60 protein-coding genes (1 of these 60 only partly in view) are annotated in these 55,467 nt (G+C 67.9%); 38 read left to right on the top strand and 22 right to left on the bottom strand.

What is annotated here, in order from left to right; translation table 11 throughout:
• Window positions 1–453, top strand: the 3' portion of a protein-coding gene (locus VFV19_19855) for a response regulator (GenBank protein HEX4826561.1). Its footprint begins 243 nt before the window's first position; the window shows 453 of its 696 coding nt (coding positions 244–696); its start codon lies beyond the left edge, outside the window; it ends in the stop codon at window positions 451–453.
• Here the strand turns inward: VFV19_19855 and VFV19_19850 are convergent.
• Together VFV19_19850 and VFV19_19845 are read right to left on the bottom strand one after the other, a co-directional pair.
• Complete coding sequence (locus VFV19_19850; GenBank protein ID HEX4826560.1) at window positions 450–1,268, bottom strand: arsenite methyltransferase; 819 nt, start codon at window positions 1,266–1,268, stop codon at window positions 450–452. The two genes, VFV19_19855 and VFV19_19850, sit on opposite strands and share 4 nt — an antisense overlap.
• Complete coding sequence (locus VFV19_19845) at window positions 1,265–1,618, bottom strand: metalloregulator ArsR/SmtB family transcription factor (protein HEX4826559.1); 354 nt, start codon at window positions 1,616–1,618, stop codon at window positions 1,265–1,267. Before VFV19_19845 ends, VFV19_19850 begins: the two co-directional genes overlap by 4 nt.
• Window positions 1,619–1,668: 50 nt before the next feature.
• Between VFV19_19845 and VFV19_19840 the strand changes: the two genes are divergently transcribed.
• Both VFV19_19840 and VFV19_19835 read left to right on the top strand, forming a co-directional pair.
• Window positions 1,669–2,091, top strand: a complete 423-nt coding sequence (locus VFV19_19840) for an arsenate reductase ArsC (protein HEX4826558.1) — start codon at window positions 1,669–1,671, stop codon at window positions 2,089–2,091.
• Window positions 2,088–3,698 carry a Ppx/GppA phosphatase family protein gene (locus VFV19_19835; protein ID HEX4826557.1) on the top strand — a complete coding sequence of 537 codons (1,611 nt, stop codon included), beginning with the start codon at window positions 2,088–2,090 and terminating at the stop codon, window positions 3,696–3,698. The genes VFV19_19840 and VFV19_19835 overlap by 4 nt, the downstream gene beginning before the upstream one ends.
• A 229-nt stretch (window positions 3,699–3,927) precedes the next feature.
• Here the strand turns inward: VFV19_19835 and ppk1 are convergent, their stop codons facing one another.
• Window positions 3,928–6,036: a polyphosphate kinase 1 gene (gene ppk1 / locus VFV19_19830; GenBank protein HEX4826556.1), complete on the bottom strand. Its 2,109-nt coding sequence runs from the start codon at window positions 6,034–6,036 to the stop codon at window positions 3,928–3,930.
• A 70-nt stretch (window positions 6,037–6,106) separates the two neighbouring features.
• Window positions 6,107–7,513, bottom strand: coding sequence for a sigma-54 dependent transcriptional regulator (locus tag VFV19_19825; GenBank protein HEX4826555.1), 1,407 nt, complete (start codon window positions 7,511–7,513; stop codon window positions 6,107–6,109).
• Between the two features lie 182 nt (window positions 7,514–7,695).
• Between VFV19_19825 and VFV19_19820 the strand changes: the two genes are divergently transcribed.
• The 3 genes from VFV19_19820 to VFV19_19810 all read left to right on the top strand — a co-directional run bounded on the left by VFV19_19820 (window position 7,696) and on the right by VFV19_19810 (window position 10,209).
• Window positions 7,696–7,869, top strand: coding sequence for a hypothetical protein (locus VFV19_19820; protein HEX4826554.1), 174 nt, complete (start codon window positions 7,696–7,698; stop codon window positions 7,867–7,869).
• 175 nt (window positions 7,870–8,044) lie between these two features.
• The gene (locus VFV19_19815) at window positions 8,045–9,472 is read left to right on the top strand and encodes a TlpA disulfide reductase family protein (GenBank protein ID HEX4826553.1); all 1,428 of its coding nucleotides are present in this window, start codon (window positions 8,045–8,047) and stop codon (window positions 9,470–9,472) included.
• Window positions 9,469–10,209, top strand: a complete 741-nt coding sequence (locus tag VFV19_19810; GenBank protein ID HEX4826552.1) for a uracil-DNA glycosylase — start codon at window positions 9,469–9,471, stop codon at window positions 10,207–10,209. Before VFV19_19815 ends, VFV19_19810 begins: the two co-directional genes overlap by 4 nt.
• Here the strand turns inward: VFV19_19810 and VFV19_19805 are convergent.
• From VFV19_19805 to VFV19_19790, 4 genes are read right to left on the bottom strand one after another with little or no spacing between them, the layout of a single operon-like run.
• Window positions 10,163–10,876 carry an HAD family hydrolase gene (locus VFV19_19805; protein ID HEX4826551.1) on the bottom strand — a complete coding sequence of 238 codons (714 nt, stop codon included), beginning with the start codon at window positions 10,874–10,876 and terminating at the stop codon, window positions 10,163–10,165. The genes VFV19_19810 and VFV19_19805 overlap by 47 nt on opposite strands.
• Window positions 10,873–11,679 carry a TIGR00730 family Rossman fold protein gene (locus VFV19_19800; GenBank protein HEX4826550.1) on the bottom strand — a complete coding sequence of 269 codons (807 nt, stop codon included), beginning with the start codon at window positions 11,677–11,679 and terminating at the stop codon, window positions 10,873–10,875. The genes VFV19_19805 and VFV19_19800 overlap by 4 nt, the downstream gene beginning before the upstream one ends.
• A complete protein-coding gene (locus tag VFV19_19795; GenBank protein HEX4826549.1) occupies window positions 11,676–12,563 on the bottom strand; it encodes a UbiA-like polyprenyltransferase in 888 nt (295 codons plus the stop codon). The genes VFV19_19800 and VFV19_19795 overlap by 4 nt, the downstream gene beginning before the upstream one ends.
• A complete protein-coding gene (locus VFV19_19790) occupies window positions 12,560–13,810 on the bottom strand; it encodes an amidohydrolase family protein (protein ID HEX4826548.1) in 1,251 nt (416 codons plus the stop codon). The genes VFV19_19795 and VFV19_19790 overlap by 4 nt, the downstream gene beginning before the upstream one ends.
• Window positions 13,811–13,893: 83 nt before the next feature.
• Between VFV19_19790 and VFV19_19785 the strand changes: the two genes are divergently transcribed.
• Both VFV19_19785 and VFV19_19780 read left to right on the top strand, forming a co-directional pair.
• Window positions 13,894–14,370 carry a YkgJ family cysteine cluster protein gene (locus tag VFV19_19785; protein HEX4826547.1) on the top strand — a complete coding sequence of 159 codons (477 nt, stop codon included), beginning with the start codon at window positions 13,894–13,896 and terminating at the stop codon, window positions 14,368–14,370.
• A 5-nt stretch (window positions 14,371–14,375) separates the two neighbouring features.
• Window positions 14,376–15,044: a hypothetical protein gene (locus VFV19_19780; GenBank protein ID HEX4826546.1), complete on the top strand. Its 669-nt coding sequence runs from the start codon at window positions 14,376–14,378 to the stop codon at window positions 15,042–15,044.
• Window positions 15,045–15,069: 25 nt separating this feature from the next.
• Here VFV19_19780 and VFV19_19775 read toward each other — a convergent pair whose 3' ends face one another.
• On the bottom strand, window positions 15,070–15,420 hold the full coding sequence (locus VFV19_19775; GenBank protein HEX4826545.1) for a DUF1801 domain-containing protein: 351 nt from the start codon (window positions 15,418–15,420) through the stop codon (window positions 15,070–15,072).
• A 44-nt stretch (window positions 15,421–15,464) separates the two neighbouring features.
• Here VFV19_19775 and VFV19_19770 point away from each other — a divergent pair, with 44 nt between their 5' ends.
• The 3 genes from VFV19_19770 to VFV19_19760 are packed head-to-tail and all read left to right on the top strand — an operon-like array spanning window position 15,465 to window position 17,721.
• Window positions 15,465–15,695 carry a ribbon-helix-helix protein, CopG family gene (locus tag VFV19_19770; GenBank protein ID HEX4826544.1) on the top strand — a complete coding sequence of 77 codons (231 nt, stop codon included), beginning with the start codon at window positions 15,465–15,467 and terminating at the stop codon, window positions 15,693–15,695.
• The gene (locus VFV19_19765; protein HEX4826543.1) at window positions 15,685–16,062 is read left to right on the top strand and encodes a PIN domain-containing protein; all 378 of its coding nucleotides are present in this window, start codon (window positions 15,685–15,687) and stop codon (window positions 16,060–16,062) included. The genes VFV19_19770 and VFV19_19765 overlap by 11 nt, the downstream gene beginning before the upstream one ends.
• A gap of 24 nt (window positions 16,063–16,086) precedes the next feature.
• Window positions 16,087–17,721, top strand: a complete 1,635-nt coding sequence (locus tag VFV19_19760; protein HEX4826542.1) for an ABC-F family ATP-binding cassette domain-containing protein — start codon at window positions 16,087–16,089, stop codon at window positions 17,719–17,721.
• Between the two features lie 4 nt (window positions 17,722–17,725).
• On the opposite strand, the gene VFV19_19755 is transcribed toward VFV19_19760, so the two are convergent.
• The 6 genes from VFV19_19755 to VFV19_19730 form a co-directional block, all read right to left on the bottom strand.
• On the bottom strand, window positions 17,726–18,778 hold the full coding sequence (locus VFV19_19755; protein HEX4826541.1) for a GNAT family N-acetyltransferase: 1,053 nt from the start codon (window positions 18,776–18,778) through the stop codon (window positions 17,726–17,728).
• Between the two features lie 39 nt (window positions 18,779–18,817).
• On the bottom strand, window positions 18,818–20,089 hold the full coding sequence (locus tag VFV19_19750; protein HEX4826540.1) for an amidohydrolase: 1,272 nt from the start codon (window positions 20,087–20,089) through the stop codon (window positions 18,818–18,820).
• Window positions 20,086–20,694, bottom strand: a complete 609-nt coding sequence (can, locus tag VFV19_19745) for a carbonate dehydratase (GenBank protein HEX4826539.1) — start codon at window positions 20,692–20,694, stop codon at window positions 20,086–20,088. The genes VFV19_19750 and can overlap by 4 nt, the downstream gene beginning before the upstream one ends.
• Window positions 20,695–20,770: 76 nt before the next feature.
• Window positions 20,771–22,000: an ABC transporter permease gene (locus VFV19_19740; GenBank protein ID HEX4826538.1), complete on the bottom strand. Its 1,230-nt coding sequence runs from the start codon at window positions 21,998–22,000 to the stop codon at window positions 20,771–20,773.
• Entirely contained in the window at window positions 21,997–22,701 is a 705-nt protein-coding gene (locus tag VFV19_19735) for an ABC transporter ATP-binding protein (GenBank protein HEX4826537.1), read from the bottom strand. The genes VFV19_19740 and VFV19_19735 overlap by 4 nt, the downstream gene beginning before the upstream one ends.
• Complete coding sequence (locus tag VFV19_19730; GenBank protein HEX4826536.1) at window positions 22,698–23,960, bottom strand: efflux RND transporter periplasmic adaptor subunit; 1,263 nt, start codon at window positions 23,958–23,960, stop codon at window positions 22,698–22,700. Before VFV19_19730 ends, VFV19_19735 begins: the two co-directional genes overlap by 4 nt.
• Before the next feature lie 81 nt (window positions 23,961–24,041).
• Here VFV19_19730 and VFV19_19725 point away from each other — a divergent pair, with 81 nt between their 5' ends.
• The 19 genes from VFV19_19725 (at window position 24,042) to VFV19_19635 (ending at window position 37,671) form a co-directional block, all read left to right on the top strand.
• Entirely contained in the window at window positions 24,042–25,181 is a 1,140-nt protein-coding gene (locus tag VFV19_19725; GenBank protein HEX4826535.1) for a DNA recombination protein RmuC, read from the top strand.
• Between the two features lie 188 nt (window positions 25,182–25,369).
• Complete coding sequence (locus tag VFV19_19720; protein ID HEX4826534.1) at window positions 25,370–26,116, top strand: tetratricopeptide repeat protein; 747 nt, start codon at window positions 25,370–25,372, stop codon at window positions 26,114–26,116.
• Window positions 26,117–26,202: 86 nt separating this feature from the next.
• The gene (locus VFV19_19715; GenBank protein HEX4826533.1) at window positions 26,203–26,577 is read left to right on the top strand and encodes a response regulator; all 375 of its coding nucleotides are present in this window, start codon (window positions 26,203–26,205) and stop codon (window positions 26,575–26,577) included.
• A gap of 85 nt (window positions 26,578–26,662) precedes the next feature.
• Window positions 26,663–26,950, top strand: a complete 288-nt coding sequence (locus tag VFV19_19710) for a DUF1330 domain-containing protein (GenBank protein ID HEX4826532.1) — start codon at window positions 26,663–26,665, stop codon at window positions 26,948–26,950.
• A gap of 13 nt (window positions 26,951–26,963) precedes the next feature.
• Window positions 26,964–27,497 carry a metal-dependent hydrolase gene (locus VFV19_19705; GenBank protein ID HEX4826531.1) on the top strand — a complete coding sequence of 178 codons (534 nt, stop codon included), beginning with the start codon at window positions 26,964–26,966 and terminating at the stop codon, window positions 27,495–27,497.
• Window positions 27,494–27,901 carry a hypothetical protein gene (locus tag VFV19_19700; protein ID HEX4826530.1) on the top strand — a complete coding sequence of 136 codons (408 nt, stop codon included), beginning with the start codon at window positions 27,494–27,496 and terminating at the stop codon, window positions 27,899–27,901. Before VFV19_19705 ends, VFV19_19700 begins: the two co-directional genes overlap by 4 nt.
• A 97-nt stretch (window positions 27,902–27,998) precedes the next feature.
• Window positions 27,999–28,412 (top strand): hypothetical protein, encoded by a 414-nt coding sequence (locus tag VFV19_19695; GenBank protein ID HEX4826529.1) that lies wholly within the window; start codon window positions 27,999–28,001, stop codon window positions 28,410–28,412.
• 106 nt (window positions 28,413–28,518) lie between these two features.
• Window positions 28,519–29,406, top strand: a complete 888-nt coding sequence (bla, locus tag VFV19_19690) for a subclass B3 metallo-beta-lactamase (protein HEX4826528.1) — start codon at window positions 28,519–28,521, stop codon at window positions 29,404–29,406.
• A gap of 100 nt (window positions 29,407–29,506) precedes the next feature.
• A complete protein-coding gene (locus VFV19_19685; protein HEX4826527.1) occupies window positions 29,507–29,764 on the top strand; it encodes a hypothetical protein in 258 nt (85 codons plus the stop codon).
• Window positions 29,761–30,393 (top strand): hypothetical protein, encoded by a 633-nt coding sequence (locus VFV19_19680; GenBank protein ID HEX4826526.1) that lies wholly within the window; start codon window positions 29,761–29,763, stop codon window positions 30,391–30,393. The genes VFV19_19685 and VFV19_19680 overlap by 4 nt, the downstream gene beginning before the upstream one ends.
• A 2-nt stretch (window positions 30,394–30,395) precedes the next feature.
• Window positions 30,396–31,364: a pyridoxal-phosphate dependent enzyme gene (locus VFV19_19675; protein ID HEX4826525.1), complete on the top strand. Its 969-nt coding sequence runs from the start codon at window positions 30,396–30,398 to the stop codon at window positions 31,362–31,364.
• A 44-nt stretch (window positions 31,365–31,408) separates the two neighbouring features.
• Window positions 31,409–32,374, top strand: a complete 966-nt coding sequence (locus VFV19_19670) for a TIGR01777 family oxidoreductase (GenBank protein ID HEX4826524.1) — start codon at window positions 31,409–31,411, stop codon at window positions 32,372–32,374.
• Window positions 32,371–33,342: a M28 family peptidase gene (locus VFV19_19665; GenBank protein HEX4826523.1), complete on the top strand. Its 972-nt coding sequence runs from the start codon at window positions 32,371–32,373 to the stop codon at window positions 33,340–33,342. Before VFV19_19670 ends, VFV19_19665 begins: the two co-directional genes overlap by 4 nt.
• 137 nt (window positions 33,343–33,479) lie before the next feature.
• Window positions 33,480–34,634, top strand: coding sequence for a hypothetical protein (locus tag VFV19_19660; GenBank protein HEX4826522.1), 1,155 nt, complete (start codon window positions 33,480–33,482; stop codon window positions 34,632–34,634).
• Complete coding sequence (locus VFV19_19655) at window positions 34,586–35,467, top strand: peptidylprolyl isomerase (protein HEX4826521.1); 882 nt, start codon at window positions 34,586–34,588, stop codon at window positions 35,465–35,467. The genes VFV19_19660 and VFV19_19655 overlap by 49 nt, the downstream gene beginning before the upstream one ends.
• A 63-nt stretch (window positions 35,468–35,530) precedes the next feature.
• Window positions 35,531–35,983 (top strand): PDC sensor domain-containing protein, encoded by a 453-nt coding sequence (locus VFV19_19650; protein HEX4826520.1) that lies wholly within the window; start codon window positions 35,531–35,533, stop codon window positions 35,981–35,983.
• A gap of 26 nt (window positions 35,984–36,009) precedes the next feature.
• Window positions 36,010–36,486: an HXXEE domain-containing protein gene (locus VFV19_19645; protein ID HEX4826519.1), complete on the top strand. Its 477-nt coding sequence runs from the start codon at window positions 36,010–36,012 to the stop codon at window positions 36,484–36,486.
• Between the two features lie 25 nt (window positions 36,487–36,511).
• Window positions 36,512–37,273 (top strand): class I SAM-dependent methyltransferase, encoded by a 762-nt coding sequence (locus tag VFV19_19640; GenBank protein ID HEX4826518.1) that lies wholly within the window; start codon window positions 36,512–36,514, stop codon window positions 37,271–37,273.
• An 11-nt stretch (window positions 37,274–37,284) separates the two neighbouring features.
• The gene (locus VFV19_19635) at window positions 37,285–37,671 is read left to right on the top strand and encodes a hypothetical protein (GenBank protein ID HEX4826517.1); all 387 of its coding nucleotides are present in this window, start codon (window positions 37,285–37,287) and stop codon (window positions 37,669–37,671) included.
• Here VFV19_19635 and VFV19_19630 read toward each other — a convergent pair whose 3' ends face one another.
• Window positions 37,672–39,330: a tetratricopeptide repeat protein gene (locus tag VFV19_19630; protein ID HEX4826516.1), complete on the bottom strand. Its 1,659-nt coding sequence runs from the start codon at window positions 39,328–39,330 to the stop codon at window positions 37,672–37,674. It lies immediately after the preceding gene.
• Window positions 39,331–39,446: 116 nt separating this feature from the next.
• Here VFV19_19630 and VFV19_19625 point away from each other — a divergent pair, with 116 nt between their 5' ends.
• Window positions 39,447–39,620, top strand: a complete 174-nt coding sequence (locus tag VFV19_19625; GenBank protein ID HEX4826515.1) for a hypothetical protein — start codon at window positions 39,447–39,449, stop codon at window positions 39,618–39,620.
• 78 nt (window positions 39,621–39,698) lie between these two features.
• Here VFV19_19625 and VFV19_19620 read toward each other — a convergent pair whose 3' ends face one another.
• From VFV19_19620 to VFV19_19605, 4 genes are all read right to left on the bottom strand, one after another.
• Complete coding sequence (locus tag VFV19_19620; protein HEX4826514.1) at window positions 39,699–40,784, bottom strand: hypothetical protein; 1,086 nt, start codon at window positions 40,782–40,784, stop codon at window positions 39,699–39,701.
• Between the two features lie 83 nt (window positions 40,785–40,867).
• Window positions 40,868–41,098 (bottom strand): hypothetical protein, encoded by a 231-nt coding sequence (locus VFV19_19615; GenBank protein HEX4826513.1) that lies wholly within the window; start codon window positions 41,096–41,098, stop codon window positions 40,868–40,870.
• 6 nt (window positions 41,099–41,104) lie between these two features.
• The gene (gene merB / locus VFV19_19610) at window positions 41,105–41,545 is read right to left on the bottom strand and encodes an organomercurial lyase (protein ID HEX4826512.1); all 441 of its coding nucleotides are present in this window, start codon (window positions 41,543–41,545) and stop codon (window positions 41,105–41,107) included.
• A 35-nt stretch (window positions 41,546–41,580) separates the two neighbouring features.
• The gene (locus tag VFV19_19605) at window positions 41,581–43,035 is read right to left on the bottom strand and encodes an amino acid permease (protein HEX4826511.1); all 1,455 of its coding nucleotides are present in this window, start codon (window positions 43,033–43,035) and stop codon (window positions 41,581–41,583) included.
• A 163-nt stretch (window positions 43,036–43,198) separates the two neighbouring features.
• On the opposite strand from VFV19_19605, the gene VFV19_19600 reads away from it, so the two are divergent.
• Both VFV19_19600 and VFV19_19595 read left to right on the top strand, forming a co-directional pair.
• Window positions 43,199–44,485: a helix-turn-helix domain-containing protein gene (locus VFV19_19600; GenBank protein ID HEX4826510.1), complete on the top strand. Its 1,287-nt coding sequence runs from the start codon at window positions 43,199–43,201 to the stop codon at window positions 44,483–44,485.
• Between the two features lie 8 nt (window positions 44,486–44,493).
• Window positions 44,494–45,411, top strand: coding sequence for a hypothetical protein (locus VFV19_19595; protein HEX4826509.1), 918 nt, complete (start codon window positions 44,494–44,496; stop codon window positions 45,409–45,411).
• On the opposite strand, the gene VFV19_19590 is transcribed toward VFV19_19595, so the two are convergent.
• Both VFV19_19590 and VFV19_19585 read right to left on the bottom strand, forming a co-directional pair.
• On the bottom strand, window positions 45,408–47,225 hold the full coding sequence (locus tag VFV19_19590; GenBank protein ID HEX4826508.1) for an ATP-binding protein: 1,818 nt from the start codon (window positions 47,223–47,225) through the stop codon (window positions 45,408–45,410). The two genes, VFV19_19595 and VFV19_19590, sit on opposite strands and share 4 nt — an antisense overlap.
• A gap of 27 nt (window positions 47,226–47,252) precedes the next feature.
• Window positions 47,253–48,044: an alpha/beta hydrolase gene (locus VFV19_19585; protein HEX4826507.1), complete on the bottom strand. Its 792-nt coding sequence runs from the start codon at window positions 48,042–48,044 to the stop codon at window positions 47,253–47,255.
• Window positions 48,045–48,077: 33 nt separating this feature from the next.
• Between VFV19_19585 and VFV19_19580 the strand changes: the two genes are divergently transcribed.
• The 5 genes from VFV19_19580 (at window position 48,078) to VFV19_19560 (ending at window position 55,286) form a co-directional block, all read left to right on the top strand.
• The gene (locus VFV19_19580; protein ID HEX4826506.1) at window positions 48,078–48,848 is read left to right on the top strand and encodes an RNA methyltransferase; all 771 of its coding nucleotides are present in this window, start codon (window positions 48,078–48,080) and stop codon (window positions 48,846–48,848) included.
• A complete protein-coding gene (gene queG, locus VFV19_19575; protein ID HEX4826505.1) occupies window positions 48,845–49,891 on the top strand; it encodes a tRNA epoxyqueuosine(34) reductase QueG in 1,047 nt (348 codons plus the stop codon). The genes VFV19_19580 and queG overlap by 4 nt, the downstream gene beginning before the upstream one ends.
• Window positions 49,892–49,976: 85 nt before the next feature.
• Window positions 49,977–50,330 carry a PilZ domain-containing protein gene (locus tag VFV19_19570; protein HEX4826504.1) on the top strand — a complete coding sequence of 118 codons (354 nt, stop codon included), beginning with the start codon at window positions 49,977–49,979 and terminating at the stop codon, window positions 50,328–50,330.
• Window positions 50,331–50,577: 247 nt separating this feature from the next.
• Window positions 50,578–53,364, top strand: a complete 2,787-nt coding sequence (locus VFV19_19565) for a vitamin B12-dependent ribonucleotide reductase (protein HEX4826503.1) — start codon at window positions 50,578–50,580, stop codon at window positions 53,362–53,364.
• A gap of 1,388 nt (window positions 53,365–54,752) precedes the next feature.
• Window positions 54,753–55,286 (top strand): hypothetical protein, encoded by a 534-nt coding sequence (locus VFV19_19560; protein HEX4826502.1) that lies wholly within the window; start codon window positions 54,753–54,755, stop codon window positions 55,284–55,286.
• Window positions 55,287–55,467 lie beyond the last annotated feature (181 nt).

Raw genomic sequence — 55,467 nt, 5'->3', positions numbered from 1 at the left:
ACCGCCCGCCGCGAGGAGATCGACCGTGTGCTCGGGCTCGAGCTGGGTGCCGACGACTACGTCACCAAGCCGTTCTCCTCGCGCGAGCTGGTGCTCCGGATCCGGGGACTCCTCAAGCGCAATGAGGTGCGGCCCGAAGCCGAGGTCAATCCCGTTCGCGCGGGGCCGATCGAGATCCAGCCCGCCGATCACCGCGCGCTCGTCGACGGGAAAGCGCTCGTCCTGACCGTGACGGAGTTCCGCCTCCTCGAGGACCTCGTCCGCGCCCGCGGCCGGATACGGACGCGCGAGACGCTCCTCTCGGAGGTGTGGGGCTACGACTCCGAGGTTCTCTCGCGCACTGTCGATACGCACGTTCGTCGATTGCGAACCAAGCTCGGCCCCGCCGCCGACTGGCTGGTCACCGTGCGCGGCGTCGGGTACAGGATCCAGGATCCCGCCGTTCAGGCTTAGGGCTTCGTCGCGCGAATGAAAGCGCTGATGAATTTCCCGTCGACCTCCGGAGCGATGGCAGCGACGTCGATCCCCTCGGCGGCCAGGAACTCCTTCGCATCGTTCACGTCGTAGACGCGGGTCGCCTCGACCGAGACGTCGGTGAATCCCGCACGCGTCAGCTTCGCCTTGTATTCGATCTCCTCGAGCGCTCCGGCGATGCACCCGGCCCACAGCTCCACACTCTTGCGGATAGGCTCGGGGACGTCCTCGCCGCGAACGACGACGTCGGACACTGCGAAGCGGCCGCCCGGGCGGAGGACACGGAACGCCTCCGCCAGCACGCGATCCTTGTCGCCGGAGAGGTTGATGACGCAATTCGAGATCACGACGTCGACCGAGTGGTCGGGGAGGGGAATCTCTTCGATGTGGCCCTTGAGGAATTCGACGTTCGCGACTCCGGCCTCGGCCTTGTTCGCGTTGGCGAGGGCGAGCATCTCGTCGGTCATGTCGAGGCCGTAGGCCTTACCGGCCGGGCCGACGCGCTTGGCCGAGAGGATGACGTCAATGCCGCCTCCCGAGCCGAGGTCGAGGACGACCTCGCCCGGCGAAAGCTCAGCGAGGGCCGTCGGGTTCCCGCAGCCGAGCGAAGCGCGGAGTGCCGCGTCGGGCAGCTCGGCCTTCTCGCCGTCGGCGTAGAGGCCGACGCTTATCGGATCGGTCGATTCCGGGCCGCAGCTTCCTCCACAGCACGACGTGGCCTTCCCCGCGACGGCGCGGCGGGCGGCCTCGGCGTAATGATCGCGAACCGATTCTCTCAAGTTGTCCTGGCTCATGATCTCCTCCGCTTCGTTTCGGGACTGCAGATGTCGACGATGACGGCCGCGTCGACCGTCTTCGTGCGGGAGCAGCACTCGGCGAACAGGAATTTCAGCAAGTCCTCGAGCGCGTCGGCGTTGGCCGTGTACCGGAGAAACGTCGCCTCGCGGTTCACCACGACGAGCCCCTCATTCTTGAGGCGTTCGAGATGGTGGGAGAGGGTCGACGGCGCGATGCCGAGCTCGGACTGGATCTCGCCCACGACGAGCCCCTCGGGGTGGGCCGAAAGGAGGAGGCGCACGATCTTGAGGCGGCTCTCGTTCCCGAGGGCGCCGAACATCTCCGCGAACCGATCGATGGCCTGCATACTTCGATAATAGTAGAATTATCGAAACGCGCAACGAGAAAGGATGGACGATGCCGACCGAAACGGTCCTGTTCCTGTGCACCGGCAACTCGGCGAGAAGCCAGATGGCCGAGGGGCTCCTTCGCGCGAAGGCGGGAGACCGGTTCGACGTGCGGAGCGCCGGAACCGAGCCGGCCGCCGGTCTCCATCCCCTCGCGGTGCGCGCGATGGCCGAGATCGGGATCGAGATCTCCCGGCAGCGGCCCAAGACCGTCGCCGAAGCCCTCGCGGGGACGGACGGTCACCACCTGATCGTCGTCTGCGACGGCGCCAGCCGCGCGTGCCCGACGGGATTCCACGGCGGGATCACACGCTCGTTCTGGCCGATCGAGGATCCCGCTCGGGAGGCGAGCCTCGAGCGATTTCGCGAGGCCAGGGATCGGCTCTCGGCGCTGATCGAGGCTTGGATGGATGAGAGAATGCGCGCGCCATGATGCGCATCGCCGCCATCGACGTCGGGAGCAACTCGATCCACATGGTCGTCGCCGAGGCGCGGCCGGACGGGCACTACGTCGTTCTCGACCGCGGGAAGGAGATGGTCCGACTCGGCGAGCGATCGCTCACGACCGGCCGTCTGACGAAGCCGGCGATGGACCGCGGTATCAAGACGCTGGCGCGCTTCAAGGCGTTGGCACTCCGGCACGGGGTCAACCGGTTCCGGGCGGTCGCGACGAGCGCGGTCCGCGAGGCGGGGAACGGCGGCGAGTTCATCCAGCGGATCTACGACGAGGTCGGCCTCAGGGTCCGCGTCATCCCCGGGATCGAAGAGGCACGGCTCATCTATCTCGGCGTCGCGCAGGTCGTCGACCTCGGCGGGCCGCCGAGCGTGATCCTCGACATCGGCGGTGGCAGCGTCGAGGTCGTCCTCATCGAAAAGGGGCGCGCGACCGAGCTGCACAGCCTGAAGCTCGGCGTCTCCCGCATGACCGAGGAGTTCTTCGAGAACGATCCGCCGCGCTCACGGGAGATCTCGAAGCTCGAGAAGTACCTGCGGGCCGAGCTCGAGCCGGCGCTCGCGGGCGCGATCCGGCGGAAGGCGCGCCGCGTGGTCGGGACGTCGGGCACGCTGCAGACCCTGGTCTCGATGGCGGCGCACCGCCTCGGCGTCCACCCGGGGACGCAGATCCACGGACTCGAGGTGCCGGCGGAGGAGGTCTCGAAGCTCCGTCGCGGCCTCGTCCGCGCCGACCGCGAGGCGCGCCTCGCGATGCGCGGGATGGATCCGAAGCGGGTCGACCTCGTCGTCGCCGGGGCGGTCCTCACCGACATCGTGCTTCGCCGGCTCGAGGCGTCGAGGCTCCAGGCCTGCACCTGGGCGCTTCGTGAAGGGCTTCTCCAGGACTACATCGCCGGGCACACGAAGGGGATCGAGGAATCGGCCCGCTTCGGCGACGTGAGGCGGAGGAGCGTCGTCCGGCTCATGCGGCGCTTCGGCTCGACGCCGGGCCACAGCGAGCACGTCGCCCGTCTGGCGCTCCGCCTCTTCGACCAGCTCCGCGGCCGCCTCAAGCTCAGGGCCGAGTGCCGTGGCTGGCTCGAGGCGGCCGCCCTCCTTCACGACGTCGGCCACCTCATCGACCACGAGGAGCATCACCGCCACTCCTACTACCTGATCGTGAACTCCCAGCTCTTCGGGTTCCGGCCCGATGAGATCGAGGCGATCGGACAGATCGCGATGCACCATCACCGGAAAGGAGTGCCGAAGCCCGGCGAAGGGGGGAGCACCCTGCTCGCGCCCGAGACCTGGCGTCAGGTGAAGGCCTGCGCCGCGATTCTCCGCCTCGCCGAGGGGCTCGATCGCAGCCACTACGCGGTCGTCCGCGACGTGAAGGTGCGAGGGAAGGGCCGCCGCGTGGCGATCGAGCTTCAGACCTCGGGGCCCGAGGCATCTCTCGAAGTGTGGGAGGCCAAGAGGCGAACGGAGCTCCTGGAGAAGCTTCTCTCCGCCGAGATCGCGCTACGGATGAGGGCGCCGTCGCGTGCGTCGCGAAAGAAGGCGAGGAAAAAAAAGAGGGGACGCCGTCGACCGGCGTCCCCCTGATATCTCTTGCGTGATTGATACCGCTGGGGCCGTTACTTCTTGGCGGCCTTCTTCTTCGCGGTCTTCTTGGCAGCCTTCTTCTTCGTCGCCATGTGTCTCTCACCTCCCTTCGCAGATCGTCATCACGATCGTCGCTTGGAGCACGTCATCGAATATGAGAGGAGCGTGAAAGGGTGTCAAGAGAGTTTTTCGAATCGAGAGCGTCGTCGACGATCGTCGACGCGAGCGATCAGGCGCGCCTTGCGACCGCGCGCGCCTTCAAGAACCAAGCCTGCGCGCTCAAGCGAGGCGCGTCTTGCGAAGGGGCGATGCGCGTGTAGGTCCCATCGGCATTCATCGCGCGCGCCTTCACGTTGTCGGCGAGATACGCGGCGAGGATCTCTTCACGGAGGACGTTGACGAGGCGAGGATCGGCGACCGGGAACATCGCCTCGACGCGGCCGTTCAAGTTCCGCGGCATGAGGTCGGCGCTGCCGAGGTAGACGTCCTCGTCGCCGCCGTTCCTGAAGTAGAAGACGCGGCTGTGCTCGAGGAATCGGCCCAGGATGGAGACGACCCGGATGTTGTCGCTGACTCCGGGAACTCCCGGCTTGAGGCAGCAGATTCCCCTGACGACGAGATCGACCTTCACGCCGGCCTGGGAGGCCTGATAGAGCAGGCGGATCATCCTCCGGTCGGCCAAGGCGTTCATCTTCATGATGATGTGGCCCTGCCGGCCGGCGGCCTGGTGCTCGATCTCGCGCTCGATGAGGCGCTCGAGCGTCTGCCGGAGGCCGATCGGGGCGACCGCGAGCTTGTGGTAGTCGATCTTGGCCGAATAGCCGGTCAGGTAGTTGAAGAGGTCGCTCGCATCGGCCCCGATCGCGTCGTCGCACGTGATGAGGCCGAGGTCGGTGTACTGCTGTGCGGTGACCGCGTTGTAGTTCCCGGTCGAGAGGTGGGTATAGCGGCGGATCCGGTCCCCCTCGCGCCGGATGACGAGGGCGATCTTGGCGTGGGTCTTGAGGCCGAGGAGCCCGTAGACGACGTGGACGCCCTCGTGTTCGAGGGCCCGCGCCCACTCGATGTTCCTCGCCTCGTCGAACCTGGCCTTCAGCTCGACGAGCACGGCGACCTGCTTCCCTTCTTCACGGGCGGCGAGGAGCGCGTCGACGACCGGCGCGTTCCGTCCGATCCGGTAGAGCGTCATCTTGATCGCGAGGACGTCGGGGTCGGCCGCGGCGGCGCGGAGGAAGTGGATCACCGGCGTGAACGAGTCGTACGGGTGGTGGAGGAGGACGTCGCCCTGCCTCACGACCGCGAACGGGTCGGCGTGGCTCCCCTCGAACGAGCGGGGGAGCGCCGGCTGGAACGGAGGCTCCTTGAGGTCGGGGCGGTCGAGGTTGAAGAGGCCGCCGAGCGCGATGAGCGCCAGTGGGCCGTCGGCCAGCTCGACGTCGGCGTGATCGGCCTCGAGGTTCACGAGCAGGTCGTCCAGGATGCGGAGAGGCATCGTCGGCGCGACGGTGATCCGGGTCACGAAGCCGAACTGCCTCTGCCGGACGCTCTCCTCGATCGTCTCGAGGAGGTCGCCGGCCTCGAGCTCCTGGATGACGAGATCGGCGTTCCGGGTCACGCGGAACGCGTGGACGTCGAGGATCTGCATCCCGGGAAAGAGCGCGTCGAGGTTCGCCGCGATGAGTTGCTCCAGGGAGACGAACCAGGAGTCGGCGGCGGTCCCGAGCCCGGGGATCGGCACGAGCTGCGAGAGGGTCGCCGGCACCTTGACCCGGGCGAACTGCTCGCGGCCGGCGACGTCGCGGACGACGACCGCCAGGTTCACGCTCAGGTTCGAGATGTGCGGGAACGGCCGCGAGGGATCGACCGCGAGCGGCGTGAGAACCGGGAAGACCGACTCCTCGAAGTAGGTCCGGAGCCGCAGGCGGGCCTCGATGGGGATCTCGTCGTAGGCGAGGACGCGGATCCCTTCCTTCGCGAGCAGCGGGACGAGCTGCTGACGCCAGACCGAGCGGGCCTCGGTCTTGATCTCGTTGGCGAGGGCACGGGCCGCGGCGAGCTGCTCGGACGGCGTCATCCCATCGGGCCCGGATTCGACGACGCCGGCGGCGACCTGCTGTTTGAGGCCGGCCATCCGGATCATGAAGAACTCGTCCATGTTCGAGCCGAGGATCGACAGGAATCGGACGCGCTCGAGCAGGGGCACGGACGGGTCCTGGGCCTCCTCGAGAACGCGGCGCTGGAACTGCAGAAGGGACAGCTCGCGGTTGACGTAGAGCTGCGGGCTGTCCAGGTCCAGATCCGCGGCGGCACGCCGCGTCTGGTCGTCGATCTCGGCCATTCGGTCCTCTTAATCGGGAAACCGTGCTGGGAGAGAATAAGCCCCAGGCCGGGTCGTGACAATCCGACAATCAGGTGACGGAGATCCGCCGGCGCGGCCTGCGGCGCTTGCTCGCGATCTCCAGGCCAAAAGACTGGATCTTTCGCTGAAGTGTCCGGACGCCGATCCCGAGCATCGCGGCGCTGTGAGTCCGGTTGCCTCCGGTCTGCTCGAGGGTCGCCCGGATGAGGTCGCGCTCCATGTCTTCCAGCTTGGTTCCCGCGGCGACCACGGGGCGGGCCGGGGCCGCGCGCTCCCGCAGGACCGAGGGCGGGAGATCTTCGGGGAGGATCCGGTCTCCCGGGCTGGAGACGAGCACGCTCTCGAGGATGTTCTTCAGCTCGCGGACGTTGCCCGGCCACTGGTAACCCGAGAGCGCCTCGAGCGCCTCGGGCGAGATCGACTTCCGCGGCACCGCATTCGCGCGTGCCAGCTCGTCGAGGAACGCCTCGACGAGGGTCGGGATATCGCTCCTGCGGTCACGCAGTGGCGGCACCTGGATCGTGACGACCTTGAGGCGGTAGTAGAGATCGCGGCGGAACGCGCCGCTCTCGACCATCGCCTCGAGGTCGGCGTTCGTCGCCGCGATGACCCGCACGTCGACGCGGACGTGACGGTCGCCGCCGATCCGCATGAACTCCTTCTCCTCGAGCACGCGGAGGAGCTTCGCCTGAGTCGAGAGGTCGGTCTCCCCGATCTCGTCGAGAAAGAGGGTGCCGCGATGCGCCGTCTCGAACTTCCCGCGGGTTCTCACGTGGGCGCCCGTGAACGAGCCCTTCTCATGGCCGAAAAGCTCCGATTCGATGAGCCCCGCCGGGATCGCGGCGCAGTTGATCGCGAGGAACGGGAAATCCCGCCGCGGCGAGTTGAAGTGGATCGCGCGCGCGACCAGCTCCTTGCCCACGCCGCTCTCGCCGAAGACGAGCACGGTGGCGCGGAGCGGTGCCACGCGCAGGATGCGATCGAGGACCGCGCCCATCGCGGGCGACCGGCTCACCAGGTTCTTGACCCCGTAGTTCTTCGAGACCTCGTGCTGCAGAAGGGCGAGGCGCGAGTCGAGGTCGTGACGCTCGAGAAGGCGGACGAGGCGCGCTCGCAGCTCGAAGGCATCGGCGGGACGGACGACGTAGTCGTCGGCGCCTTCGCGAAGGAGCCTCACCGCCTCGGCGATGCGGACCGCGTCGACGAGGAGAAGGATCGGGGTCGCACGCGCGATCTCGCGAAACGCTTCGAGCAGTCGCTCGCGCTCGGCGCGATCGAGATCGATGAGCACGGCGTCGTGGAGGCGCCGCTCGAGCAGCTCCAAGGCCTGACGCGCGCTCACGGCGAGGGTGGCGGTGAACCCGGCGCGGGAGAGGATCCCTCGCACACGTTCCGCATGGTCCCGGTCGGGCTCGAGCACGAGGATGCGCTTGCCGTCCGGACCGAGCCCGCTCACGTCGCGATTATAGAGAAGAAGGACGGAATCCGGCCAAGCTGACGGAGTGAAGCGTGAGACTCAGCCAATGTGACCGCGAGCACGCGACAGCCTCGGTCGATTTCCTAGCAGCGGCGCGACGGCAGCCTGGTATAGGCCTTGTATCTATTCGGGATGTGAGCATCAAGAAGAGGGGGGTCGTGGTGAAGAAGAAGCCAGCGAAAGCAGAGCCCAAAGTCCACGTCATCAACTTCAGCTTCGGATCTCACACCTACCAGATCGACCCCTCGCGCCACAAGGTCTACCGCCGTTTCGTCGAGATCGAGACGTCGAAGGCCGCGACGATCTACTCGACCTGGCGCGCCACGAACGCCTGAAAAAAACCGTCTACTCACTGTCGACTTCCGGGAAGAGTGCCCATCCGGGGAAGCGACCGGTCCTGTGGGGGGAGACGAGACGCCTCCCCGGGGGCACAGCCCTTTCGGGCCACCCGTCATTTTAGGAGAGTCGTTGTCGTAATGCCATCGCGGCGAGTTCCGGTAGACTAGCTCGATGCGCCTCGCCCTTGCCGCTATGGCACTCGCCGCGACGGCGTCGCTCACGTACGCACAAGACCGCGATGAGGTCAGGTGGATCGCAGCGGGGAAGGCCGGATGGACCGCCGCCGTCGGTCGCGAGCTGCCCCCGAAGACCAGTCCTCTCCTGGCGCCGGTCAACTACGCGAAGGTGCCGGACGCGAAGATCCCGCTCGCGGCCGGCGGCGTCTTCGACGTCGCCTCGGCACGCGGCGGCGTCCTGATCATCGACTACTGGGCGTCGTGGTGCACGCCCTGCCTCCAGGAGCTGCCCCATCTCGAGAAGCTCTTCGAGTCGCGATCGGCCAAAGGGCTCACGGTGCTCGCGATCAACGTCGACGAGGACGCCGCGACGGCGCGCGCCTCGGCGAAGAAGATCGGCCTCACGATGACGATCGCGCTCAACGACAACGAGTTCTTCCGCAAGCTCAACGTCCAGCAGCTGAGCCTCCCCACGACCCTCGTCGTGGACCGGCAGGGCCGGATGCGAGGACGCTGGAACGGTTACCGCACCGGCGACGAGAACGACATCGCGGCGCTCGTCGACACGTTACTCGGCGCGGACGACAAGAACCCCGGACGGTCGATCGCGGACGTCGCCGCGGGCGCGGGGCGCCTGTCGCCGCTCTGGTCGCGTGACATCCGCGGAAGCGCCGACGGCGTGCTCGGGCTCGCGCCCGGCCTCGCCTCGGGCGCGCGCGCCGTTGCCTCGGGCGGAGGAACGCTCAGCTTCTACGCGGCCGACGGCACGGTGACCGGGACGCTGCCGGTACCGAGCTGGGCCGGGCGCCTCCTTGCGATCGATAAGGACACCCGCCTCGTCGCGGCGTTTCGGCCCGGAGGCCAGACGATCGGAACCTTGCAGCTTCCCGAGGGCACGGCGAAGGAGATCGCCGTCGATGCCCCGATCGTCAACGCGGCCGCCGCCGGCGCGCGGGTCGTCGTCGTGACGACCGCGGGAGCATCGATCGCCGACCCGGCGCAGGCCTCGTCGACGGCGGTGACGGGTTTCGAGAAGGCGCGCGACGTCGCTTCGAGCGAAGGCGCGGCGCTCGTCCTTCGCGCGGACGGATCGATCGCTTCGCTCGAACCTGCCGGCGCGTTCTCGGCAAAGGCGGACGAGGCGCCGCGCCTCGTCTTCGCGCACGCCGGCGGCGTCCTCGTCGGACCGCGTACCGCCGTCGCCGCGGCGGCCGGGAAATTCCTGCCGGGTGGCGGAGAGCAGATCGCGCTCGCCACGTACGCGGGACGGCTCGTCCTCCTCGACGCGAAGGACGGCAAGATCCTGTTCGACGCGGTCTGGCCCGACCTTCACGACCTCGCCTCGATCGATCTCGACGGCGACGGCAAGGACGAGCTGCTCGTCGCGTCCGGCCACTCGATCGCGGCGCTCGCCGGGCATTGAACGTCTCCGTCGAGGCCTGGGCGCGGCTCGAAGGGGAGATCGCGCGCTGCACCCGCTGCCCGCGACTGAGGGCGCACTGCGAGACGGTCGCGCAGGTCAAGCGCCGCGCGTTCCGCCACGAGACCTATTGGGCGAAGCCCGTTCCCGGCTTCGGCGACCGCCGGGCGAAGATCCTCCTCGTCGGGCTCGCCCCCGCGGCGCACGGCGCGAACCGCACGGGGCGGATGTTCACCGGCGACGACTCGGGGAACTGGCTCTACGCCGCTCTGCACCGGGCGGGGCTCGCGAACCGGCCGGGCTCGGAGAGCCGGGGGGACGGCCTCGCGCTTCGCTCCGCGTTCATCACCGCCTCTGCGCGGTGCGCCCCTCCCGACAACAAGCCGACGCCGGAGGAGCTCGCACGCTGTGCGCCGTTCCTCGATCGGGAGATCGAGCTGTTGCCCGGGATCGCCGTCGTCGTCGCGCTCGGCAAGATTGCCTGGGACACCGTCCTGCGGCGTGCGGTGCGCGCAGGCGAGCTGCCACGGCCCCGCCCCGTGTTCGGACACGGCGCCGTCGCCTCGATCCGCCTGACCGCCGGCGGGCCGGAGATCGCGCTCGTCGGGTCGTACCACCCGAGCCGGCAGAACACGAACACCGGGAAGCTGACTCGAGCGATGCTCGACGACGTCCTGAAACGGGCGGTCGCCCTCAGCCGGCGAGGCCCATCGCGGCCATCACCGCGTCGCGGTCGGTGAGGTCGGCAAAGAGCGCGTGAGGCTCGGCCGCTTCGAGGACCGCGCGCGGGATCCAGCCGGATTCGACCGCGATCGCCCGGAAGCCGTTGGTGCGGGCGCACGCCACGTCGAGCTCGGTGTCGCCGACGACGACGACGTCGCCCGCGGGAAAGCGGAACCCGGCGACGCGGGAGAGCCTCTCGTGCGCGATCCTCGCGATCTCGCCGCGATCGGGATGGTCCGACGAGAACCCGCCGCCCTGGAAGTAGCGGTTGAGGTCGAACGCCGAGAGCTTCGCCCGTGCGCCGGCCTCGATGTTCCCGGTGACGAGGCCGAGGACGACGTCCCCGCGCGCCGCGAGTCCGTCGAGAAGACTGCGGACGCCCGGGAGGACGCGCCGCGCGGTGTCGGGCCGGGCGAGCTCGGACAGGAGCGCCTCGAGGTAGGCCGCCTGAAGGTCAGCGTAACGCTCCGCGACGAGCGCCGGCGGCAGGCCCGCTTCGCGCGCGATGTCGGCGATGATCGTCGGGTCGGACTTGCCGCCGAAGCGAACGCGTTCGGCGGCCTCGTCCACCCCGTCGAGACCGAAGACGGCGCGGAACGACGCGGTCAGCCCGCGCCGGCCGGCGCCCGCGGTATCGATGAGCGTGCCGTCGATGTCAAACAGCACGAGCCGCTTCGCCGTCATTCGTCCCCGTACTTCGCGTAGTAGGCGACGATGTGCTCCCAGGCCTCCTTCGCCGTCTCCGCGAAGCGGAAGAGGAGAACGTCCTCGGGTGCGATGAGCCCTTCGTCGACGAGGAGGTCGAAGTCGATCGCCTTCTCCCAGAACGAGCGCCCGACGAGGATCACCGGCAGGTGCGCGACCTTCCCCGTCTGCACGAGCGTGAGCGCTTCGAACAGCTCGTCCATCGTGCCGAAGCCGCCGGGGAAGGCGACGAGCGCCTTCGCCCGCAGCATGAAGTGCATCTTCCGCATCGCGAAATAGTGGAAGTTGAACGAGAGGCCGCGCGTGATGTAGGGGTTGGGAGACTGCTCGTGCGGCAGCTCGATGTTGAGCCCCACGGATTTCGCGCCGGCATCGCGGGCACCGCGGTTCGTGGCCTCCATGACGCCGGGCCCGCCTCCGGTCATGACGACGTGGTCGCTCTCCGTCGAGACGATCTTGCCGAATTCCCGCGCGGTCTCGTAGTACTTCGAGCTGAGGACGAGGCGCTCGGCGATGCGCACGAGCCTCTCGGAAGCCGGATCGCCGGGCCGGCGGTCACGGAGGCGCTTCGTCTCGTCGAGGCGCGCGGCCGCGAGCGCCGGCTCGATGATGCGCGCGCTCCCGAAGACCACGATCGTGGAACGGATTCCCGCTGAGCGCAGGAACAGCTCCGGCTTCAAGTGCTCGAGCATGAGCCGCGTCGGTCGCAGCTCGTCCCGCCTCAGGAATTCGAGGTCCTCGAAGGCGGGGACCATCGCTTCGTCGTGGTCGTGGGGTTTCATGACGCCATTCTCCCGAAGGCGAGCGCGGTGAGGACGACCCCGAGGTAGAGCATGCTCACGAGCCCGTTCGCGTTCAGAAAGGCGACGCCGACTTTCGAGAGATCGTCCGCGCGCACGAGCCGGTGCTCCCAGAGGAGCACCGCCGCGATGAGCGCGATCCCCGCCCAGTAGACCGGGTGGAGGTGCGCCGCGGCGCCGACGGCCGCCATCGCCAGGAGCACCAGCAGGTGGAAGACGCGGGCGAGGACGAGGGCGGTGGCCGCGCCGAAGCGGGCGGGGATCGAGAAGAGCCCCGCGCTCCGGTCGAATGCTTCGTCCTGGCAGGCGTAGATCGTGTCGAACCCCGCCACCCAGAAGAAGACGGCGGCGGCGAGGCACCAGGGCACGAGGTCGAAGCGCCCCGCGACCGCCAGCCACCCGCCCATCGGCGCCATCGAGAGCGAGAGGCCCAGGACGAGATGGCTCGCCCAGGTGAAGCGCTTCGTGTACGAGTAGCCGAAGACGACGGCGAGCGCCACGGGCGACAGAAGGCCGCAGAGCCGGCCCAGCTGGAACGACGCCACGACGAACAGCGCGGCGAGCCCCAGCGTGAACGCGAGGACCGCCGGCCGCGAGAGCACGCCGGCCGGCAGCTCGCGCCCCGCCGTCCGCGGGTTCCGGGCATCGATTGCGTGATCGGCAAGCCGGTTCCATCCCATCGCGGCGTTGCGCGCCGCCACCATCGCGACGACGACCCACACGACCTGACGGAGCGAGATGCCATGACGGGCCGCGGCGAGCGCCGTTCCGGAGAGCGCGAAGGGCAGCGCGAAGACGCTGTGGGAGAACTTGACCATCCGCCCCCACGCGCCGATCGAGCGGAGGGCCGGGGCAGCGGCGGTCAACGGGCAACCGTCTCGAACGGCGCCCCGTCGAGTGCGAAGACCTGCTCGGAAGTCCAGGTGACCGCCTCGAGCGGGTCGTCGTTCGGGTCCGGGAGGCCGACGACCGCGAGCGCCGCCGATTTTCCCGGCTCGATCGTCCCCAGGTCCTTCGCGAGCCCGAGGGCCCGCGCTCCGTTCAGGGTCGCGATGCGAAGGGCGGCCGCCGGCGCGAGGCCGGGGTGCTCCTGCCTCAGGACCGCGACCTCGTTGAACACGTCGACGTCGGGGGACGAGGCGAGCGAGTCGGTGCCCAGCGCGACCGGGATCCCCGACGCGAGAAGCTTCGGAATGGGGGCTTTGCCGACACCGAGCCTCTGATTGCTCCGCGGGCAGGTGACGACCGTCACCCCGCGCGCCTGGAGGCGGGTGAGATCGTGATGGTCGAGGTGGACGCAGTGGACGGCGAGCGTGCGCGGCGAGAGGACTCCGAGGCGGTCGAGGTACTCGACCGGCGTGAGCCCCGGCGCCTTCCACGCGTCGTCCCAGGCGCCGCGGCGGATGAGGAGGTCGCGGAACGGCCCGGTCCCGTCGCGCAGGAGCTGCGACTCCTCGATGCTTTCGGCGACGTGGATCGAAAGCGCCTCGCCCGCCGCGGCGGCCCGGCCGCCCAGAGCCTTCAGGAGCGGCGCCGACGTCGTCTGGGCGGCGTGCGGCGTCAGGATCGCCGAAATGCGCCCCTTCGCCGCCTTCATCTCGGGCGTCGCGTCGATCGCCTCGAGGCGGCCGGCCGCCGCGTCGAGGATCGACTCGGCGTCGCCGGACTTGAAGCCGAAGATCTCGAGGAAAACCGTTCCCGCGAGGCGTGAGCTCGCGAGGAGCGGCGCCGCCCAGCTCTGGTTCGCGACGTCGCCGATTGCGACGGTTCCGCGCGCCAGCATCGACTCGATCGCGCTCGAGGCGGCGGCGCGGGCCGTCGCTTCCTCGATCGATCCGCGGCGCGCGATGAGGTCCTCGAGCCAGGTCATGTACGAGCCGCCGGCCGGAGGCTCGCCGTTCATCCACGACAGCTCGATGTGGGTATGGGCGTTGACGAGGCCGGGTATCAGGACCGCGTCACCGAGATCGCGGACTTCGGCATCGGCATGAGCTTTGAGAAGATCGCGCCGCCGCCCGACGGCGACGATCCTTCCTTCGTGCGCCACCACGGCACCGCTTTGAATCGGAGGCGACGACACGGGAAGCAGATGCTTCGCGGCATAGAGAATCATTCGTAGAACGAGTATACGCGCCGGGCCCGGCCCAAACCCGCATGCTAAACTCGCCGGCGCGTGTCCTTTGAGGAGTTTGACGCGTGCGGCTCGTTCAAATCGGCACCCCGACGTTCGATCCGAAAGTCGGCCCTCCCTGTCACGATTGCACCGCCCGCTGCTGCAAGTACTTCGCCCTCGAGATCGACGCGCCGGTCACGCCGGAGGACCACGATTTCATCCGCTGGTACCTCATGCACGAGCACGTCGTCGTCTGGATGATGGACAAGGCGTGGTATCTCGAGGTCCGGACGCGCTGCCAGAACCTCCAGGCGGACAACAGCTGCGGCATCTACCACACCCGCCCGCAGATCTGCCGCGACTACGGCTGGCCCGACAAGGACAAGCCGGACGAGCCGCCCTGCGACTACTTCTCCGACGAGGGCGGGTACGACCTCTTCTTCGATACCCAGGAGAAATTCGTCGCCTGGTCGAAGGTCGAGCTCGCGAAGCGAGAGGCACGGCTGGCCAAGAGGCGTAAGGCGGCCAAGTCGGCCGCGCGGCGGCAGGCGGCGAGGTGAGCGCGATGGGCAGATGGGGAATGATGGCGGTCTTCGCGGCGGCCCTCTTCGGCACGGCCCGCGCGGACACGGCGTTCGACGTCTACAAGCAGCTCGGCATCAAGCCGAAGGACGTCATGAACAGCTCGGTGACGACCGCCAAGGTCCTCCCCGGCGACGCCAAGCAGATCGTCGCCGTCGTGACCTATCTCACCGGGAAGAAGGACGAGAACGACGCGCTCGACGTCATCCTCGCCGTCTACCGGCAGGACGGGAAGGACCTCGTCCCGCTCTACACGCGCGATGCGGCGAAGGAGAACGGAGGCTTCGTCGGCCGCGGCGAGGTGGCGCTGCTCGACCTCGACGGCGACGGCGTCAACGAGATCGGCCTCTACTACGACAACCTCAAGAACACGCTGATCCAGGAGCGCCGCCTCGAGGTCATCCTCTACGACGACACCGGCTTCCGCGTCGGCTGGACCGGCGCCGTCAACTACGACGCGACCAAGGCCGCCCGCGACGTCCCCCAAGACCGCCGCGATCGCTACATGCGCAAGCTCGACTTCGCGAACACGCGCCGCACGAAGGGGGTCACCCTCTTCATGACGAAGACGATGATCTCGGTCGCCGGCGAGCGCCTCCCGCAGCCGCGCGACATCCAGGAGACGTTTCCGCTGAAGGCGGGAAGTCAGTAAGACGTCGGCAGTCGACGGTCGGTAGTTACTTTCGCTTCGCAGCAGCCGCATCCAGCAGGCTCTGCACACCTTCCAGATCGAGATCGTCGAGGCGCTTGAACCGGAACCCCGCGGTGCCGACCTCGACGTTACCGAGGGTTTTCTTCCGCGCCTTCACGAGCGCCGGATCGGCGACCAGCAGCTCCATCGCATTGGGGTGCGAAGCCATCGCGAAGAGCGGCCCACCGAGGTGCCAGCTCGGCGTGCCGTATTGCATCGTCCCCTTCGCCTTAGGCGCGGCGTGCTCGATCATCTCGCGGAGCTTCGAGAGGGCGTCCCGGCGATCGTTGGGCAAGGCGTCGAGCCAGGCGGTCACCGTGCCGGCGTTGACTTTCATGGCCCGATGATATCATATTGGTCTTGTTGATATCGGAGTGCATCATGGTCCGAACCGTCATCTCGCTCGAGCAGAAAGACAAGCGCTGGCTGGACAAGACCGCGGCATCCGAAGGGGTGCCGATGACGGAGCTCATTCGGAGGGCGGTCCGTTTGCTCCGCGATCAGACCCGACGGGAGCGCCCGCAGCTCGACGACCTCCTCGATGCGACGTCCGGCAGCTGGAAGCTGGTCGACGGTCTCTCGTACCAGAGGAAGATGCGCCGTGAGTGGTGAAGGCGTCCTCCTCGACTCCGTGATCGTCATCGATCATCTGAACGGGGTCGACGAAGCGACCGCGTTCATGCGACGGACGGGAAACCGGGCGCACATCTCGGCGATCACTCGTGCCGAGGTCCTCGCCGGCGCGCCGGCATCGATGATCTCGCGGGTCCGGTCGCTTCTTGACGCCATCCCGCTGGTCGCGATCGATGCGCCGGTCGCCGATCTCGCGGCCGAGCTGCGGCGCGCGCATCGATGGAGGCTGCCGGACGCTCTGCAGGCGGCCGCGGCTCTCCATCACGGGTTCTCTCTCGCCACCAGGAATACGAAGGATTTTCCGCCGCGCCGCCACGCCTTCGTGATCGTCCCGTACACACGCTGACCCGCCTGCTACTTTGTCCGCTTCATGATCGCTCTCACGAACGTCTGCAAGCAGTACGGCCGTCGCATCCTCCTCGTCGACGCCTCGTTCCAGCTCAACCCGGGGGAGAAGGTCGGCCTCGTGGGGCCCAACGGGGCGGGGAAGACGACCGTCTTCCGGATGATCGCCGGCGAGGAAGAGCCGGACGCCGGCGAAGTCTCGCTCCCCAAGCGCGTCACGGTCGGCTACTTCCGGCAAGACGTCGAAGCGATGGGCGGCCGCACCGTTCTGGACGAGGCGATCGCGGGGAGCGGACGGCTCGGCGATCTCCATCACGAGCTCTCGGATCTCGAGCACGCGATGGGTGACCCGTCGCGTGCGGACGAGATGGACGCGATCCTTGCCCGGTTCGGCGAGGTCCAGCACGAGTACCAGGAGCGCGGAGGATACGAGCTGGAAGCGCGGGCGCGCGCGGTCCTCCACGGCCTCGGCTTCGACGATCGCGCGATCGACGGCGACGTGGCGGCGATGTCGGGCGGATGGAAGATGCGTGTCGCGATGGCGAAGGTTCTCTTGGGTGACTTCGACGTCCTGCTCATGGACGAGCCGACGAACCACCTCGACATCGAGTCGATCCTCTGGCTCGAGTCGTTCCTCGCGACGACGCGCGCCGCCGTGCTCATGACCTGCCACGACCGCGACTTCATGAACCGCGTCGTCGACCGGATCGTCGACATCGACGGCGGCGAGCTCGTCGCCTACGCGGGCGACTACGACTTCTACGCGCGGGAGCGCGCGCTCCGCGCCACGCAGCAGGAGGCCGCTTACGAGCGCCAGCAGGCGATGCTCGCCAAGGAGCAACGGTTCATCGAGCGCTTCGCCGCGCACGCCGCCAAGGCGGCCCAGGTCCAGAGCCGCGTCAAGAAGCTCGAGAAGATCGAGACGCTCGAGCCGCCGCGGCGGAGGAAGGCGGTCTCCTTCGACTTCCGCACGCCGCCGCGCTCGGGCGACGACGTCGCGCTGCTCGCGGGCGTCGTGAAGCGGTACGGCGACAAGTCGATCTACGACGGGCTCGACCTCACGATCCGGCGCGGAGAGCGCTGGTGCGTCATGGGGCGTAACGGCGCGGGGAAGACGACCCTCCTCAAGATGGTCGCCGGTGCGCTCACGCCCGACGCGGGCTCGGTACGGCTCGGCGCGTCGCTCAACATGGGCTACTTCGCCCAGCAGTCGCTCGATCTCCTCGATCCGGCGCTCACGCTCTTCGAGCAGATGCAGAAGGATTTTCCGCTCGAGGGGCAGGGGACGCTCCGGGCGCTCCTCGGCGCCTTCCAGTTCTCGGGGGACGACGTCGACAAGCCGGTGCGCGCGCTGTCCGGCGGCGAGAAGTCGCGACTCGTCATCGCGCGGATGCTCTTGAACCCGCCGAACTTCCTCGTGCTCGACGAGCCCACGAACCACCTCGACCTCGAGACGAAGGAGATGCTCGTGGCCGCCCTCGCGACGTTCGAGGGGACGATGCTGTTCGTCTCCCACGACCGCACGTTCCTGCGCGGACTCTCGAGCCGCGTGCTCGAGCTGCATCCGGACGACGGCGACCGGCGGCCGATGACCTACCTCGGCGGTTACGCCGAGTACGTGGCATCCACCGGGCACGAAGCTCCCGGCGTGCACGCTTAGAGGATCAGTACGTCGGCCAGGTCCCGGGCGTGGCCAGCTCGATCGAGTGGCCCTCGGGGTCGCGGAAGTAGATGCTCCGGCCGCCTCGCTCCCAGTTCACGCGGCCGTCGGTGGCGATGCCGGCGGACTCGAGGCGCCGCTCCCAGCTCTCCATCTCGGAGGCACCGACCGCGAAGGCGACGTGGGCCGGCCCCGCGGCGTCGTGCGGTGGGATGATCCCGCCCGGGAACGGCATCGGCGCCAGCGATCCGCCCCGCCTGAAGAGGAGCAGGACGGTGCCATGCCCCGCATCGAGCGCGGTGAGGCGCGTGTCCGCGAAGAGAGGCATGAGCCCGAGCACGTCGCAGTAGAAGCGCGTCGTCTTTTCGAGATCGTCGCAGTAGAGCGCGGTCTCGAGCACGTGCTTGACCGCGGGCCTCTCCTCGGCGACGGTGCCGCGCGAGCGGGCGGCCGAGAGCGGCGTCCGCATCATGTACCAGTTGGGGACACCGAGAACCGCCTCCTCACCCTGCACGGTGAAGCCGAGGCGCTCGTAGAGTCTCACGTTCGCTTCCTTGTCGGTCTCGAGGTAGGCGGTGGCACGCCTCTCGTCCATCCGCCGAGCGAACGCCTCGAGGAGCGCGCTCCCGATCCCCTGGCCCTGCGCCGTACGGTCGACCGCGATGGGGCCGAGGTGCCAATGGGGATCCGTGGGATCGTGCTTCGACCACGCTCCGGTCCACTCGAGCACGCGGTGGAGCGTCGTGCGCCCCTCACGCGCGATCAGCCCGGGCGCCAAGCGCATTTTCTCCGCCACCGACGGTTGGCAACGCCCGGGTCGCGCCATGGCGCAGACGCCCACGAGCGCATCGCCGCGGTAGCCGCCGAGAACGATCCCCTTGCGCGCGATCCCGCGGAGCACGGGGAGGAAGAAGCGCGTCAGCGACTCCTCGCGCCGTGCGGGATCCTCTCCGAACACGCGGACGTGGAGCGGGTTGTCGCGCATGCCGCGGCCGAGGACCGCCGCCGCGGACGAAAGCTCGGCCGCCGCCAGCTCGTGGATCTCGAGTTGAGGCACGAAGTCCAAAGATAGTCCCCGCCGGGCGACGGGGCGAGCTCAGCGCGCGAAGACCGTTTTCGCGGCGGCGACGAGCGCATCGATCCCCGTCGTGACGGCCGGCTTGGCATCCGGCGCGAACAGGGACGAGTGGATGCTCGGGACCACCGTGCCCTCGGATTTCGATTTGGCGAGGACATCCGGTGCCGTGGCGCCGAGCTGCATCGTCACGGACGGGACTCCGGCGCGCGCGTACTCGCAGAAGTCCTCGCCCGCCATCACGCGGATCTGCTCGACGACCCGCGCGTCGCCGAGCGCCTTCTTGAGCGAGCTCTCGATGCGCGCGGCGAGGGCCGGATCGTTGATCGTGACTTCGGCGACGCCCGCCGTCGAGATCGAGGGGGCCTCCGGCGCGTTCGCGGCTTCGGCTTCGGCCTTCGCGATCCTGCGGATCCCCGCGAGCAGGCTCGCCCGGACCTCGTCGCTGTACGCGCGCACGGTGAGCAGCAGCTCCGCGGTGTCGGGGATGATGTTCGGGCGGGTGCCCGCACGGAACGCGCCGACGGTGACGACGGCGGGGTCGAACGGGTTGGTCTCGCGCGAGACGAGGGTCTGGAACGCGAGCACCATGCGCGAGCCGATCACGATCGGATCGACCGTGACCTGCGGCTTCCCGCCGTGGCCACCGCGCCCGTGGACGACGATGTCGACCGAGTCCGCGCTCGCGAACACGGGGCCCGGCCTGATCCCGATCGTGCCCGCGGCGAGCATTTCCGAATCGTGGACCGCGAGCGCGGCGTCCGGCTTGGGGAAGCGCGTGAAGAGGCCGTCCGCGAGCATGTCGTGCGCCCCGGTTCCGATCTCTTCCGCGGGCTGGCCGACCATGACGAGCGTGCCGTGCCACGACGCGCGATCGCCGGCGAGGACGGTCGCCGCCCCGAGCCATGCCGTCATGTGGACGTCGTGCCCGCACGCGTGCATGACGCTCACCGTGTCGCCGGCCGTGTTCTTCGCTCTGACCTTGCTCGCATAGGGGAGCCCGGTCTTCTCCTCGACGGGGAGGGCGTCCATCTCGGTGCGGAGCATCACCGTCGGCCCGGCTCCGTTCTTCAGGACGCCGACGACTCCGGTCTTCGCCACGCCGCTCGTGACGTCGAAGCCGAGCGCCTTCAGCTTGCCGGCGAGCTTCTCCGCCGTTTCGATCTCCTGACCGGAGAGCTCGGGGTGAGCGTGGAGGTCGGTGTAGACCGGCTCGAGCTGGGGCCAGAGATCCGCCGCGAATGCCGGTAGGCTCGCGACGAGCGCGGCGGCGAGCGCGACGCTCGATCTCACCTTGCTCTCGGCCCCGAGTGGCGCGTCGCCAGGTCGTGAAGCAGCCCATCGTTCAAGCTGTAGATGAGGCCGTAGATCGTGACCTTCTGCCCGCGCGCCCAGACGTCGCGCATCACGGTCGTCTGCGCGACGTTGTGCACCTGCTCGATGACGTTCAGCTCGCAGAGCTTGTCGTGGCGCGCCCCCTCGCCGTCGAGGACCTTGAGGGCGGAAGCGTGCTTGTCCCGCACGTCCTGGACGTGGCGGATCCAGTTGTCGGCGAGGCCGACCGCCGTGTCGCGCAGCGCCGCGAGCACGCCGCCGCAGCCGTAGTGGCCGCAGACGATGACGTGCTTCACGTGGAGCACGTCGAGCGCGTACTGGAGGACCGAGAGGCAGTTCAGGTCGGTGTGGACGACGACGTTGGCGATGTTGCGATGGACGAACATCTCACCGGGAGCGAGCCCGACGATCTCGTTGGCGGGAACCCGGCTGTCCGCGCAACCGATCCAGAGGTGCTCCGGCGCTTGCTGCTGCGCGAGCGACCGGAAGAAGTTCGGATCCTTCTTCGTGATCCCGTGCGCCCACGCCCGGTTGTTCTCGAACAGCTTCTCGAGGTCGCTCATCCGCCGGAGAATACGGGGACGGCTACCGAATTACCAGAGGTTCAGGGTTCAGCGTTCAGGCTGGAACGCTTCCGAACTACTCGTACCGCAGCGCCTCGATCGGATCGAGCGACGACGCCTTCCACGCCGGGAAGAACCCGAACAAGACGCCGATGGCTGCCGAGATGCCGAACGCGAGCAGGATCCACGTCGGATCGACGATGACGACCCAGCCGAGAAACGTCGCGACGCCGCGTGACGCGCCCATCCCGAGCGCGATCCCGAGGCCACCCCCGAGGACCGAGAGAGTCACGGCTTCGAGGAGGAACTGGAGGAGGACGTGGCGCGACTTGGCGCCGATCGCCATGCGGATCCCGATCTCGCGCGTCCTCTCGGTCACCGAGACGAGCATGATGTTCATGATGCCGATGCCCCCGACGATCAGCGACACGACCGCGACGATGATCAGGAGCATGGACAGCGTCTTCGTCGTCTGACCGGCGGCGGCGGCGATTTCCTCCTGGGACCGCATCGTGAAGTCGTCGTCCTGGCCGGCCGTCAAGCGGTGGCGCTGGCGGAGGAGCGCCCGGATCTCGCTCATGGCGTTCTGGATCGCATCGGGCGAGACGGCGGAGACCTGCACGACGTTGAGGCGCGAGTTGCCCGACAGGCGCTTCATCACCGTCGTGTACGGAATGACGATCTGGTCGTCCTGGTCGTTCCCCATCGTGCTGCCGCCCTTCTTCTCGAGGACGCCGACGACCTTGAACGGGACGTTCTTCACGCGGACCACCGCGCCGATGGGATCGGAATCGGGAAAGAGGTTGTCCTTGACGGTGTTGCCGAGGACCGCGACCTTCGCCGAGGCCTTGACCTCGGCGTCGGTGAAGAAGGTGCCGTTCTTGACGTTCCACGACCTGATGAACGGCCAGTCGACGTCGGCGCCGAAGATCTCGGTCGACCAGTTGTTCTCACCCGCGACGACCGTTCCCGCGGATCGCGCACCGGCCGAGACGTAGGCAACCGAGGGACATTCGGTCTTCAGCGCGTTGGCATCGTCCTCGGTGAGCGACGACTGGGCCGAGAAGATGCGCGCGCCGCCGGAGGTGACCGCACCCGGGAAGATCATGATGTAGTTCGCGCCGAGCGAGTTGATGTTCGACTGGATCGACACCGAGGCGCCGTTCCCGATCCCGTTGACGGCGATGACGCAGCCGACGCCGAACACGAGGCCGAGCATCGTCAGGAACGACCGCATCTTGTTGCGCGCGATCGAGCGCAGGCCGACCTTCACGATGTTCACGGTCCGGAGCACGACGCTTCTCATGCCGTCCCCGCTTTCCTTTGAGTGATCGTTTCGTCCGAGACGATCTTCCCGTCCTTGAGCATGATCACGCGCTTCGCGTGCTGCGCGATGTCCGGCTCGTGCGTGATCAGCAGGACGGTCTCCCCCTGGTCGTTGAGCCGCTGGAAGATCGCCATGATCTCTTCGGAGGTTTTCGAATCGAGGTTCCCGGTCGGCTCGTCCGCGAGGATGATCGGCGGGTCGGTGACGAGCGCCCGCGCGATCGCGACCCGCTGCTGCTGGCCGCCGGAGAGCTGCGAGGGGGTCGAGCGCTCGCGCCCCGCGAGGCCCACGCGCTTCAAGGCCTCCCGCGCGCGCGCCACGCGGTCCCCCGAGCCCACGCCGTTGTCCGAGTAGAGGAGGGGCAGCTCGGTGTTCTCGATCGCGGTCGTGCGCGGCAGCAGGTTGAAGCTCTGGAACACGAACCCGATCTTCGCGTTCCGGATCTCGGCGCGGGCGTTCCCGTCGAGGCGCGAGACGTCGACCTTGTCGAGGACGTAGGTGCCGGAGGTCGGCCGGTCGAGGCAACCGAGGAGGTTCATGAGGGTCGACTTGCCCGAGCCCGACGGCCCCATGATCGCGACGAACTCACCTTCCGCGATCGAGAGCGAGACGCCGTCCAGAGCCCGGATCTCGACCTCGCCGAGCGAGTAGATCTTGACGAGGTCGCGGATCTCGATCAAGGACGACGGCCCCCGCCGCCACCGCCGGGCCTGGGCCCGCCGCCCATGCCCATCGGCGAGGCGCCTTGCTGATCCGCCTTGGCGGTCATGAAGCCGATCGCGATCTTGTCGCCCGCTTTGAGCTCGCCGTCGGTGACGGCCGTGAATCGCCCGTCGGAGATCCCGGTCTTGACCTCCACCGGCTTCAGCTTGTTGTCCGCGAGCACGACGTAGACCGTCTGCTGGTGCTTCGGCGGGCGTGGTCCTCCGCCGAGCGCCTGGCCGGCGCGCGCGGCGCCTCGTGGCGGGTTGCCTTCAACCGCCGCCTTGGTCGCGGTCTCGCCGCCGCCCGCGCGTCCGACCTCGATCGGCTTGAAGCGGAGCGCCGCGTTCGGAATCCGGAGCACGTCCGCGACGCGCGCGACCTCGATGGTCACGTCGGCGGTCATGTTCGGCTTCAGGCGGCCGTCGGGGTTCGGAACGTCGATGATGACCGGGTAGGTGATGACGTTCTGATTCACGGTCGCGTTCAGACGGATCTGCGAGATCTTGCCGGTGAACGGCTCTTCCGGATACGCGTCCACCGTGAAACGCGAGGTCTGTCCGTTCGTGACGCGGCTGATGTCCGACTGGTCGACGTCGGCCTTCACCTGCATCTTCGTGAGGTCCTCGGCGATCGTGAACAGCGTGGGCGCCTGGAACGACGCCGCGACCGTCTGCCCGATGTCGTACTGCCGAGCGACGACGACGCCGTCGATCGGCGAGAAGATCTTCGCGTAACCGAGGTTCGTCTCCGCCTGCTTGAGCGCCGCCTCCGACTGGTCGACCTGGGCCTTCATGCCGTCGTAGGTCGCCTTCGCCGTGTCGTAATCGGCCTGGGCGACGAGCTGCTGCGCGAGCAGGCGCGCGTTGCGGTCGAGCTGGATCTTCGCGTTGCTCATCTGAACCGTCGTCTGCTGGAGGTCGGCCTGACGCTGCTGAACCTGGAGCACGAACGGCGTCGGGTCGAGCTCGGCGAGGAGCTGGCCCTTCTTCACCGGCGAATTGAAGTCGACGTAGAGCTTCGAGACGATCCCCGACACCTGCGAGCCGACCTGGACGGTGTTGACCGGCGCGATCGTGCCGGTCGCCGTCACCGTCTCCATGACCGTGCCCGTGTCGACGACCTGCGTCGTGTACTTCGCCTCGGGCGCTTTGGAGGACCGCTTCTGGTAGATCCCGTACGCGCCCACGGCGGCGGCGAGGACGACGGCGGTGACGATGAGCCCACGCATCTTCATGATCCCGCTATGGTTTCAGAACGGCGACAAGAACGCAAAGCACACACTTCCTTTCCCCAGGACGGCGCTATCCTTACCCTCATGGACTCCGCGAGCCTGCTCCTGGGTTTAGTCATCGGCGGGCTCATCGGGGGGCTCGCCGTCGCGGTCGCAGCAGGGCGTTCGGGCGGCCGGCTCCGCGAGGAGCTGGCGCGGGCCCGGGCCGAGCTCGCCGCCCAGGCCGACGTCGCCAGACTCCAGCGGGAGTCGTTCGTCGCGCTGTCGAGCGATGTCCTCCAGTCGACGCAACGGTCGTTCCTCGACCTCGTGCGACCGGTCGAGCAATCGCTCCAGCAGGTCGACGAGAAGCTCCGGCTCCTGGAGCGCGAGCGCGAGGGCGCCTACCGCGAGCTGAAGACGCAGGTCGCCGACATGGGCCGCGCGAACGACCGCTTGCGTACGGAGACGGCCACGCTCGCCCAGGCGCTCCGCGCGCCGCACACGCGCGGACGCTGGGGCGAGATCCACCTGCGGCGGGTCGTCGAGCTGGCCGGCATGCAGCCCCACTGCGACTTCACCGAGCAGACGACGGTCAACGCCGAGGGGGGCGTCCTCAGGCCCGACATGATCGTCAGCCTCCCCGGCGGCCGCCGCCTCGTCGTCGACGCCAAGGTCCCGCTCACGTCCTATCTCGAGGCGCAGGAGACGACCGACGATACGCTCCGTGCCGCGAAGCTCGCCGACCACGCGCGCCAGGTCCGCGACCGCATCGCGCGCCTCTCACTCCGCAGCTACGCGGCCGAGCTCGAAGCGACGCCGGAGTTCGTCGTCCTCTTCATCCCCGGCGAGGCGTTCTTCGCCGCCGCGGTCGAGCGCGATCCCGAGCTCCTCGAGTTCGCCTTCTCGAAAGGCGTCGTGCTCGCGTCGCCGACGAACCTCGTCGCCCTCTTGAAGACGGTCCATTACGCCTGGCAGCAGGAGAAGGTCGCGGCCCATGCCGAGGAGATCCGCGAGCTCGGCGCGACGCTCCACGATCGCGTCGCCACGATGACCTCGCACTTCCGCGACCTCGGCGCGGGCCTGGATGGCGCCGTGAAGGCGTACAACCAGGCGATGGCGTCGCTCGCGAGCCGCGTGCTCGTCACGGCGCGCAAGATGCGCGAGATGGGCGCCGGATCCGGAAAAGAGATCGCCGACCCCGAGCCCCTCGAGCGGGAGGCGCGCCCCGTCGGGACGGAGTGACGTTCGCCGCGATCGCGGAGCGGGACTCGAATCGATCACGCGGGCGCTCTCTCCGTTGAAACCCCTAGGCGTGTTACGCGTCGGCGCCGGAGAAAGCTCCTGCGGTGGGAATGAAGCGATGAACGGACTGAGCAACCTCCCTATCAGGTCTCTCGCGCAGTACGATCTTCCGCAAGGAGAGCCTGGTCATGGAGCGATTGGCATCGTACGCCGGGGTCACGTTGGATCCTTTCACGACTCACGACCCGGGCCGCACGACGCGTCTGGAGGACGTCGCGCTCGAAGCGCCGGACACTCCCGAAGCTTGGCTTGTGCTCGCACGATGCCACGACGATCACGGCCGCACCGCGCAGGCGGTGCTCGCCTATGTGCGATACGCGATGATCGAGCAGGGGTCCGCGAGCGCGCGGGCGGTGGCGTCGCGCGTCTTCAAGCTGCTCGTGCCCGAGTTTCCGAGCGAGCCGCCGACGACGGCGATGCGCGTGCCTTCGGTGAGCGGCGATCCCTGGTGGCAGGCCGAGCTGATTCTGGCGACCATCCGGTCGACACGACATGCGGCCAAGACGCGGGGCGCTTCCGACGAGCGCTTCGTCGCCACCGCCCTCCAAGGTCTCGTCACCTTCGTCGTCGACCTCGCCGACGCGGCGCGCATGGGCGAGCTGTGGCGTACCGAGGTCGTGCCGTACTTCCGCGCAGCGCGCGCGAACTGTTTTCTCGAGAGCATGGCGTACGTCGTCACGGGGCCGCTCGAGAGGCCGGAGTCGACGCGCTGGCTCGCGCGCCACGCGGCGTCGGTGCGCAGCCTGAGAACCTGGACTCGGCGCTGGCCCTCGGCGCGATCCGATTTCCGGAGCGTTTCCGTGCGTCCGGGATCCTCTGAGTGGCCGGTAGGAAAACGACCTAGAACCCTCGGATTCTTCTGTCCGACCCGTTGACGCAGGCTCAGAATCGATTCTCATAGAGCACAGGTCGGTGTACGTCTACGGGTTCGGCCACCACAGCGCGGCGAAGGAGATCGACCATGACCGCACACAAGTTCCTCGTGGTCGACGACAATGTCGACTCCGCCGCGTCGCTCGCGATGTTGCTGTCGATCGAGGGCAACGAGACCCACACCGCCCATGACGGCCTCGAAGCTCTGGAGGCGGCGGAGAAGCACCGGCCGGAGATCGTCCTCATGGACATCGGCCTGCCGAAGATGAACGGCTTCGACACCGCGCAACGCATCCGCGAGCAGCCGTGGGGCAAGGACATGACGCTCGTCGCCCTCACCGGCTGGGGCCAGGAGGAAGACCGGCGGCGCTCGATGGATGCCGGGTTCGACGGCCACCTCGTGAAGCCGGTCGACTTCGACGACCTCATGACGCTCCTCGGATCGTTGGCCGGCGCGCGCTGACCGGGAAGCGATCCCTTTCTTTTCGCTGCCCGCCTCCTTCATCGGCTTAGACTTCCGCCATGGTCGATCTCACCTAGGAGCCGTCATGGCCGCTTACCTGATCGTCGACATCGAGATCACGGATTCCGAAGCATTCGCCGAGTATCGCCGCCTCGTTCCGGCGTTCATCGAGCGTCACGGCGGCCGCTACCTCGCGCGCGGCGGCGCCGTCTCAGTGCTCGAAGGGAGCTGGCAGCCGCGCCGCGCCGTCATCCTCGAGTTCCCGAACATGGCCGCCCTCAAGTCATTTCACGAGGACCCTGCTTATCAGCCCCTCCGCGAGCTGCGGGAGCGCTCGACGCGATCGAACCTCGTCGCGATCGAAGGGGTGTGAGCGGAACGTCTCCTTGCCGACGATCCCCACGCACGCCGCCGCAGCGGTCTCCATCGGCACTCTGTTCCCTCGACGTCTCGTTCCTCGGCGCTGGTGGATCGTCGGCGCTGCATGCGCGATCGTCCCCGACTTCGACGTCATCGGTTTTCGCTTCGGCGTGCACTACGAAGACATCCTCGGTCACCGCGGGTTCACGCACTCTCTCGTGTTCGCGGCGCTCCTGTCTCTCGTCGCGCTGCGCACGTCGATCGAAGGCGGACAGAGAGCGGCGATCTGGACCTATCTCTTCATCGCCATCGCATCTCACGGGATCCTCGATGCGTTGACGAACGGCGGCCTCGGCATCGCCCTGCTCGCACCCTTCGACGATCGCCGCATCTTCTTTCCCGTGAGACCGATCGAGGTCTCGCCGATCGGCCTCACGGGATTCTTCCGCGAGGGAGGCGCTGCGGTCTTGGCGAGCGAGCTGCTCTGGGTCTGGCTGCCCGCTGTCCTGATCGCGACGATCGGCGTATGCTTCGTGCAACGTCACAGGGGTCCTCGATGAGCTCGATTCCGATCGTCGGCATCTGTCTCCTGCTCATGGGCCAGGCGGGGGGGTCTTCCTATCGTTTCGAGGGCCGGCTCGTCGACCGTGGGGCGACGGTGATTCCCGATGCGATCCTCGTCGGCTGGGGCGAAGGCGGTTGCGGCCTCGAAGCTCAATCGCAGGAGCACATCGGTGTCTATCCCGATGGGACGATTCCTCTGACCGTCGGTGCACATTTCATTCACACCATCACGCTCGATGGCAAGGAGACGGGCGCTCCCGCGATCATCGAATGGCCCTGCTATCGATTCCAGGCGCGAGGGTGCAAGGACGCGGTCGTGAAGTTCGGTCCCGACGCGCCGAGCGGCACGATTGTGCTCCAGTGCCCCGGACGCGAGGCGCCACGGGGCGTCGACGGCTGAAAATTTCTTCCCGCTTTTGCTGGCGCGGTCTGATTCTGCGTTCCAAACTAGGACGGCTTCGTAAGACCAGATACGTATTCGGCTGAGGGGGGGCTTCATGCCGGAAGCGTCGGCGATCGAGATCCAGGACTCCACGCTCAAGTGGGTCATGTCGTTCGGTGACGGTGTCGCGATCTCCGTGACCGCGTACATCCACCATCCTTCGCATCCGTCGGCTCGAGGCGGCAGCTCGTTCTGGCTCGAAGATTTCTACTTCGAGTTCCGGAAGGGCCAGGTCCGCGGCGGCCCGCCGCGTGGCTCCCTGCGCATCGCGTCGGGGCAGCTCGAGGTGCGGGGCGAGCGGTACGCGAATCTCATTCCGTTGCCGTTCCGGAAGCGCGGCTACGCGCGCCTCGAGCTCCTCGGCTCGAACCGCAGGAAGATCGTCATCGAGGGGAAAGACGTCCTCATCATCCCCAAGAAAGACGTTCGCCTCGAAGAGTTCACCGGTGCCGTGGAGATGGTTCACTAGCCGTCAGAGTCTGCACCGGTCCCATCGCGATCTTGAATGCGAACGACGACGCGGGCGCGCGCCGGCCGTCACGGCGTGTGTCGGGTCGTGTAGGATCGGCGGACCCATGAGACACCACACGTTCGTTCCGATCGCCTTCGCCTTAACCCTTTCCCTCGTTCCGGCGCGCGCCGGCGATGCGGCGGCGGATCTCAACGCGGCGAGCGAGTCGCTCCACTGGACGGAAGCAGTGGATCCGGTGAAGATCGCCGGCCCGATCTACTTCGTCGGGACCGAAGGGCTCGGCGTCTGGCTGATCACGACGTCGAAGGGGCACATGCTCCTCAACACCGGGATGCCCGGCTCCGGACCGATGATCGAGTCATCGATCAGGAAGCTCGGATTCAAGACCGAGGACGTGAAGCTCCTCCTCGTCAGCCACGCCCACGTCGATCACGTCGGCGCGCTCGCCTACCTCAAGAAGGCGACCGGGGCCAAAGTGGTCGTCATGGACGTCGAAGCGAACCTGCTCCGCTCGGGAGGCATCACCGATTTCCAGTATGGAAAGGTCCGCGACTTCGCGTTCGACCGGGTGATTCCCGATCGCACCGTGCGCGACGGCGAGACGGTCGCGCTCGGGAAGGTGAAGCTCACCGCGCACCTCACCCCCGGACACACGCGAGGCGCAACGACGTGGACCACGACGATCCACGACGGCATGAAGAAGTACGAGGTCGTCTTCGCGGACGGCGCGGGCGTTCCCTCGAGCTATCGGCTGGGGAAGAACCCGTCGTACCCCGGCATCGCCGACGACTACAAGCGCACCTTCGACGTCCTCGGGTCGCTCAAGCCGGACATCTGGCTGACGTCGCACCTCGAGGTGCTCGACTTCGCCGCGAAACGGGAGCGCGCCGTGAAAGACGGTGCCAAGGCCTGGGTCGATCCCGACGGCTATGCCGCGTGGGTCGCGGCGGCGAAGGACAGGTTTGGCGCGGTGTTGCAAGCGGCGGAGTGAGGTCCGAGGGGACGGCTTCCAGAGCGCGCATCGCGGAGTCCCTGAACTCGAATCGCCGCTGAAAACCGTCGCTATAATCGAGCGGCATGCCGGTCGATCATTGAAGGCACCGAAGCGGCACATCGGCCGCCACGCCGACGGCTCGGTGTGGGCGAAAGGCTGGCTCGCGGGCGGCGTCATGACCGGGTATTGGGAGTGGTTCCGAAAAGACGGCGTGCGGATGCGGTCGGGCACCTTCGAGAACGGTGAGCAGACCGGCAAGTGGACGACGTACGACCGGACCGGCGCCGTCAAGAAAGTCACGATGATGAAGGCGAAGACCGTCGCCCCGAAGAAGAAAGCCGCGAAGAAGCGATGAGGCCGGCGCTTGTAGCGATCGCGATTCTCGTCGCGACGTGCGCGCAGGCGCAGGTGTGCGACCCGCAGAAGATGGTGCGCGTCGTCTACCGCGACATCAGCCCCGGCGTCGACCCATCGTCGCCCGGCGGCCAGCCGGAGACGCTGTACCGGCTCGGCACCAAGTACGCGCGCGTCGAGGGCGCCATCGATCGTCAGCACAACACGCAGCCGGTCATGGTCGCGAACGAGCCCGATATCTGGATGATCGACCTGCTGACGAAGCACGGCCGGCACTTCCACGACACCGACGCAGGATCGGGCTTCAAGGCGCCGGTCGTCGGCGATCCCGACTTGCCGCCGTCGATCACCGCACTCGAGTTCGGCTGCGAGATGGCGTTCATGAAGGGCGTACCGACGAAGAAGGCCGATCTCGACGGTCAACGGGTCAGCCAGTACGAGAAGAAGATCGACCGCTACCGCGTCGTCCTCTCCGTGATGCAGCGGAGCCTGACGCCGATCTCCTTGTTCCTTTACGACGGCGCCAAGCTCGCCTTCGCGCTCCGCTACGACGAGTACAACAACGCGCTCGCCCCCAAGATGGAGCTGTTTCAGCGACCCGAGGGGATCACCTACGCCGAGGAGAAGTGACGATGCCGACCTCCATCGAGCCCGTTCGCCCGATCGCCCTCGAGGACATCGACGCCGCGCGCCGCCGCATCATGGGAACGGCCGTGCGCACGCCGCTCGTGCGCCTCGAGATGGGCCCGGGTTATCCCGACGTCCGCCTCAAGCTCGAGAACCTCCAGCCGATCAACGCCTACAAGCTGCGCGGCGCGGCGAACGCGGTCGCGCTGCTCTCGGAGGCCGATCGCGCGAAGGGCGTCTGGACGATCAGCGCGGGAAACGCGGGGCAGGGGGTCGCGTACGCGGCGCGCCGGTTCGGCGTGCCGTGCACCGTCGTCGCGATCGAGACCGCGCCGAAGGCGAAGCTCGAGCGGATGGAGGCGCTCGGGGCGCGCCTCGTGCTCGTTCCGTTCCAGAAGGCGTGGGACGCCTTCGAGGACCGCGCCTTCCCCGGCGTCCAGGGAACGTTCATCCACCCGTTCGACGACCACAACTTCATCGCGGGAAACGCGACGATGGCGTACGAGATCCTCGAGGACGCGCCCGACGTGAAGACGGTGATCGCCGCGGTGGGAGGCGGCGGGCTCGTCACCGCGGTCGGGAGCGCGTTCCGGCATCTCAAGCCCGACGTCAAGGTCTACGGCGCCGAGCCCGAGACCGCGGCGCCCGCGGCGCTCTCGTTCGAGAAAGGCTCGGCGCAGGCGTTCCCGAACTGGCAGCGCTCCTTCGTCGACGGTGCCGGAGGGCAGAGCGTCTTCCCGCGCATGTGGGAGCGGATGAAGCCGGTGGTGAGCGGCGTCTTCGTCGTGACGCTCGACGAGACGAAACAGGCGATGCGCCTCATGGCCGAGAAGGCACGCGTCATCGCCGAAGGCGCCGGCGCGCTCCCGGTTGCCGCCGCGCTCTCGGGGAGAGCGGGTCAGGGGCCGATCGTCGCCGTCGTCTCCGGCGGCAACCTCGACCTCGCGACGTTCTTCGAGCTGATCGGCGTCTGACCCCAAGTGGGCGCGCCGCTGCGTGCGGGTTATCCTGCGTCGCAGTGAAAGTCGTCATTCCAGGAGGCAGCGGACAGGTCGGGGCGCTTCTCACGCGAGCACTCGCGCAGGACGGGCACGACGTCGTCGTCCTGAGCCGCGGCGCCGCCACGAACGGCACGCGCACCGTGACGTGGGACGCGCAGAAGCCCGGGCCGTGGACCGACGAGATCGACGGCGCCGACGTCGTCATCAACCTCGCGGGACGCAGTGTCAACTGCCGCTACAACGACACGAACCGGCGCGCGATCATGCAGTCGCGCGTGCGCACGACGCGCCTCGTCGGCGAGGCGATCGCCGGCGCGAAACGGCCCCCGCGCGTCTGGCTCCAGGCGTCGACCGCGACGATCTACGCGCACCGCTTCGACGCACCCAACGACGAGGCGACCGGAATCCTCGGCGGACGCGAGCCCGACGCGCCCGACACCTGGCGCTTCAGCATCGACGTCGCTCGCGCCTGGGAGCGCGAGCTCGATTCCGCGCAGGTCACGGCGACGCGCCGCGTCAAGCTCCGCTCTGCGATCGTGATGAGCCCCGATCCCGGCGGCGCCTTCGATCGCTTCGTCTCGCTCGCCCGTCGCGGCCTCGGAGGCCGGCTCGGCGACGGCCGCCAGTACGTCTCGTGGATCCACGAGCTCGACTTCGTGCGCGCCGTGAGCTGGCTCATCCAGCACGACGATGTCGAGGGACCCGTCAACGTCGCCTCTCCCGGGGCGCTCCCCAACGCCGAGTTCATGCGCGAGCTGCGCCAGGCCGCCGGCGTGCGCTTCGGACTTCCGTCCGCCCCGTGGATGCTCGAGCTGGGCGCCTTCGCGATGAAGACCGAGACCGAGCTGATCTTGAAGAGCCGCCGCGTCGCCCCCGGCCTCCTCCAGGAGCGCGGCTTCAAGTTCGTCTTCCCCGACTGGCGTCGCGCCGCACAGGACCTGTGCCGCCGCTGGGAAGAGGCGGGACGCGTCGTGCACGGGTGAGGAGTCTCCTCCGCATCGTCCTAGCGGTCGTCTGTGTGCTCGGCGCCGCGTGGATCGCCTTGGCGTGGTCGCTGCGTCAACCGACCTTCGGTCGCGAGGAGTTTCCCGGGAATGACCACGCGGAGTCGGCGCGGCTCGAGTCGCACGTGCGATACCTCGCGGCCCCCGACCATCCGCGTGACTGGCGCCACCCCGAAGAGCTGACGAGAGCGGCGGCCTATATCGAGAGCGCGCTCAAGGAGACCGGCGCGTCCGTCTCGCGGCAACCTTATCGCGCCGGAGGCCGCGAGATGTCGAACGTCGTCGCGGCGTTCGGCCCCGCCGGCGATCCTTCGGTGGTCGTCGGCGCGCACTACGACGTGTGCGGTCCGTTTCCCGGAGCGGACGACAATGCAAGCGGCATCGCCGGTCTTCTCGAGGTCGGCCGCCTCCTCGGCCGCACACCGCCTCGCGCACCGGTCGTTCTCGTCGCCTACTCGACCGAGGAGCCTCCGTACTTCGGCGGCGACGAGATGGGGAGCGCGGTGCACGCCGCGTCCCTGGCTCGGTCGGGCGCGCGGCCGCGGGCGATGATCTCCTTGGAGATGATCGGTCTCTACACCGACACGCAGCCGTCGGCCGGCTCACTCCTCCACTTGCTGTATCCGAGCGACGGCGACTTCGTCGCACTGGCGGGACGCTTCAGCGATCGCGATCTCGTCCGGCGCGCGAAGCGATGTTTTCGCGGCGCGACCGACGTGCGCGCGGTGAGCTATTCCGGCCCGACCGGACCGGGTATCGATCTCTCCGATCAGCGTAACTATTGGGCTCAGGGATATCCCGCATTCATGGTGACGGATACCGGGCCGATCAGGAATCTCCACTATCACACCGCGACCGACACGGCCGATTCGCTCGATTACCGGCGCATGGCTGGTGTCGTCGACGGTGTCTACAGCAGCGTCATCCACATCGCCGATAGTCCCTGATCCACCGTTACGCCTCTTGCATTCCTCATGGAGGCGCTCAAGGAGCGCATGGAGTTCGAGGGTTACGCCCTCAACTAGGCGCGCTTCCGGAGTCCGAGCCGTTCGCGTTATGCTCCCCAGGCTCGGGGGTCGCATTCATGCGGATGGTCAGGTGCGTCGAGGTTGTCGCCGCGGCGGGGCTCGTGGTGCTCGCCGGCGTTTCGTGCACCAAGGACCGGGAAGGGCTGCGCGGCGAGCGCGGTCTCTCCGAGAGCGTTTCGCGGCGTGTGACCGTCACCGAAGACCTGACGGTCTTCACGCTGTTCGCGCTCTTGAACGCGGCGGGCTACGACGACGAGCATCTGCCGCAGATGCACCCGGTGCGCGTTCGGGTCAGGAACGCGTTGGCCGCGAAGCTCGACCCCGCGCTGCGCCAGCGCCTGCGCGCTTTCTACGACGCGCATAGGGGACACGCCGATCCCTGGGCCTATTCCGTCGTCGCGAAGGCGACCTCGGGGCCGCCCGCGTTCACCCCGACTCCCGACTGGAACGACATCCAGAAGAACGAGCGCTTCGGTTCGCTCGACGACCTGCACGACCTCATGCCGATGTTCTACGCCGCCGCCGACGTCCCCGGCCTCTACGACGGAGTGCGGATCGACTACGTCGAGTACGTCCGCGCCTACGAGATGGAGATCCGCCGCCAGGTCGTCGCCGTCCTGAACTACTGCCGCGTCCGCGACGTCGAGGCGCTCGGCGCCGCCCCTCCGGGCGAGCGATCGGAAGCGCTCGTCATCCCGAACCTGCTCGACTCGTACGAGCACGCCTTCTCGTTCGAGCTGGGCGGCCGGTTCATCAGCATCGAGGGCCCGCAGCCGAAGATCGGCTACAACCCGCACGAGTTCGTCCACGCGGTGACGAACCCCGCCGTCTACTCCGCGGCGACGCGCGCGCTCGACGCGCGGCTCCAGCCGCTCGTGGACGAGGCGTCGAAAGCGCTCGGCGGCGACGCGGCATTCGGCTCCGCCGAGGCGTTCGTCGACGAGTGCCTCGTGCGCGCGATCTCGCTCCGCTACCTCGCCGGGGAGCGCGGCGAGCGCCGCGCCACGCTCGTGAAGACGATGAACGACGAGTACCGCTCCGGCTACATCCTCGAGCGCTTCTTCTGGGACCAGCTCGAGCGCTACGAGGCCTCCTCGGCCGATCTGCGCACCTTCTACCCGGTCATCCTGGCCTCTCTCGATCCGGAGGCGGAGCTCGCGCGGTGGCGCGAAGCGCACGGCCGGGCCGCGACGCCGGCAGCGGCGCGATGAACCGCGCGATCCTGCGGGAGCCGCTCGTCCACTTCGTCGCGATCGGCGCGGTGCTCTTCGGTCTGTGGTCGATCGCCGGCCACGGCGCCGCCCCCGAGCCCGAGACGATCGTCGTCTCCCGCGCCCGGATCGAGTCGCTCGTCGCTGACTACAAGAAGACGTGGCGTCGCGACCCGACCGACGCCGAGCGCGAACGCCTGATCAAGGACGACGTCCTCGAGGAGGCGGCGGTGCGCGAGGCGACCGCGCGCGGCCTCGACCGCGGCGACCCGATGATCCGCCGGCGCCTCCAGCAGCAGCTCGAGTTCCTCGCGGAGGCGGACGCCGAGACCGAGCCGGCCGACGCCCAGCTCGCCGCCTTCTTCGAGAGCCACCGGGATCTCTTCCAGGGCGAGGAGCGTCTCTCGTTCCGGCAGGTCTACTTCAACCGCGAGGCGCGGGGGACCAAGACGGAGGCCGACGCGCGGGCGGCCCTTGCCGAGCTCCGCGGGCGCGGCGCTTCTGCAACGATCGAAGGGCTCGGCGATCCCTTCGTCCTCGACCGGGCGTTCGACGGCGTCACACCGAGCGAGATCGCGATGCGCTTCGGCGATGCGTTTGCGAAGGCGGTCGCAGCGCTGCCCCCCGGCTCGTGGGAGGGACCGGTCGCGTCGTCTTACGGCCTCCACGTCGTCGTCGTGACGGCGAGGACGCCGGCCGCGCCACCGGCGTTCGACCAGGTGAAGGACGAGGTCCGCCGCGCGTTCCGCGAAGATGCCCGGGTGCGCGCCCGCGAGCGCCTGCACGACGACCTCTTGAAGCACTACCGCGTCGAGATCGAGGCCGACAAATAGAGGCACAGGCACCGATTTCCTGGAGGCTGGAAATCCGGTGGCCCGCTCCTTATATCTGTAGAGATGCGGACGGTACTGTTCGGCCTTGCTCTTTCGCTGTCGCTTCGAGCCGATGCGTCCCCGCGCACGACGACCGCCCAGCGGCTCGTCGACGAGCTCGTCGGCGCCCATCCCGAGCTTGCGGGAGCCGAGCTGGCGCTTCTCGTCGGCGCCGATTGCCGCACCGTCGCCGCGACCGCCCGCGAGGAAGTCGGCGGGAAGTGCGACGGCGGCGAGCTCGGTCCGATCCGCACGGGGAGGCCCGGCGTCGAGCCGCCGTCCAGGAAAGACCCCGTCTACGACATCACGCAGGCTCTGCACGACCCGCGCGGCGTGGTCATCGGTGCTCTGGGGATGGACCTCAAGCCGGAGCCGGGCGCGACGCGCGAGTCGACGCTCGCGCATGCGCGGAGCCTGCTCCGGGAGCTCGAGAGCCGCGTCGTCTCGAGGGACGATCTGCTCGCGCAGGTGCCGTAGCGGCCGGCAGGCGTAGGATGGCGGCCATGACGCCGGCGCTCATCCCGTGGCTCCCGCTGATCGCCGCGGTCTTGCACATCGTGGAAGAGTTCGTCGTGCCCGGTGGGTTCGCCGCGTGGGATCGCGATTACCGGCCGGAATTTGCCTCGACGATCACCCCGCGCTTCCACGTCATCGTCAACGCCCTCTTCCTCATCCTCTGCTATGACGCGGGTGCGATGTTCGGGAAGCCGGCCGGCATCGCGCTCTGGCTGACCGTCGTCGCGTTGGAGTCGGCGAACGGCGTGTGGCACGCGACCGGCGCCCTCCGCACGAACCGGTACTCCCCCGGAATGTTGACCGGAATGGGCCTCTATGTCCCGCTCGCCGTATGGGGTTACCCCTACCTCATCTTCGGTGGACGAGCGTCGCTTCCCACCGCCGCCTTCGCTTTTCTCATCGGCATCTCGTACCAGCTCTGGGTCGGCAAGGCGATCCATCGCTGGCGCAAGCGAACCGCCTGAGGCGCGGTCGACTACACTCCGCCGCGTGAACGCCGACTACGGCATCGACGCCCCCGGCGTCGTCCGCAACCTCGCCCTGATCGGCGCGGCCTGCTTCGTCGTCGCGATCCTCGGCCTCGCCGGCGTCGTCCCGCGCCAGGTCACGATCGGCGCCGTGACCGTCTCGAGCATCGGCACCTTCCTCCCTCCCGCGCTCGGCTTCTTCTTCGGCGCCGCCTGGATGTACTTTGGCAGCCGCTACGGCAAGATCAAGGAGCGCGAGCGCCTGCTCGACAAGATCGCGTGGCGCGGCGACGAGCGCGTGCTCGACGTCGGGTGCGGCCGCGGCCTCATGCTCGTCGGCGCCGCGAAGCGCGTCCCGAAGGGGAGCGCCGTCGGCATCGACATCTGGCAAGCCGAAGACCTGTCGGGGAACAGGCCGGAAGTTCCCCTCGAGAACGCAAAGCGCGAGGGAGTCGAAACGCGCGTCACGGTCGAGTCGGCCGACATGCGCAAGCTCCCGTTCGAGAACGGTTCGTTCGACGTCGTCGTCTCGCGCGCGGCGATTCACAACGTCTACGACCCTCGAGGCCGCGATGCCGCCATCCGCGAGATCGCGCGCGTCCTCGCCCCGGGCGGCCGCGCCGTCATCTCGGACATCCGTCACATGCCCCAATACACGAAGCAGTTCGAGGAGAGCGGCTGCCGGGACGTTCGACTCACCGACTCGAAGCTCGGCGAGGCCTGGATCGCGATCGTCACGCTCGGCTCGCTCCGGCCGAACACGATGGTGGTGAAGAAAGACTGAAGGAGACCGCGATGATCAACGGCGCGCACGCCATCGTCTACAGCAAGAACCCGGAAGCCGACCGCAGGTTCCTGCGCGACGTGCTCGGCCTCCCTCACGTCGATGTCGGAGGAGGCTGGCTCATCTTCGCGATGCCCCCGTCCGAGATCGCGATCCATCCCTCCGACGAGAACGATCACCACGAGCTGTTCTTCATGTGCGACGACGTCAAGGCGCTCGTCGCCGCGATGAAGAAAAAGAAGATCGCCTGCGACCCGATCAGCGATCAGGGATGGGGATTGCTGACGCAACTGACGCTACCCGGCGGCGGGAAGCTCGGCGTCTATCAGCCGCGCCACGCGAGGCCGAAATACGGAGCGAGCGCGAAAAAGAAGGTCGCGCCCAAGCGCAAGAAGTAGCTACCGCATCGCGACGCGCAAGGCGTTCGCGGCCTCGGGATCGTTCGGCGCGACGCGGACGGCCTCTCGAAGCGCGGCAACGGCCTCGTCCTTCTTCCCTTGCTTGAGGAGCGCGATCCCGAGATTGAGCTGCGCCTTGGGAAAGGCGAACGGACGCTTGAGGCGGAGCGCTTCGCGGAACTCGGCGATCGCCTCGTCGAGGTGCCCCTGCTCGGCGACCGCGATGCCGAGATTGTTGTGGACGATCGGGTAGCGCGGGTCGAGACGGACGGCCGTTCGATACTCCGCGATCGCGTCGTCGATCCGGCCCTGATCGTGGAGAACGATGCCGAGGTTGTCGTACGCCTCGGGGTACGTCGGCTCGATCGCGATCGCCCGCCGGAAGTACGCCTCGGCCTCGTTCCCGCGGCCCCGGTTCAAGAGCATCCCGCCGACGTTGTTCTGCGCGATGAACACGTTCGGATCGGTCTCGATCGTCTTCCGCCAGAGCGTCTCTTCGCTCGCGTAGATCGTCTCCTGCCGCCACGTGAGGATCGTGAGGACGGCGAGCGCGACACCCGCCGCCACGGGACGCCACGACTGCCGCGCGATCCATGCCGCCGCAAGAACGATCGGCCCGAGGCTGGCGAGATACTGGAAGTGGTCGGCGACGTAGGAGAAGCGCATGGGATACACGTTGACGAAGCCGAGCGCCGGGCCGAGCGTCAGGCCGAAGAACAGTGCCGCGGCGAGCGGTCCACGCCCGACGCGATCGCGAAGCGCCCACAGCGCGGCGAGCGTCGCGACGGCGGCGATCAGCCACACGAATCCCGCCGTGCCCCAGGTCGCCGGCCGCCACCGCGGGTAGATGAACATCAACGGGTGCGGCCAGATGAGCTTGCCGAGATAGAACCAGACCGCGCGCCCCGCGACCTGGAAACGCTCGACGAACGAGAGCGCCCAGTCGCCGCCGACGGCGCCGACGTAGAAGCGCTCCATCCAGCTCGTGAGCGCGCCCGCCGCGGCGCCGAGCGCGAAGAACGGGAGCGTCGGAAGGATATCGGCGCGTCGCAGCGTGCCGCGACGCCACCACGCGATCACGAGAAACGCCGCAGGAAGCGTCGCCGTCACCGTCTTCGAGAGCAGCGCGCATGCGAAGAGCGCGAGGCTCGACAGGTAGGCTCGCCTGTCTTCCTCGTCGTCGAATCGCAGCCACGCCAGCAGGGACGAGAGGTAGAACAGGCCGGACAGCACGTTCTTGCGCTCGGTGATCCACGCGACCGACTCGGCGTGCACGGGATGAACGGCGAAGATCGCCGCCGCGAGCCAGCAGCCGGAGAGTCCGAGACGCCGCATGATCGTCCAGAGCAGGAGCGCATTCGCGGCATGGAGCAGGACGTTGACCGCGTGATAGCCCGCCGCGTGGTCGTCCCAGAGCTGGTGCTCGATCCAGAAGGTCGTGTGCACGAGCGGGTAGTACTGCGGAACGGCACCGAGCTCGAACCAGATCCGCCCGAGGCCGTGAAGGTCGTGCAGCGCCGTGTTCTCGGTGACGTAGTCGTCGTCGTCCCAGATGAACCCGGCACGGAAGGCGCCGGCGTGCGCGACGACGGTGAGAAGGACGAGCGCGACGGCGGCCCACGGCGCGCGATTCCTTGCTTGGTTCTCCCGTTGCGCCAATCCGGCCTCCGGAGGCGCATCATACGCAGGCTGGCCGTCTCCTCCATGCAACAGCACGTTGGTGCGGCTTCGCCGGCACGTCGTATATTGCCGCTGCCGAGCTCAACGGAGTCGCCATGACGTTTCGCTTAGAGATCGAGCAGGAAGTCGACGGGCGGTGGATCGCCGAGGTCGTCGAACTGTCCGGTGTCATGGCCTACGGCGCGACGAAGGATGAAGCGACCGCGAAAGTCCAAGCGCTTGCTCTTCGCGTCATTGCCGATCGTCTTCTCAAACCCGAAGATCTCTAGGCGCGAAGCCGACGGCAGCGAACAAAGAAAAAGGGCGGCCCCCCAGCCGCCCCGTTTCCGCCTAATTCCTGCCGACGGCTACTGCGCCTCGAACGGCTCCGTCGGGATCACGCGCACCGTGACGCCGTCCATGTCGGCCGGGAAGCTGCCCGGCTGAACGTGCGCGCCGATGCCGGCGGTCGTGTAGATGACGATCGCCGCGCGGGACGCGTCGGTCTCATCGACGCCGACGCCGACGCCGATGACTCCGGGCCGCGTGAACAGCTCGGCCTCGTACCGCTCCTTGACGGTCGTCGCGAAATCGATGTCGGCGGGGAGCGGGCCGATCTTGCCCAGGCCGCTGGTCGCCTCGGCGGACGACGCGAGGCAGTTGTTGCCAACGAAGGTGAAGGTGTGACCGCCCGCGGTGTAGGCGCTTATCACGGCCTGGATCGGGTTCGCGATCGTTTGCGTGGTGTTGCCGGCGAAGAGCAGCCCGACCGGGTGGTGGGAGCTGTCGTTCGTCACGATGAGCGAGCCCGAGTCGCCGCCGGCGCTGAAGCTGCCGCTCCCCGAGATGACGAGCTGGTTCGTGTACGTCTCGACGAACCTCTTCCCGGCGTTGCAGCCCTTCTGGTACTGGACCGAGACGCTGGTGTTGACGGAGGTGATGCTCCCGGTCGTCTGGCCGGTCGTGCGGCCGCTCTTCGTGACGCCCATGCCGACCGTGCCGGTCGCCGGCGACGCGCAGGGGACCCCGATGTCGATGATCGCGCCGGTCGAATCGACCATCCCCGAGCGCGCGGTCGAGATCGCGGTGTCGACGTTCTTCGTGCCCAAGGGAACCTTGTCGCCGGCGAAGTCGCCGACGATGTTCGCGGTCGCGCCGTTGCAGTTGACGTCGATGAGGCCGGGCTGGATCGTGTCCTCGCCCGTCGTCGCGCTACCCGAGCGCGCGAGGATGTGGTTGTTGCTCAGAATCGACAGCACGCCGTCGTAGCGGACGAGCGAGCCCAGCGTCCCGCCGCAGCAATAAAGCCGGCTCGCATCGGCGCTGCTGCCGCCGGACGTGCCCATCTTCACCGGCGGCGTCTGCTTGACCTGGTGGTTCGGACCTCCGTCGGCGAGAACGGGGATCGAAGCGGCCACGAGCACGATCAAGGCCATCACTCGAAGCAATTTCATGCTCTGAGTCCTCCTGTGCGCCGGGCGTGCGCTCCGTGCGCACGTCGCGATCGCGGGAGGCTACACCCACAGGAGGAGGCCGCCTAGCCAAACGTGTCCGATTGCGGATCCCAGAACGGGCCGACGAGTCCGAGGCGCTCGAAGATCGCGCGCATCTCGTCGGGCTGGGGGCGGCGCGAGTCGAGACGGAGGCGCGAGGCGTACCACGCCGAGGCGAGACCCCAGAGCTGCGCGATCGTGACGAGAGGACGCATCGGAGTGTCGTGCGTGCGGCACCACGCGGCGACGTTCTCTTCCGACCGGAAGAACAACATCCGGCTTCAGGTGAAGACGATGTCGTCCCACCACCGCGCGGCCGGAACGGCGCAGTGGAAGAGCCACGAGCTCGATTCCGGGCCTTCGCTCTCGACCTCGAGAACGAGCGGATCCTTCGTCTGCTCGCACCGCGATCGCACGAGGGCGGGCTTGCGGAGCGCGGCGGGGATGCCGAGGGAATCCCATGCGCAGTTCGCGTAGTAGCGGATGCCGTCCGCCTCGACGACGTGCTGCGTCGGCACGCCGGAAAACGGAGGCGCCATGCGGATCGACGCGCCGTCGCCTTCGAGGACGAGAACGCGCTGCTGACGCAACCGTTCGTAGGCGGCGAGAGCTTCGGTCCGTTTCGTACCGATGCGGGCGCCGACGTCGTCGGGCGAGGGCCGGGATCCGGTCTCCGCGAAGTGGTGATAGATGGCGAGCTTGACCGCGACGTCGACGTCCACGCCTATCTCCTATCGGCGATAGTAGGAGTGGGAATTTACACCAGGACGCGCCGCGCGCGTCGCCGCCACATCACGTAGGCGGGTACGCCGGCGAGCACGATGGCATAGCCGATCCCCGATGTCGCGGGCGCGACGTACCCCAAATCGAGGATGAGGCAGGCCGCGAGCAGGACATAAAGGATGGGAACGGCGGGATAGCCCCAGGTGCGATAAGGCCTGGCCGCGTCGGGAGACCTCCGGCGGAGGACGACGACCGCCGCCACCATGAGCCCACACAGCGCGAGGTCCGCGGGGACGATGTACTCGATGAGCTGCGAGTAGACGTTGCCGAAGGTGACGGCCCCGGTCGTGGGATCGACGGCGGCGGTGCGCGGAAGGGTGAGAAGCGAGGCCCAGATTCCCTGCGCCCAAAGCGCGGCGGCGGGTACGTGCCGCGCGTTGAGCCTGCCGATCCGGGAGAAGAAGAGGCCGTCCCTCGCCATCGCGTACGAGACGCGCGCCCCGGCGAGGGTGAGTCCGTTGTTGGCGCCGAAGGTCGAGATGACGATCGCCGCCGCCATGAGCACGGTCCCGGCCGGACCGAGGATCGCCGCCATCGTGGCGGTGCCGACCCGGTTCCCCGGCGCGTGCTGGATCGTGTCGAGCGGAAGCGTGACGACGTAGGCGACGTTGGCCAAGAGGTAGAGGCCGACGACGATGATGCAGCCGCGGGCGAGGGCTCGCGGCAGCGTGCGCCCCGGATCGCGGACCTCCTCGCCGATGAAGGTGACGTTGGTCCACGCCGTCTGCGCGAAGAGCGGGCCGACCGTCGCCCGGCCGAGCACGAGCGCGAAGGCGAGCCCGCCGGCGGGAACCGCGGCGGAGTGCCACCAAGGAGAGGCGACCGCGGCGCTCGACGCGTTCCACCCGAGCACGAGGCCGAGGACGATGAGTCCCAGCAGGGCCGTCGTCTTGATCGCGGTGAGCGTGTTCTGGATCGCGCGCCCGACCGCGAGGCCGCGCGTGTGGAGATGGGTGAGGAGGAGGATGCTCGCGATCGCCGCCGCCTGCTGCGTCGAGAGGCTGAACGCGTAGTGCCCGAGGACGATCGGACGCACGAGGAAGCGGTCGGACGAGATCGCCGGTACGAGCACCCCGAGGAAGTTGCCGAAGGCGACCGCGACCGCCGCGATCGTCCCCGACTGGAAGACGAGGAGGAGCGCCCAGCCGAAAAGGAACGCGACCGCCGGCCCGTAGGCCTCGCGGAGGAAGACGTACTGGCCGCCGGCCGAAGGAAACATCGCCGCCAACTCGGCGCACGAGAGCGCCCCCGTGATCGTCATGAGGCCCGCGAGCGCCCACGCGACGAGCAGCCAACCCGGCGACCCGACGAGGCGCGCCGACTCCGCCGAAACGATGAAGATCCCCGACCCGATCATCGACCCGACGACGAGGGCGGTGGCGTCGAGCGAGCCGAGGCGGCGCTCGAGGGTGGGGGAGGGGGCGGTCATGGGCGCGGATCGTAACGGAGGGTTGCCTCTGGCAAACCCAGTTTGGTCCGCAAGACGGCCGTGACCCCTGCTTCCGGCGCTACGCTGCCGCCCAGGAGTCAGAGCACGTGGAAACTGGAATTCCTAAAAGGTCCACTGGCCACCTCGAGATCGGGTGTTGCACATGGGCAACCCACTTCTCACAAAGCGGTTGCAGGGGCGGAACGTTCGGCGTGTATCCATAGCAACGTCCGCTCAGGTTCCGTGGTTCGGGGGGAGTACCTTGGAACAAAACGACGAAACCCGCGGGAACCCGCAGTTCGGGGCTTATCTCCGCAGCGTGCGCGAGGGCAAACGGCTCTCGCTCGACGCCGTGGAAGAGTTGTCCGCCGGATTCCCGGAGAAGGTCACGAAGTCTCATCTGTCACGCGTCGAGAACGGTCTGGCACTCCCGACCTTCCCGCGCCTGATGGCGATGAGCCACATCTACGGCGTGCCGATCGCCAGCATGGCCGAGCGCTACGAGATCGAGCTGCGGCGCGGGATGTCGACGGTCGATCTCGAAGGCAAGTCGAACGTCGAGATCATCAAAGACGTCGAGCGGCTGTGGCTGGCCGGCAGCTACAACGATGCGCTCGTCATTCTGCTCTCGCTCATCGACGAGCGGTTCGGCGATCCCGAGGGCCTTTCGCCCGAGAAACGGGTCGAGCTGCTCGACGTGCGGATCCGCGTGGCGACATGTTTGAGACAGCTCGGTCGGTACGAGTTCGCGAAGACGCTGTGCGAGGAGCTGCTCGGGCACGCGGAGATCACGCGAGGCCAGCGGCTCGCAACGACCCTCCAGTTCGCGATTTGCTGCTACCGGCTCGGTCGCTACAACTTCGCGATCATGGCGCTCGATCAGGTCAGCTCGGAGCTCGACCTGCCCGACACCCCTCGCCGCCTCGCCGGCGACCTCGAGCTGATCCGCGGCAACGTGTTCGTCGACGCCGGAACGCCCGATCGAGCGCTCGGTCATCTCGAACGCGCACAGGCGGCGTACGACGCCATCCCGAATCGTCTCGAATCGTGCCGCGCCGGGCTCGAGATCGGCGAGGCGCTCATCGCGCTCGGACGTCTCGACGAGGCGTCCCGTCGCATCGCAAAGGAGCTGCAGCGCGCCGAGGAGCACGGGTTCGAGAGGCAGAGGGCGATCGGATTCAGTCTCGTCGCGACCCTGTCGTACAAGAAAGGCGATCTCGACAGCGCCGAGCGGCACGCGCTGCGGTCCAACGCCATCGCGCGCACGATCGAGCACCATGTCCTGGTCTTCCGGAACTGCTACTACCTGTGGGAAATCGCGAGGCAACGCGGCGACGCCTCCGCAGCCAAGCTGAACGAGCGGGCGCTCCGGTCGTACCTGGGGCGTATCGAGTCGAAGCTGACGGAGGCCGAGCAATTCCGCGACTACCTGCGGCGAGGGGAATCATGAGGAGCGTCATGATGAGACTTTGCGTTCCGGCAGCCGCCGGATCGATCCTCGTGCTGGCACTCGCCATCGGCGTGTCGCAGGCCGAAGTCTCGGCGACGTGGTCGCCGGGCCCGACCGCGACGCTCGGCATCGGGAAGATGCAGCTCATCGGCGACGATCCCGACCCGGTCGGAGGCAACATCTGGCACCGATTCAGTCCCGTCGGCTCCGCCAATGTGGTCCTGAACCCAGAAGGCGAAGCGAACGGCGACGGCGAGCCTTCGATCCTCTCCGATCCCGCCCGCGGCTGGTTCGTCGCGGCATGGTCGCGCAACTCGGTCTCCGGATTCGACGTCGTCGTGAGCCGTTTCACGAACGGCGCTTGGACGACCCCGCAAGTCGTGGCAGACGAGGCGGCCAACGCCCTCGATCCACAGCTCGTCGTCGACGCCGCGGGGGTCGCACATCTCCTCTATTGGCGCGACGGGGCCTCCCCGCAAGTGCTCGAAGTGCGAAGCACCGATCTCGAGACCTGGTCGTCGCCGTCGGTCGTTTCTCAGCCCGGCGAGGTCGCGTGCCGTCCTTCGGGCGCGGTCTACCAAGGGGTTCTTCGCGTCGCTTACGAGGTTCACGACTTCGGGTTCGGCAATTCGCCGCGCGAAGTCGTCTTGTCCCGCTACGACGGAGCCGCCTTCGTCACCGAAGTCGTGGCGATGACGAACAACACAGGGATGGTCTCTCCGCAGGTTCACGCCCAAGCCGGGAAGCTCTGGGTCGACTGGGTCGACTGGGTCGATGCGGAGAGCGGGAGCGCCGGCGAGGTCGGGTGGACGCGTCTCGACGCCGCAGGGCATTGGGAGCCGGTCCACTACGACCCCTTCGCGAACTCCAGCGAGCGCGAGTACTTCGTGCGGGGAACGGTCCGACTGCAGGCGATCCAGCCCTAGCGGGGCTTCTTGCGTCCCCGGTCGGCCATCGCCCGCTCGGCGGCGGCGGCGATGCCGACTGCGACGTCGAGCACCTCTTCGCACGACGCGCCGAAGGCAGCGTTGTGGAGGGCGATTTCCTTCGCGAGGAGGAGCGAGAGGTAGCGGAGCTTCGCCGAGGTCGTATCGGCAGCGCGGCAGTCGGGGTGGGCGGTGTTCACCTCGAAGCGGCCGGCGATCACGCGCGACCGCCAGTCGCTCGCGGCGTCCTCGACCCAGGCCGGGTCGGGAATGCCGCATCGCGGGTCGCGGGCCACGGCGTTCGAGACGATCTCGTACTGGACCACCGCTTCCACCTCGCGGCCCGCGCCACGGGCGGTCGCACGGAGGAGGCCGCGACCCGGCGCTCCGCCGGCGGTGAGCGTCGCTGCGAGCGGGTCGTCTTCGGCCGGCACGACGGTGGCGAACGCGCCGGCGGTCGCCCAGCGGATGTCGACGCGATCCTCGACCTCGTGACCCAGCGCGTCGCGTGCCGATGCACTGATGGTGATCGCGGCGCCGCGGGCGAGCGCGACCGGGTCGGGGGTGAGGACGATCTCGACCATCGGCCCCGGAGGAAGGAGTCCATGTTGGCGCGGGGACAGCTTCCGAAACTCCGCCGCTCGGGGCGGAGTCTCGGAAGCTGTCCCCTCCGCTCTCGCTACCGGAAGGAGAGCCAACCCCGGGTTTTTCCGCGCGATCTCCTCGAAGGCACCCCTGAGGTCCGACAGCATCGAGCGCTCCGCACGGTCGGCCACCGCCTCCTCGTGCTCGTGGAGCGCCTCGAAGACCCGCGTCTCGACCGTCTTGAGGGCGCGCGAGAAGGCGAGCGCCGCGTCGTCGGGGAGGATCCCTTCCCGCGAGCCGGGCGGAACGGTGAAATGGGGATACTCGACCGTTCCGGTGAGGCGCGGATCGGTCCAGGGGAGGCGATCGAGTGCCAACGCCTTCAGCTCGTGGAAGCGATCGGCGACGCGCGTGCCGCCGCAGTAGACGGCAATCCCCGGCGCCTCGTCGAGGCTCCCGTCCCAGAGACCCACGTCGATCGTCGCCTTGCCGAAGCCGGGGACGTCGACGCCGTCGACCCCCGCGATCGGTTTCCCGAGCAGAGGAGCGGGGGTGACCGGGATGACCTTGCCGGCGCCGCCGCGCGTGATCCGATCCTCGACCGAGACCTCGACCGGCCGGCCGAGGAGCTGGCCGCGCAGCTCGGCGGCGAGGTAGTCAGCGGCGCGCTTGCCGGCGGTCGCGCCGAGCGCCGCCTCGTCGAGGTCGAAGACGACGACCTCGGTCCAGCGGTCGCCGAGCGGCAGGTGCTCGCGCAGCGGCTCGATGACGTACCCCGGCCGGTCGCGGTAGAGCGTCAGCCGATGCGGCCGGTCGCCGGCGACCGTCGAGCGCATCTCGAGGCGCTCGCCGAGGCTCCAGAAGCCGAGGAGCCCGATCCCGTACTGACCCTGCGTCATGAGCGAGAGTCGCTCCTGCGGCGAAAGGTGGCGCTTGCGCGAGTGGCCGATGTGGGTCGCCACGTACTGGAGCGCATCGCGCCGCTCCATCTCGGGGATCACGCCCTGGCCGTCGTCGAAGATCTTGAGGCAGCTCGAGCCGCCTTCCTGACAGCGCGTGATCTTCACCGTCGAAGCGCCCGCGTCGAGCGAGTTCTGCACGAGCTCGGCGAGCGCCTTGCGCGGGTCGGGCTGCGAGTAGGCGAGCCAGCGGATCAGCTCGAACGGATCGCGCGCCTTCAACATCCCCCGAACGGCGTCGGGGGCGAGGCGTCCGCGCGTTCCGCTCATCGAGCGAAAGTTAGCACGATCGATCGTTCACTTCGCATGCGACGAGAGCCGCGCGAGCGCGCCCTGCACGACACGGCGATAGGTCGAAGGCCGCGTGTAGGCGCCGGCGTGGCCGGAGAATCCCATCACCGTCATGCGCGCCGACGGAAGACGCGACGCGAGACCGCGCGCCCTCGAGAGTGGCGCGACGAGGTCCCACGCACCGACGACGATCTCGATGGGGAGTGAAGGATTCGAGGGAAGCCCTGGGTCGTCGCGGAAGAGGAGCGCGAGCTTCCCCCGCACCGTCGAAGGCGGCGTCGCCGCCTCGAGCGAAGCCGAGAGAAGAGCAGGGAGGCGGGACCAGAGCCGAGGCATCACGCCCTCCCACGACGTCAGCGTGATGAACCCCGCGGAGAAGAGGAGCCTCGCCGCGAGATCTGCCCGCCGCCGCCTCTCGGACCACTCGAGCAAGCCGACGTAGCGCGCGGGGCGGAACAGCGGGTCGGGCGGATGGCAGAGCAAGAGGCCCGACACGCGCGAGGGAAGGCGCGCGGCGCAGGCGAGCGCGACCAGGCAGCCGAACGACGTCCCCCAGAGGACCGCGCGCTCGGCGCCCGCGCGGTCGAGGCCGGCCTCGAGGTCGCGGGAGAAGCCGTCCCACGAGAGGGGCCATGGCGCCGGGTCGTCGTGAAGGTCGCCCGTGGTCTCGAGCGCGATCACCCGATATCCGGCCGACGCCGCGGCCTCCATCTCCTCGCGATAGAGCCCCGTCCCGCCCGCGATTCCCGCGAGCTTGACGACGAACGGACCGGACGTGCCGTGGACGGTCAGCCTCACGTCGACCCCTCGGGCATAATGCCAGCGACCCTCATGCCGAGCGCCGTCCCGCACGCCTTCCGCTTCATCCTCGTCGAGCCGCTCTACGGGGGAAACGTGGGATCGGCGGCCCGTGTCCTCAAGAACTTCGGCTTCGGGCGTCTCGACCTCGTCGATCCGCACGAGGGCGCGGACCACGCCGAGGCGATGAAGATGGCGGTCGACGCCAAGGACCTCCTCGCCGCGTCGAAGACCCACGCGACCCTCGACGCCGCCCTCGACGGCGCCGCCACGGTCGTCGGCACCTCGCGTCGCATGGGCAAGCAGCGGCAGCCCCACTACGCGCTCCACGAGCTGGCGCCGACGCTCGCCGGCTTTGCCCTTCGCGGCGAGGTCGCCATCTTGTTCGGCCGAGAGGACTCCGGCATGAGCGACGCCGATCTCGACCTCTGCACGCACCTCGCCTACATCCCGACCTCCGAGGCCTATCCAGCGCTCAACCTCGCGCAGACGGTCGCGATCGCCGCGTACGAGCTGAGCCGCGCGATCGGCGTCGACCACCCGGCGCCCGCGGATGCCGAGGACAACGAGCTGGCGCTCGCCGACCATGTGTCGCGCGAAGCGATGTACGCGCACCTCGACGAGGCGCTCTACGCGATCGGCTTCCTCAAGGACGGACAGGTCGAGGGGATGATGCGCCGCCTGCGGCGGATGCTCGGCCGCGCCGCGCTCACCGCCGGCGACGTGCAAGTCGTTCGCGGCATCGCGCGGCAGATCCTCTGGCTCGCGCGCGAGGCGAAGCTCGACATCCCCGAGCGGAAATGAATCCGGACCAGCTCACCGCCGCGCTGAAGGAGAAGGCGCTCGCGCTGGGCTTCGACAAGGTCGCGATCGCGAACGCCGCGCCGCTCGAGCGCGATCGCGCCGCGCTCGCCGCCTGGCTCGCCGCCGACCGTCACGCGACGATGGCCTGGATGAAGAAGGGCTCGGAGAAACGCTCCGACCCCTCGTCTCTTCTCCCCGGTTGCCGCGCCGTCGTCTCCGTCGCGATGAACTACAAAGAGGGGACAGCTTCCGAATCTCACCCAAACTCTCGCCGCGGCCGCGTCGCCCGCTACGCACAGGGGCGCGACTACCACCGCGTCATCGGCGAGAAGCTCAAGGACCTCGCCGCGTGGCTGAGTCAAACTTCGGGACAGCCCGCTCGCACTTTCGTCGACACCGGGCCCGTCCTCGAGCGCGCGTGGGCCGAGCGATCCGGCCTCGGCTGGATCGGCAAGAACGCGAACCTCCTCACGCGCGACATGGGATCGTGGCTCCTCCTCGGTGAGCTGCTCACCGCCGCCGAACTCGCTCACGATGCCGGCCCACACCAGGAGTTTTGCGGGACGTGCACCGCCTGCCTCGACGCCTGCCCGACGCAGGCGATCGTTGACCCCGGCGTCGTCGACGCGCAGCGCTGCATTTCCTACTGGACGATCGAGCATCGCGGCTCGATCCCCGCGGACAAGCGCGAAGGCCTCGCCGACTGGATCTTCGGCTGCGACGTCTGCCAAGACGTCTGCCCCTGGAACATCTCCTTCTCGAAGCCGGCTGCGACCGGACTCTTCAAGCGGCGCGACGACCTCGATGGCCTCGACCCCGAAGAGATCCTCGCCATGGACGAAGCGACGTTCCGCAAGCGCTACTCAGGGACCCCGCTCATGCGCGCGAAGTGGGAGGGGATGCGCAGGAACGCATGCATCGCGCTGGGAAACAGGAAGGATTTCGAGGCCCTGCCGGGGTTGAGGCGAGCAATCGAGGACGACGATCCGGTGGTCCGAGAGCACGCGCAATGGGCGATTGAGCGCATTGAAGGCAAGGGATAGAGGACCGGGACGGTCGCTTGGGTTTCCTATCCGAAAGTCTTTCGAACAGGTCTAACATCCGCCCCACCTGAGGGGGTGCCGCCGCGTGAAGCCGGGCGACAAGCGGATCGGGAACCGCGCGAAGCGGCGTCTGATGGTCAAGTACGGCACGTCGGCCGCAGAGAAGACGGCGTTTACCAAGAACGTCTCCGACACCGGCCTCTTCGTGCAGACGAATTTCGTCTTCAAGCCGGGGACGACGATCCAGGTCCACATTCAATTCCCGGACAAGACGTTCAGCATGTGGGCGCGGGTCGTCTGGGCGAAGTCGGTGCCGCCGTCCCTGGCCCACGTCCTCGAATGCGGGATGGGGCTCTGCTTCGTCGACCCGACGCCCGAATGGTTCACCCACTACAGGGAATGGGCGAAGAAAGTCGGCGCCGATTTGCCCCCAGTCTAGGCGTGTTCCTAGCCTCGACGGCGCGGCACCGCGACCACCATATCTAGTGGCATGGCGTTTTCATACCGCGATATTTTGTGCAACTCGTCTTGACAGCGTTTCCCCTTCCTTGCTATCACAGGCGAGCACCGAACGGGAATTCGTGGGGAGCGATCGGGTGGGATCGAAGCTTCCCTCGCGAGGTCGAGAAATCGAGCGACGTCCCCCACCTGACGCCGCACACGTTGGACCCAGGAGGTAGAGAACGATGCTCCAGCGCGACCAGAGATCCGGTAAGGACGAGCGCGCGATCCAGGTTCCGGGCGAGGTGGGCGGAACGCCCGCGCCGACCCCGAGCCCACGCGACGGGATGCGCTTCGCGCGCCGCTTCACGAAGCCGAACGTGCACCCCTACGATGAGATCGAGTGGGAATTGCGCGACGCCGTGATCTCCTCCGGTAAAGGCGAGGTCGCCTTCGAGCAACGGAACGTCGAGGTCCCGAAGTTCTGGTCGCAGCTCGCGACGAACGTCGTCGCGCAGAAGTACTTCCGCGGCACGCTCGGAAGCCCGGAGCGCGAGCACTCGGTCCGGCAGCTCCTCGATCGCGTCGCGAAGACCGCCGCGAAGTGGGGGCGCGAGGGCCATTACTTCGCCACCGACGAAGACGCCGTCGTGTTCGAGGCGGAGCTGACGCATCTGCTCCTCCACCAGATGGTCTCGTTCAACTCGCCGGTCTGGTTCAACTGCGGGATCGAGACGCACCCGCAGGTGTCGGCGTGCTTCATCAACTCGGTCCAGGACACGATGCAGTCGATCCTCGGGCTCGCGAAGACCGAGGGGATGCTCTTCAAGTACGGCTCGGGGACGGGCTCGAACCTCTCCGGGATCCGCTCGTCGAAGGAGCACCTGGCGGGCGGCGGCACCGCGTCGGGGCCGGTCTCGTTCATGAAGGGCTACGACGCGTTCGCCGGCGTGATCAAGTCGGGCGGCAAGACGCGGCGCGCGGCGAAGATGGTCATCCTCAACGTCGAGCACCCGGACATCAAGGAGTTCATCCACTCGAAGGCCGACGAAGAGAAGAAAGCCTGGGCCCTCATCGAAGCCGGCTACTCGGGCGAGTTCAACGTCCACGGCGGCGCGTACGACTCCGTGTTCTTCCAGAACGCGAACCACTCGGTGCGCGTCAACGACGAGTTCATGCGCGCGGTCGTCTCGGACGGCGAGTGGATCACGCACGCCGTCACCACCGGCAAGCCGATGGGCACGTACCGCGCCCGCAACCTCATGCGCGAGATGGCCGAGGCCGCGTGGGTGTGCGGCGATCCGGGGGTGCAGTTCGACACGACGATCAACACGTGGCACACGTCACCCAACAGCGGCCGCATCAACGCTTCGAACCCGTGCTCCGAGTACATGTACCTCGACGACTCGGCGTGCAACCTCGCTTCGCTCAACCTCATGCGCTTCCGCCGCGCCGATGGCGAATTCGACGTCGACTCGTTCAAACACGCCGTCGCGGTCACGATCTCCGCGATGGAGATCTGGGTCGACAACGCCTCGTATCCCACCGAAATGATCGGCAAGAACTCGCACGACTACCGGCCGCTCGGCCTCGGCTACGCGAACCTCGGCGCCCTACTCATGTCGCGCGGGCTCCCCTACGACAGCGACGGCGGCCGCGCCTACGCCGCCGCGATCACCTCGCTCATGTGCGGCGAGGCCTACGCGACCTCGGCCAGGATCTCGGCCCACAAGCAGCCGTTCGCCGGCTACGAGAGGAACCGGGAGCCGTTCCTCGCCGTCATGCGCAAGCACCAGGCGCACGCCGACGGGATCGACGGCAAGCTCGTCCCGAACGAATTGCTCTCGGCGAGCCGCTCCGCATGGGCCGACGTCGTCACGCTCGGCACCGAGCACGGCTTCAGGAACGGCCAGGCGACGGTTCTCGCCCCGACCGGCACGATCGCCTTCATGATGGATTGCGACACGACCGGCATCGAGCCCGACATCTCGCTCGTCAAGTACAAGAAGCTCGTCGGCGGCGGCCTCTTCAAGATCGTCAACAACACCGTGCCGCTCGCGCTCAAGAAGCTCGGCTACACGCACGACGAGATCCAGACGATCGTCGACTTCGTGAACGCCAACGACACGATCGAGGGCGCGCCCGGCCTCAAGGCCGAGCACCTGCCCGTCTTCGACTGCGCGTTCAAGCCGGCGAAGGGCTCGCGCACGATCCACTACATGGGCCACGTCAAGATGATGGCCGCCGCGCAGCCGTTCCTCTCCGGCGCGATCAGCAAGACCGTCAACATGCCGAACGACACGACGGTCGAGGAAATCGAGAAGGCGTACATCGAATCGTGGAAGATGGGCCTGAAGGCGATCGCGATCTACCGCGACGGCTGCAAGCGCAGCCAGCCGCTCTCGACCGGCAAGGACGAGGACAAGGCGACCGCCAAGGCCGTCGCCGAGGCCCCGACGCCGCGCCGCCGCAAGCTCCCCGACACGCGCCACTCGATCACGCACAAGTTCTCGGTCGCCGGCCACGACGGCTACATCAACGTCGGCCTCTACGAGGACGGGAAGCCCGGCGAGATTTTCATCACGCTCGGCAAGGCCGGCTCCACGCTCGCCGGCTTCGCCGATTCGTTCGCGACCGCCGTCTCGTTCTCTCTCCAGCACGGCGTCGAGCTGCGGTTCCTCGTCGACAAGTTCACGCACGTGCGCTTCGAGCCGTCGGGCTTCACCGGCAACCCGCAGATCCCGATCGCGAAGTCGATCATCGATTACGTCTTCCGCTGGATGGCGCTCCAGTTCCTCCCGCAGGAGGACCAGCCGCCGACACCCGCCGTCGCCGCGACGAACGGCACCGACCTCTCGATCACCGCGGAATCCGAGACGCAGAACACCGCCGCCGCCGCGCAGGCCCGCGAGCGCGACGTCTACGTCCGCCAGGCCGACGCGCCGCCGTGCCACGAGTGCGGCTCGATCATGATCCGCAACGGCGCCTGCTACGCGTGCGTGAATTGCGGAAGCACGAGCGGGTGCTCGTAAGTAGTCGACAGTTCACAGTTGGCAGTTGACAGGCGGAGGGGGAGGCGAGAGCGTCCCCCTTTTTCTTTTGTGCGAACGGTTCCGGACCACACTTCCGGAGTCCCGTTGACCACATCGCCGACCGCTAACTTTGCTACCGAGACCGCATTTCGCGGTATAACAAAGGCATCGACCATCGCGCCCGCTCCGAAGCGCTGACAGGAGAGCACGAAGCAGACGACTCAAAGAATTTGCGACCGCGATATCGCTGCGCGATATCGCGGTGCGAACAGATACCGAGACCTGTCCATTTCTTGTTAGGCGGCGGAAAAGACATCAGAGAAGAATCGATGCAAGAACAGGCAACCCGAGAAACAGCGCACTCACGTTGCCCCTCCTGCGGAAACCATCCGCTACCCGAGTTTATCGAGCCTCCGGGACTGGCCTTGTGTCCGCGCTGCGGGTCGCTTGTTCGACGAACCGATCGAGGCCTTCAGGCCGTCGGACTGAGCACCGAAGGTCTGAGCCGGTTAGTCCACGCCAAACTTCGCGGCTCCGGTCCTGAACTCAGGCGCATTCAGGAACGCATCACGGCCCGAGTAGCGAAACACCTCGGTGTCGAGCCGTCTGCGGTGCCGCCGCAGTACCGGTTGGTCGACGAACTCGAAGCAGACTCCCTCGACGTAGTAGAACTTGTCATGGCCGTCGAGGAAGAGTTCGGCATTGAGCTCGGTGCGCCATGAGTCGGAGACCGCCGCCTAACATCGCGGTCAACGCGCCGCACTCCGCCGTCACGGCGCTTGCAAACTGCGGCAAGCGCCGCGCCGTCGGGCGCGCGCGTTACCGCGAGCGTTGGACAGACGACCAGAACTGGAAGGGTTAACTACACACAACAGGCTCCGGGAAGAATCGCTCACACTGCGCCTTCGGTTTGGCTCAGCTCTGGTCTTCTTGGCCCCCGCATCGCAGGTCTCGCGCTGGCCTCCAGCTTTCAACGCGCCGGGTCTGGTGATCGCAGCCGCGCTCGAACCACGCTCACCGAGGAGAGGGTGCCTCTCGGCAACCGGGCCAGCTTCGCTCGCGCTGGAAGCGTCGCGGCCAGGAGGCCCAGCCGACGGCTGGCTTCGTGCACACACCTCCCAGCGCGGTGGGGTCGCAATGCCCAACCCCTTTGCTCCGTTGGTTGCCACGGAAAGCGGCGTACACTTTCCCACAGTCAACCACGTCGCGCGGTCACCGCAGGTGGGCACGCGGCTCGGGAAGTGAACGTGAAGGGCTTGCTGTCCAACAGTGCGCTCAACCCGCCGCGCACTCTCGCGTCACGGCGCTTGCAAAAAGCGGCAAGCGCACGTGCCGCTCGGCGCGCGCGCGGGTTAGCGCTACGTTAGAAAGCGGGAAAGAAAACGGAGATGATTCCGCTAGACAGTCCGCGATGGAACGAGCTGCGGCATGCGTACGGCAACGCAGCTGACATCCCGGGACTGCTTGAACAGCTGCCAAGCGCACCGGTCTCGGACGACTCCAATGCGGAGCCTTGGTACTCGCTGTGGAGCGCCCTCTGTCATCAAGACGATGTGTACACGGCCTCCTACGCTGCGGTCCCTCACATAGTGGCGGCGGTTTCGGCGCGGCCGGTTGAGGATCGGCCGACGTTCCTCTTCTTCGTCGCCTACGTCGAACTATGTCGCCATCGTCCGAAAGCCCCTGCCATTCCAGACGACATTGAATCGGATTATCGAGCCGCACTGCAAAGGGCGGAGGCGCTTGCGGTTGACGCACTGCGCTTGCCATCAACGGAAACCGAACTGCGTTACCTCGTGGGAAGCATCGCGGCGCTGAAAGGCCACCCGTTGCTAGCACATGCGATCATCGACCTCGAGCCTGAAATGGTCTGTCCAAAGTGCCACGAAGTGTTCACGGTGCCCGCGTATGACCAGCAGTAAACGCCCAGGCCCGCTTTCTAACTACGCGTTGCAGCCGTGGCAGGATCTTCCCTCGATAAAGTAGACACTTCCGCCTAACTAGGGGGTGTCGGATGGGGCGACCGGGCCCGAAGAAAACGCCAAGCTACGGCCTTGAGTTCAAGCGAGCGGCAGTGCAACTCAGTTACCGTCCCGGGATTCA

The organism is Candidatus Polarisedimenticolaceae bacterium (assembly GCA_036275915.1).
Lineage (GTDB): Bacteria > Acidobacteriota > Polarisedimenticolia > Polarisedimenticolales > DASRJG01 > DASRJG01.
The sequence above is the reverse complement of the archived record's forward strand: the minus strand, read 5'-3'. Positions and strand labels throughout refer to the sequence as shown.

Bases quoted from the DNA above. Each gene is read 5' to 3' on its own strand.
- VFV19_19850 (HEX4826560.1), bottom strand. From the start codon at position 1,268: ATGAGCCAGGACAACTTGAGAGAATCGGTTCGCGATCATTACGCCGAG.
- VFV19_19845 (HEX4826559.1), bottom strand. From the start codon at position 1,618: ATGCAGGCCATCGATCGGTTCGCGGAGATGTTCGGCGCCCTCGGGAAC.
- VFV19_19840 (HEX4826558.1), top strand. From the start codon at position 1,669: ATGCCGACCGAAACGGTCCTGTTCCTGTGCACCGGCAACTCGGCGAGA.
- VFV19_19835 (HEX4826557.1), top strand. From the start codon at position 2,088: ATGATGCGCATCGCCGCCATCGACGTCGGGAGCAACTCGATCCACATG.
- ppk1 (HEX4826556.1), bottom strand. From the start codon at position 6,036: ATGGCCGAGATCGACGACCAGACGCGGCGTGCCGCCGCGGATCTGGAC.
- VFV19_19815 (HEX4826553.1), top strand. From the start codon at position 8,045: ATGCGCCTCGCCCTTGCCGCTATGGCACTCGCCGCGACGGCGTCGCTC.
- VFV19_19805 (HEX4826551.1), bottom strand. From the start codon at position 10,876: ATGACGGCGAAGCGGCTCGTGCTGTTTGACATCGACGGCACGCTCATC.
- VFV19_19800 (HEX4826550.1), bottom strand. From the start codon at position 11,679: ATGAAACCCCACGACCACGACGAAGCGATGGTCCCCGCCTTCGAGGAC.
- VFV19_19790 (HEX4826548.1), bottom strand. From the start codon at position 13,810: ATGATTCTCTATGCCGCGAAGCATCTGCTTCCCGTGTCGTCGCCTCCG.
- VFV19_19780 (HEX4826546.1), top strand. From the start codon at position 14,376: ATGGGCAGATGGGGAATGATGGCGGTCTTCGCGGCGGCCCTCTTCGGC.
- VFV19_19775 (HEX4826545.1), bottom strand. From the start codon at position 15,420: ATGAAAGTCAACGCCGGCACGGTGACCGCCTGGCTCGACGCCTTGCCC.
- VFV19_19770 (HEX4826544.1), top strand. From the start codon at position 15,465: ATGGTCCGAACCGTCATCTCGCTCGAGCAGAAAGACAAGCGCTGGCTG.
- VFV19_19760 (HEX4826542.1), top strand. From the start codon at position 16,087: ATGATCGCTCTCACGAACGTCTGCAAGCAGTACGGCCGTCGCATCCTC.
- can (HEX4826539.1), bottom strand. From the start codon at position 20,694: ATGAGCGACCTCGAGAAGCTGTTCGAGAACAACCGGGCGTGGGCGCAC.
- VFV19_19740 (HEX4826538.1), bottom strand. From the start codon at position 22,000: ATGAGAAGCGTCGTGCTCCGGACCGTGAACATCGTGAAGGTCGGCCTG.
- VFV19_19730 (HEX4826536.1), bottom strand. From the start codon at position 23,960: ATGAAGATGCGTGGGCTCATCGTCACCGCCGTCGTCCTCGCCGCCGCC.
- VFV19_19725 (HEX4826535.1), top strand. From the start codon at position 24,042: ATGGACTCCGCGAGCCTGCTCCTGGGTTTAGTCATCGGCGGGCTCATC.
- VFV19_19720 (HEX4826534.1), top strand. From the start codon at position 25,370: ATGGAGCGATTGGCATCGTACGCCGGGGTCACGTTGGATCCTTTCACG.
- VFV19_19715 (HEX4826533.1), top strand. From the start codon at position 26,203: ATGACCGCACACAAGTTCCTCGTGGTCGACGACAATGTCGACTCCGCC.
- VFV19_19710 (HEX4826532.1), top strand. From the start codon at position 26,663: ATGGCCGCTTACCTGATCGTCGACATCGAGATCACGGATTCCGAAGCA.
- VFV19_19700 (HEX4826530.1), top strand. From the start codon at position 27,494: ATGAGCTCGATTCCGATCGTCGGCATCTGTCTCCTGCTCATGGGCCAG.
- VFV19_19695 (HEX4826529.1), top strand. From the start codon at position 27,999: ATGCCGGAAGCGTCGGCGATCGAGATCCAGGACTCCACGCTCAAGTGG.
- bla (HEX4826528.1), top strand. From the start codon at position 28,519: ATGAGACACCACACGTTCGTTCCGATCGCCTTCGCCTTAACCCTTTCC.
- VFV19_19680 (HEX4826526.1), top strand. From the start codon at position 29,761: ATGAGGCCGGCGCTTGTAGCGATCGCGATTCTCGTCGCGACGTGCGCG.
- VFV19_19675 (HEX4826525.1), top strand. From the start codon at position 30,396: ATGCCGACCTCCATCGAGCCCGTTCGCCCGATCGCCCTCGAGGACATC.
- VFV19_19660 (HEX4826522.1), top strand. From the start codon at position 33,480: ATGCGGATGGTCAGGTGCGTCGAGGTTGTCGCCGCGGCGGGGCTCGTG.
- VFV19_19650 (HEX4826520.1), top strand. From the start codon at position 35,531: ATGCGGACGGTACTGTTCGGCCTTGCTCTTTCGCTGTCGCTTCGAGCC.
- VFV19_19645 (HEX4826519.1), top strand. From the start codon at position 36,010: ATGACGCCGGCGCTCATCCCGTGGCTCCCGCTGATCGCCGCGGTCTTG.
- VFV19_19635 (HEX4826517.1), top strand. From the start codon at position 37,285: ATGATCAACGGCGCGCACGCCATCGTCTACAGCAAGAACCCGGAAGCC.
- VFV19_19625 (HEX4826515.1), top strand. From the start codon at position 39,447: ATGACGTTTCGCTTAGAGATCGAGCAGGAAGTCGACGGGCGGTGGATC.
- VFV19_19620 (HEX4826514.1), bottom strand. From the start codon at position 40,784: ATGAAATTGCTTCGAGTGATGGCCTTGATCGTGCTCGTGGCCGCTTCG.
- VFV19_19615 (HEX4826513.1), bottom strand. From the start codon at position 41,098: ATGTTGTTCTTCCGGTCGGAAGAGAACGTCGCCGCGTGGTGCCGCACG.
- VFV19_19605 (HEX4826511.1), bottom strand. From the start codon at position 43,035: ATGACCGCCCCCTCCCCCACCCTCGAGCGCCGCCTCGGCTCGCTCGAC.
- VFV19_19600 (HEX4826510.1), top strand. From the start codon at position 43,199: ATGGGCAACCCACTTCTCACAAAGCGGTTGCAGGGGCGGAACGTTCGG.
- VFV19_19595 (HEX4826509.1), top strand. From the start codon at position 44,494: ATGATGAGACTTTGCGTTCCGGCAGCCGCCGGATCGATCCTCGTGCTG.
- VFV19_19590 (HEX4826508.1), bottom strand. From the start codon at position 47,225: ATGAGCGGAACGCGCGGACGCCTCGCCCCCGACGCCGTTCGGGGGATG.
- VFV19_19580 (HEX4826506.1), top strand. From the start codon at position 48,078: ATGCCGAGCGCCGTCCCGCACGCCTTCCGCTTCATCCTCGTCGAGCCG.
- queG (HEX4826505.1), top strand. From the start codon at position 48,845: ATGAATCCGGACCAGCTCACCGCCGCGCTGAAGGAGAAGGCGCTCGCG.
- VFV19_19565 (HEX4826503.1), top strand. From the start codon at position 50,578: ATGCTCCAGCGCGACCAGAGATCCGGTAAGGACGAGCGCGCGATCCAG.
- VFV19_19560 (HEX4826502.1), top strand. From the start codon at position 54,753: ATGATTCCGCTAGACAGTCCGCGATGGAACGAGCTGCGGCATGCGTAC.